Consider the following 45,960-nt stretch of genomic DNA (forward strand, 5'->3'; position numbering starts at 1 on the left):
CCGTTTGTCAGTATTGGAAGGAGGGTCATAGCCGATACAGCAGGCTGTCCTTGACCTTGGACTTTTAAACGTATTTCGTTATAGCCTTTATAGAGCTGTCCTCCAAGGGCTTCGATACGAACGGTGTATGGCCCATTTGTAAAACTTGTGACCTCTTCGAATTGGCCCAGTTCTGGGACTATGGCATCTATCTCTGCCTCGTAGTCTGTTTTTCCTTTGGTGCATGAGTTAAGGGCACAGCAAAGCACTGTTAGAAAAAGTATAATTTTTTCCATTAGAATAAGTTTTAATCATTTTTCTTTCCTAGCAGCGCTTTAGAACAGTCTGCGACCGTATCGTACGACAACTATGGAAGGTGTAATAAATAATGCTGGAATGGGTAGATGTATCGTTATATGGGGCGTCTAGGTACTGCGCAAACAGAACAAGGCAATACAAGGACAGATCAAAAATAGATAGCCCGTGTAAGATACTATTACCCTAAAGGGAGTCGGTGATTAAGCGATGGGAGGACGGAATATAGAAGAACCGTAGGTAAATGCGTAGTTGGTCAAGTAAGGTGAAAAAGAGTTGTTCACATGATCCTCTGTTTGGGGTTGTGGTTGGAAAACGGTGTGCTCTTTGTGTACATAGAGCGCACTGTATTCGTACACAACAAGATTCTTTTTGGTCTCTTGTTTTTCTTTTTCTCTTATTTTCTTCATCAACACACATTGCCCGTTACAATGAAGTTGGGGACGGTCCTTGTTAATACATTTGGCCAGGTACTCCGGAAGGTGTATCTGGTAGTCCATGGTCATGATACTGCGGTAGAAAGATTGCAGTGTCAGCGCGGCTAATAAAATGTATGTACAAAAGAGTCTCAAAATATTGCTTAGCGTTTTTGTGGTTGCTAATATGCCTCAAATCTACGGAAAGATTTTTGTAAAAAGGAACAATGGAAGAGAAGTTTAATGCAATATTGTATTATTTATAACCGATTTATGTAAGTTTGCGCCCAATCTAGCTACTTGTGCTTGATGTATGTCCAACTGCGAGATATGGACATGTTGCAGCATGATTTGTAGTACGATCAATTAATCCTATAAATTTAGTATCTTCAAATATATTTTATTGTAAATCTATTATGAGAGGATTCATCTTATCCCTTTTGTTTTCTTTGTTGAGCAGTGTTTTATTGGGTCAGGAGATGGCTATCGCTGTCGTGCATTATAGTTTTAAACATGTGAACGATACTAACTTTAGGGATCGCCCGTTGAAGGATGAGGTCGTTACTTATTTGTCGCCACAATCTAGTTATTATACGACATATTCGGATGAACGGATAAAAAATGATATAAGAGCACAAAAGCAAGCCAAAGATTACAAAGGGCACCTCTCTGTTGGTTTTTCCGGGACGCCAATAAAGAATTTTTATCTTATAAGATCCGGACAGAAGGATATGGTGGAATTGTGTGCAATAGCTTCTTCTTTTGATATTTATAAGAAGGAGTCTGTTTACGATGTGCCAGATTGGAAGATAGAAGATGAAGTAAAGGAAATAGGGGGATATAACTGTCAAAAAGCGGTAACGCGATTTAAAGGACGTAATTACGTGGCTTGGTTTACTCCAGAAATACCTTTGCCTTTTGGCCCTTGGAAATTACATGGCCTGCCGGGATTGATTCTTTCGGCGGAGGATGATCTCCAGGAAGTGTCCTTTTCGTATTTGGGTTTCGATAAATTAGATGAGGCCAGAAGAAAGAAGGTAGAAATACCTTATTATACGATTGAAGCGACAGAAAAGGAAATCGACAGGTTGAAGACCGTTTTTGTTGAAAATCCAAATCAATATTACGGTTTACTGAATAGTTCGGGGCGGATGGCCATATCAAATGCTTTTTACGGAATAGATTATACAAAGAACACTATTGATATAGATGTAGCAGATGAGTATAAGCCTTCATTTAAGACGAATAATCCGTTAGAAAAGTAGGTGTAGTTGTTTTTATTTACCGACTGGGCTTAGCTATAGTTAGTAAAAATATTGTGGACACGATACAAAGACTGCCTATCCAGTCTATCGAGGTGAATGGTACCTGTAACCATAGTACGGCAATGATGGTTGCAGATAATGGTTCTGCTGAGGCGAGTAAACTGGTTTTTTGAGCACCTATAAGCTTGACAGCGGTCAAATAGGCATAAAATGGTACTAAGGTTCCGAAAAAGATAATGAACCCAACATAAACATAGGTGTGGGTATCCCATACTCCTTCGATTTCCCAAGGAGCTTTTATGAAGGCGAGTCCTGTCCCACCGACCAACATTGCCCATCCAATAACTAGCGCTGCACTATGGCTGTTGAGCAAACGGATGGGGTAAAGGGAATAAAATGCTAATGCCAACGCTGAGGCAATACCTAAAAATAGTGCTGTATTGGATATCAGTAGGGTAGTTGGGTTGCCATGGGTCACTAATAGAAAGGTGCCAGATACTGCTAGAAATATGGATAGATATTCCATAGGTACGGGCAATCTTTGATTTTTGAGGGTGAGGTATAAGGCAATCAGGATCGGCGCTAAATATTGTAAGACGGTAGCTGTTGCAGCATTGGAATGTTTGATTGCAGCAAAGTATGTGTATTGTACTGCGAGCATACCAAGGATGCTAAAGATCAATAGCTGTTTTGAATCCCTTTTATTCTTCCATATATGGTTTATATTATCGCCTTTCAATAGGGCAAAGAGTAATAATAGAGTGCCTGTCGAGAGCATTCTTACGGTGATGAGCCACTCGACGTTAATACCTCGTTGTTGAAATAGAAACTGTCCAAAGGTGCCTGATATTCCCCATAAAGAGGCTGCAAGTATTGCTAATATAAATCCTTTGAAAGTTTTGGATATAACCATGGAATGAAAAAAGTTCGTTATGTTGATGGTTCAAAGATTGCATAAAATCTTTGATTTACCCTATGTAAGTCAAAAAAAGTACCACCCTGTCCTGGTTATTTAATAAACTGGTAATAGTGGAGATTGGCAAGTGGGAACGATATGTCTATTGCAGAAGTTTTTGTTTAATCAGTATATTTACGCTAGGTAATTTAACTATTGACATATGCAAGATCATAAACTCGCCGTTTTGATAGACGCGGACAACGTCCCTTATGCGAATGTGAAGGAAATGCTCGAAGAGATATCGAAGAGTGGTACGCCCACGGTGAAGCGAATTTACGGAGATTGGACCAAGCCGCATCTTTCGGGCTGGAAGAATGTTCTGTTGGATAATGCTATTATTCCTATACAACAATACAGTTATACAACCGGCAAGAATTCGTCGGATAGCGCATTGATTATAGATGCTATGGATATTTTATATTCGGAAAAGGTAGATGGATTTTGTATCGTCTCTAGTGATAGTGACTTCACTCGATTAGCTACTCGGCTGCGGGAGGCGGGCATGTTGGTAATTGGCCTGGGGGAGAGAAAGACTCCCAAGCCGTTTATAGCAGCTTGTAATAAATTTATCTACATAGAGATTCTAAAACCTGTGGAAAAAGAGGAAGATGTGCCGGCGCCTGTGAAGTCGATAAGCAAGGAGACTTCTAAGCCGACGCAAAAGGCTATTGATAAGGTGGATAAAAAGATCGTGACCTTGATCGTTAATAGTGTGGATGATCTGGCTGATGAAACAGGTTGGACTTTCCTAGGCTCTCTAGGAAGCTTTATCTCCAAAAAGAAACCTGATTTTGATCCACGTAACTATGGGTTTAATAAGCTTTATGATTTGATTAAATATATTAATAGATTCGAGATTGATGAAAGGGATTCAGGGGGACACAAGCATGTTAAGCATATTTACCTTCGATTAAAGTAAGAAAAACTACTGCTCCTGACCTGTAGTAGGTGATATTGGAGAGGAGATTGTTATCTTTGCTAAATGCAAGAACAGACGAATAATCCATTGCACGGAAAGAGACTCGATACGATCATTAATGATCTTGTCGAATATTATGGATGGGAAGAATTGGGACGACGAATTTCTATTCGGTGTTTTAATGAAAATCCAAGTGTCAAATCTTCTTTGACTTTTCTTCGAAAAACACCCTGGGCTAGGGAGAAAGTGGAAGAACTGTATGTGAGAATGCTTAAGAAAAAATAATCTTTAATCATGGTTTCTCAAGTCAAAGGCCTATCTTTATTATCGTGATATTACTATATGTTGTCGCATGAGAAAAAGTGTAAGGTGTTTAGTTAGAAGGTTCTTATGTAAATAATAGTTAAAAATAATTTAAAATAAGTCAAAACAATTTTAGGTACATTCGTGTTGTCTCTATTAGAAGCTACCAGTTTGGAATAAGAAATTATGAAAACAATCAGACTGCGTTATATTTAGATTTTATGTTGTTCTAAAACTTACCTTGGGGAGGTATGGAAGCTACTGTCGTTACGATAGTGGCTTCTTTCGTAAAATAGGGTGGGGAGGTCTTCTTTGGATCGAACCCCGTGGGGGTCTCATCCCCATGTTCTAGAAGAGAGAAAGTGTAGCGCTGTATGATGTTGTGTGTGGAAATAAAAAAAGAGCTCAACTGTAGTTGAACTCTTTTAGAAGTCTTAGCGGAGAGAGTGGGATTCGAACCCACGGTACCGTTTCCAGTACGACAGTTTAGCAAACTGTTCCTTTCGGCCACTCAGGCATCTCTCCCTGTTTCGACAGTGCAAACATAAGGCAAAAAAATCATTTAACAAATTTTAAATGCTGTTTTTTTGATAATTTTTCGACTCCTAATATTAACCTATTGAGATTCATTTATTTATTGTAAAACATCTTTTTTCTTGCTCAGATCGTAGTCTATACGGACGTGATAAATACTCATTAACATGTTTTTGAAAATGTGTGCAACGTCGTTAATATCTTTCATCGTGATGTTGGCATTTTCAAATTGTTTTTGCATTAATTTGTGTTCGATGATTTTATCGACCAGATTACTGATAGAGTCTTTTGTAGGCTCTTTTAGAGCTCTAGCAGCTGCTTCAACAGAATCTGCCATCATAAGGACGGCCGTCTCTTTGGAGAAAGGGATAGGTCCAGGGTAATGGAAGATCGTCTCGTCAACGAGTTTTTCGGGATTGTCGCGAATAAATTCGTTGTAAAAATAATCTACCCGTGTCGTGCCGTGGTGACTCTTTATGAAATCGATAACAACTTCCGGTAATAGGTTGCGTTTTGCGATCTCAACCCCCTTGATCACGTGAGAGATGATAATCTGTGCACTTTGTTCGGAAGTGAGTTCTTTGTGGGGATTGACACCGTTTTTTTGATTCTCTATAAAGTATAGTGGGTTGATCATTTTGCCGATGTCGTGATATAACGCTCCGGCTCTTATCAGTAGAGGGTTGCCTCCAATTTTATAAACTGCTGCTTCTGCTAAATTTGCTACTTGTAATGAATGCTGGAAGGTTCCCGGAGCTTTTAATGACAACTCGCGCAAGAGCTTTGAATTGCTATTGGTCAGTTCCATCAGTGTTAAGTCTGAAACTATACCAAAAAGCTTCTCGAAAGCATAAATAAGAGGATAAGCTAAGAGCGTAAGGCCTACACTTACGATGAAGGGGCTTATATCGTTCCAGTAAACATTCGTCACAGAGCCGTTTCGTGTAAGAACTAAACCAATATAGCCTATAATATACGTAGCCAGAATCAGTACGCTGGAAATTAGAAATTGCTCTCGCTTGACCATAGTTCGGATACTATAGATAGCAACTAGCCCCGACATAAATTGTAAAAAAACGAAATCATAGCTGTTGGGGACGAATAGGGCTGCAATCAGAACCATCAACAAGTGTATGTTCAGTGCGACACGGGTGTCGAATAAAATTCTGAAGATAATAGGAACCCCACAGTAAGGAATAAAGTATAAGCTCGATATCTTAATCTCTATAGACCAAGATAGGACACCAAGCATGGCGAGGATAACGATAAAGATAATGACGAGAAGTCTATTGCTGTCATAAATCTGACGTCTAAAGAAATAAAGAAAGACCATCAAGAGTGTCATTGCTAGCCCAACCAATAAAAACTGACCCAAAGCGACATAATTTCTATTACCCGTTATTTTGGCTTCATCCTCAAATACTTTACGCAATGACTCTAGTTTTTGGTAGGTGTCATTGTTTACGATTTTGTCTCTTTCGGCGATAAGTTCTCCTTTTTGAACCATCCCTCTGGTGCTTGAAATGTTACTTAAGGCCGTTTGTTCGATTTTGTCGGTAAGAGATTCATTGTAAATCAAGTTTACGGTGATATAATTTTTGAGTACATCGATAAACCATTTTTTTCTGGTGATCTCTTTGTCTCGGTCCAAACTTAATTTAAGGAACTCATAAGCTGTCTCTATGGTAAAACAATCGACCGTGTTTTTCTGTGTAGCGACGTTGTTGTTGAGTAGCGTGAAATTGTAATTAGCATCTGTCTCATTAAGCTTCTCGGTGTCTGTGCCTTTGGTTTGGTAACGGTTGTTAAGAGAAAGGACACCTCTGTTGTAAATTGCCGTTAGCAATTCTACACCTTTCTTTTTGTAGTACTCTATTTTTAAGGATGGTACGGTATCCATTTGACTACTTTGCCATTTCTCGGCGAGATCTGTCGTAAATTGATCGATTTGTTCTTTGTTTATTGAAGTGTTTAGGTTGTATACAGGTTGTACAGTCTTTAAGATCTGTTGTTTATCTTTGTCCAGTTCTTCTTTTGTCTTTAATACAGCAAAGTTGTAAGGAGAGACGAGATTATCGTGGTTCCAAGCTTTTCCTTTCTGGAATTCGTATTCGAATCGTGGCTGTTTTGGTAAGAAAAGACAGATTAATAAAACGGTAACAATGACCATTCCGTATTTAAAGAATAAGGAATTGCCATGTATTTTAGAATCGATGTAGTTTATCTTGAGTTTTGCCACTGTATTGCCTGTTTATGTTTATAACACTTGTACAAAAGTAACTATTATTCGGGATTTTTTTTTTGAGGTTTCTTTAGGACTATCTAAACTCTATTCTGAAAGTTGTAAGGTATCTATTCGCTAATGCAAAGCATTTTCTTTAGGTTTGTATTGGGTTTTAATGATTAAAGAACATGTCAAACAATAAACACTTGATAGCACCGTCGATCCTGGCGGCTGATTTTGCAAATCTAAGTTCTGATATTAAAATGGTGAACGATAGCGAAGCGGATTGGTTTCATATCGATATTATGGATGGTGTTTTCGTGCCTAATATTTCTTTTGGGTTTCCAGTAATGCAGGCCATCGCCAAACATGCGGTCAAACCGCTGGATGTACATTTGATGATTGTTGATCCGGACCGGTACCTGAAAGTCTGTAAAGATAGTGGAGCAGCAAATATTACGGTTCACTACGAAGCCTGCCCTCACTTGCATCGTACATTGAGTGCAATCAAGGAGTTGGGCTGTAGGGCGGGAGTAGCATTGAATCCGCATACACCTGTACAGTTGTTAAAGGATGTTATACAGGATATTGACTTGGTGTGTATCATGTCTGTAAACCCAGGGTTTGGTGGACAGAAGTTTATTCAGAATACCTACACCAAAATCAAAGAGCTTAGACAATTGGCAGCGGGAGTCAATGATAACCTTATTATTGAGGTTGATGGGGGAGTGACGTTGGATAATGCGGCTCAACTTGTGAAAGCTGGGGCAGATGCGTTGGTTGCCGGATCTTTTGTATTCAGTGCTTTAAGCCCTATTAATACAATCAAAGAATTAAAAATGGTTGATTATCCACCGCAAATGGCGTAGAGAGCATTGTATGTGCAAAATAGTTTAATAAGGCAATTCCTCAACAGAATTGCTTTTTTGTTAACTGGAGGATTTATTTTATACAGCCAAATTTTATATCAAACGCAAATAGTTATTTGGAATAATTCCAAATTATTCAAACGGTTGCCTAAATTGTATTTAAACCCTGATTTTTGTTATTTTTGCATCGAAAAAAATAAAGATTATTGCTAAATAATTAATAAAAAGCGGTAGGATTTAAAATTGTATTTAACCGCCTAAAAAATATAGAAAAACTAAAAATGAGTATTTACAACGATTACATACTAGAGACTGAGGAAAGAAAAAATATAGGATTACATCCAAAACCGATAGACGGTGCAGAATTGACTAGTGAGATTATTGGACAAATCAAAGACCTAAATCATGCGGATAGAGAGGAATCTTTAAGGTCGTTCATCTATAATACGCTGCCTGGTACAACTCCTGCAGCTGGCGTGAAAGCCAAGTTTTTAAAGGAAATTGTTTTAGGCGAAGCGATCGTTGCTGAAATTACAGTAGACTACGCTTTTGAATTGTTGTCTCATATGAAGGGAGGACCATCTATCAAGGTTCTTTTGGATTTAGCTTTAGGAAACGATGAGACAATAGCGAATCAGGCGGCAGAGGTTCTTAAAACACAAGTTTTCCTATATGATGCAGATACAGCTCGTTTAAAATCTGCTTACGATAATGGTAATGCTATCGCGAAAGGAATTTTAGAAAGTTATGCAAAAGCAGAGTTCTTTACAGGATTGCCTGCTGTAGCAGAAGAGATAAAAGTGGTAACTTATATAGCTGCTGAAGGTGATATTTCTACGGATCTATTATCTCCGGGCAATCAAGCGCACTCTCGTTCGGATCGTGAATTGCACGGTAAATGTATGATTACGCCAGAAGCCCAAGCCAAGATTCGCGCCCTACAAGAGCTACATCCCGATGCCAGCGTTATGTTGATCGCGGAGAAAGGTACTATGGGTGTCGGTTCTTCACGTATGTCTGGTGTTAATAATGTGGCTCTATGGACAGGTAAGCAGGCTTCGCCTTATATTCCTTTCGTAAATATTGCTCCCATAGTAGGTGGAACAAATGGTATTTCTCCAATTTTCTTGACTACAGTTGATGTAACAGGGGGGATTGGGATCGATCTAAAAAACTGGAAGAAACAAGTTGACGCAAACGGAGATGTGGTCCGCAACGAGAATGGAGATCCTATCTTGGAAGAAGTTTACTCCGTAGCAACTGGAACAGTTTTAACCATCAACACCAAAACTCAGAAATTATATAATGGAGCAGAAGAACTAATTGATATATCAAGATCTTTGACTCCTCAAAAAATGGAATTCATCAAAGCGGGCGGTTCTTACGCTATCGTTTTTGGTAAGAAAATACAGACCTTTGCTGCTCAGACTTTAGGCATCACAGCGCCGATAGTTTTTGCGCCTTCAAAGGAGATTTCAAATGATGGTTATGGTCTAACAGCCGTTGAAAAAATATTCAATAATAATGCCGTTGGGTCTACGCCAGGAAAGATTTTGCATGCAGGCTCTGATGTTCGTGTTAAAGTAAATATTGTAGGGTCTCAGGATACTACAGGTTTGATGACTTCCCAAGAGTTAGAGGCAATGGCTGCTACTGTTATTGCTCCTACAGTTGATGGTGCATATCAGTCCGGATGTCATACAGCTTCAGTTTGGGATAAAAAAGCACAGGCTAATATTCCTAAGTTAATGAAGTTTATGAATGATTTTGGTGTCATTACGGCACGTGATCCTAAAGGAGAGTATCATTCAATGACAGACGTTATTCATAAGGTGTTAAATGATATTACGATCGACGAATGGGCTATCATCATCGGAGGTGATTCGCATACACGTATGTCAAAAGGGGTTGCTTTTGGTGCTGACTCTGGTACTGTGGCATTGGCCTTAGCGACAGGTGAAGCATCTATGCCGATTCCTGAGTCTGTGAAGGTTACATTCAAAGGTACGATGAAGCAGCACATGGACTTCCGTGATGTGGTTCATGCTACTCAGTCTCAAATGTTGAAACAGTTTGACGGCGAAAATGTATTCCAAGGTCGCATTATTGAGGTTCATATCGGAACTCTATTGGCGGATCAGGCGTTTACATTTACAGATTGGACTGCTGAGATGAAAGCAAAAGCATCGATATGTATTTCTCAAGATGATACTTTGATTCAATCCCTGGAAATAGCTAAGTCGCGTATCCAGATCATGATTGATAAAGGTATGGACAATAAAAACCAAGTTTTACAAGGTTTAATTGATAAAGCAAACAAGCGTATCGAAGAAATTAGATCGGGTGCTAAACCTGCTCTTACGCCTGATGATAATGCCAAATATTATGCTGAAGTTGTCATTGACTTAGATATTATAGAAGAGCCAATGATTGCGGATCCGGACGTAAATAATGCCGATGTTTCTAAACGCTATACGCACGATACCATACGGGACTTAACCTTTTATGGAGGGGACAAAAAGGTAGATTTGGGCTTTGTGGGATCTTGTATGGTTCATAAAGATGACTTAAAAATCGTTTCTCAAATGTTACGTAATGTAGAGAAACAACAAGGTGAGGTTAAATTCAACGCTCCTTTAGTGGTGGCTGCGCCTACTTACAATATCATTGATGAGTTGAAGGAAGAAGGAGATTGGGAGTACTTGCAAAAGTATTCGGGTTTTGAATTCAGTGATTTACTGCCAAAATCTGCCGCACGTACCGAATATGAGAATATTATGTATTTAGAGCGTCCAGGCTGTAACTTGTGTATGGGTAATCAAGAAAAAGCTGCAAAAGGAGATACGGTGATGGCGACATCTACTCGTTTATTTCAAGGCCGTGTGGTAGAAGATAGAGATGGAAAAAAAGGAGAGTCTTTATTGGCGTCTACTCCAGTCGTTGTATTGTCGGCAATTTTAGGACGTATTCCAAACATTGAAGAGTATAAAACGGCAGTTGAAGGGATTAACTTAACAAAGTTTACTCCGATGTCGATTAAATAATCCGGTTGTAATTTTAAATATACGTACCGAGTTTACTATAAATTTAAGACGAGGCTATCCTGAAGGATGGCCTCGTTTTTTTATGTACTGTTTTGGAACTATTTAGTTAGAATCATTTTAAATAGATTAAGTGACAGTATTTTGAAAATCAATTCTAAAAATAATTAGTAAATTGTAATAAAATAGCATTAAGTAAGAACGAAATAATATATTATGGCTTTTGATATTGAAATGATTAAAAAAGTTTATTCACAGTATGATGAGCGTATTAAAGCAGCTCGTCAGATCGTTAATAAACCGTTGACACTTTCTGAAAAAATCTTATACACGCACCTTTGGGACGGGAACGCAACAGAGGCTTATGAGCGTGGTAAATCGTATGTAGACTTTGCGCCAGATCGCGTAGCTATGCAGGATGCTACAGCCCAGATGGCTTTATTGCAGTTTATGCAAGCTGGAAGAGCTAAAGCCGCTGTTCCATCTACGGTGCACTGTGACCACTTGATTCAAGCTAAAGAGGGCGCTGACAAAGATCTAGCTCGTGCTAAGAATGAAAGTTCAGAAGTATTCAACTTCTTGAGTTCTGTTTCGAACAAATATGGAATCGGTTTTTGGAAACCGGGAGCTGGAATTATTCACCAAGTAGTGTTGGAGAATTATGCTTTTCCTGGCGGAATGATGATCGGTACCGACTCCCATACGGTAAATGCCGGTGGTTTGGGGATGGTAGCTATTGGCGTAGGGGGAGCAGATGCTTGTGATGTAATGGCAGGCTTACCGTGGGAATTAAAATTCCCTAAATTGATCGGTGTAAAATTAACGGGTAAATTATCGGGCTGGGCTGCATCTAAAGATGTGATTTTGAAAGTCGCTGGTATTTTAACTGTAAAAGGTGGTACTGGTGCAATAGTAGAATATTTTGGTGAAGGTGCTGAATCTTTATCTTGTTCTGGAAAAGGAACAATCTGTAATATGGGGGCTGAAATTGGAGCAACCACTTCTACATTTGGTTATGATGCTGCTATGGAGCGTTATTTACGTGCTACAGATCGTGCTGATGTGGCTGATGCAGCTAATGCGATTAAAGAACATTTGACCGCAGATCCGGAGGTCTATGCCAATCCAGAGCTTTATTTTGATCAGTTGATTGAAATAAACCTTTCGGAACTGGAACCATCTTTAAATGGTCCATTTACTCCTGATTTATATACCCCAGCTTCACGTATGCGCGAAGAGGCTCAAAAGAATGGCTGGCCTACAAAGGTAGAATGGGGATTGATTGGCTCATGTACAAACTCTTCCTACGAAGATTTGGCTCGTGCCGCTTCTATTGCTCGTCAGGCAATTGATAAAGGTTTGGTGACTAAGGCGGAATTTGGTATCAACCCTGGATCTGAACAAGTACGCTATACTGCAGATCGAGACGGGCTATTGAAAACTTTCGAAGACCTAAATGCAACAATCTTTACCAATGCATGTGGTCCATGTATCGGTATGTGGGATCGTGCTGGTGCAGACAAGCAAGAGAAAAATACAATTGTTCACTCTTTCAACCGTAATTTTGCAAAACGTGCAGATGGCAACCCTAATACTTACGCATTTGTAACTTCTCCTGAAATGGTAGCGGCTATCGCTATCTCCGGTGATTTAGGTTTTAATCCTGTCACAGATACATTGACGAATAAGAATGGAGAGCAGGTCAAACTTGACCCACCTACAGGAGATGAATTGCCAACGAAAGGATTTGATGTAGAAGATCCCGGATATCAGGCTCCCGCTGCAGATGGTTCATCAGTGGTCGTAGAGGTATCTCCAACTTCTGATCGCCTTCAGTTATTAGAACCTTTCGCAGCATGGGAAGGTACAGATTTAAAAGGCTTAAAATTATTGATCAAAGCCAAAGGAAAATGTACAACGGATCATATATCTATGGCTGGCCCATGGTTGAAATATCGCGGTCACCTGGATAATATTTCGAATAATCTTTTGATTGGTGCTGTCAACTATTTTAACGAGAAGACAGACAATGTACAGAATCAGTTGACAGGTGAATACGGTGCTGTGCCTTCTACTCAAAGAGCATATAAAGCTGCGGGGATTGGTTCTATTGTCGTTGGTGACGAGAACTACGGTGAAGGTTCTTCCCGTGAACATGCCGCAATGGAGCCTCGTCATTTGGGAGTTCGTGCGGTATTGGTCAAGTCCTTTGCCCGTATCCATGAGACTAATCTAAAGAAACAAGGGATGCTAGGTTTGACTTTTGCTAATAAAGATGATTACGATAAGATACAAGAGAATGATACAATCGATATCATTGGATTGACTGAGTTCGCACCAAATAAACCGCTGACACTTGTGTTGCATCATGCGGATGGCTCAGAAGATAGTATTTCTGTAAATCATACCTATAATGATCAACAAATCGAGTGGTTTAAAGCAGGTGGTGCTTTAAATATTATTCGTAAAAATCAGGCAAAATAATAATAATTGCCAATAACATGAAAGGTCGTACTATACAGTATGACCTTTTTTTTGAAGGTGTTTGTTCTATAAGGACATCAAGAATTTTTTCATAACAATGTTCTTTATTGACGGCATTCAAGAGCTCACCCGCTATAATCAGGTTCGGTTCATGCCTGTTGGTGATCTAGAAGAATCATGAAAGTTTTGTGGGGCAATAAGTTTAGCTTTTTGCTGTTGACATACCTTTGTCAACGATGCCAGTATCTTTGGGTATAATCAAAAGAAAAACATATATGAACACGCAAGGTATTATTTCAAAAGAAGAGCTTTTAAAAAATTGGCAGGGTCACCGTACATTGACTAGACGAGTTATTGAAAAATTTCCGGAAAAGGATTTATTTGAATTTTCGATAGGAGGAATGCGTTCCTTTGGAGATTTGGTAAAAGAGATGTTGTCTATTGCTGTTCCTGGACTGGAAAGCATTGTGTCAAATAAAATTGAGAAGTATGATCATAATTTGCCACTGAAGACGAAAGAAGAGTTGTTGGCCCGTTGGGATGCCGATACGCCAAAAATAGAGATGCTTTTTAATCAAATACCAGTAGATCGCTTTAAAGAGAATTTTAAGCTTTTTGGCGAATATGAGTTTCCAATCGTCGAAAACATCCAATATTTTATCGATAATGAGATACATCACCGAGCACAAGGCTATGTTTATCTTCGGGGATTGGGGATTGAACCTCCTTTTTTCTGGGATAGATACTAAGGAGTATATAAAATAATGGAAAAGTGACCTCTGTAAAAAGAAGGTCGCTTTTTTATTTTATGTTGATAATTTATAGTGTTGTTATAGATGATTTTGTATGTTCGCGTACGAAAAACATGAATATGACGCAGACGGTAAAGTTAAAGAAGACAACACTTTGGTTGATGACCATCGCATCAGGCTTGGTCGTAGCTAATATATATTATAATCAACCCCTGTTATCGTTGATGGCTACAGATTTTGGAGTCAGCGAAACAGAGGTCAGTAAGATTTCAGTTTTGACTCAGATAGGTTATGCCTGCGGATTGCTATTCATCGTACCTCTAGGCGATAAGGTTTTTCGCAGAAGGTTGGTATTGGCGGATTTGGTGATTGTGTTTGCTTGTTTGATTTGGATATTTTTTGCGAAATCTTTTTGGATGCTATATGCAGCTCACTTTATATTAGGTGTGACCTCTGTTATCCCACAGTTGTTTGTCCCTATGACAGCGGAGCTATCGGATCCAGATCAACGATCTGCTAATATTGGTATGGTGATGTCAGGCTTATTAATGGGCATATTATTGTCTCGAATGTTAAGCGGGCTTGTGGGCGATCTTTGGGGATGGAGATCGATGTATGCTATAGCTTCCGCACTTATATTAGTTACCTGGTTGGGTATTTTCAAATTTCTACCCGATCTAAAACCTAATTTCACGGGAAGTTATGCGTCTTTATTACGTTCGGTAGTTCAGATGGCCAAGAGGTATCCTTTATTACGTTTGGCCTCTTTTCGCGGGGCTATGGCTTTTGCAGGGATGTCTGCTGTCTTCACCACACTGGTTTTTCATCTAGAAGGACCGCCTTTTAATGTAGGTGCCACGGTGGTGGGGAGCTTTGGTTTGGTAGGGGCTGTTGGAGCATTAGCAGCAGCTTTCGTGGGACGGTTTACTCGAAAATGGTCGAACTTTAAAATAATAACGGTTGCATTGAGTATTTTGTTAAGCAGCTGGCTATTTACTTTCGGGGCTGGTGATACCTATTGGGGGCTAGTGGTTGGTATCATTTTGTTGGATTTAGGGCTACAGGCCTCGCATATTATGAATCAAACGGACTTTTTTTCGTTAAATGCAAAGGCTACAAACCGATTGAATACCGTTTATATGGTTTCGTATTTTATTGGCGGATCGTTAGGCACACTGACAGCAGCTTGGGCTTGGGAGCATGGACAGTGGGCTGCTGTTTGCACTGTAGGTTTTGCCTTTAACATCATGGCACTAATAGCTCATGTATTATTTGCAAAAAAAGTAAGTGTCTAGTTCTGCTACTTGATTCTACCGGCTTTAAAAATAATAGGAAAGTTGACTCTCCTAATTTCTACAGGTCCCCAAGCATTACGAAGATCTTTTTCAATTTGAGTTACTGGATTACTCCCGTGTGCCTTCTGATAATGTTGAACGGCGGACCAGGTGTTAAGATAACCGATTAGATTTTCTATCTTCCAGAGTTTGATATTTGTAACTTCGGGTGTTTCAAGCTCACGATAAGGAAAAGGAATACTTTGGTAGCGTTCTTGGATATGTCTCCTCTCTGGATCCCAATATTGACCAATAATATCGGCGTAGAAGGACTGGACTATAGCATCAATTTCTGGGGTAATATGATTTAATTCGTACCCTATTAATGCGATAATACTATTTGGTCTGCCTACTCGCTTCACTTCATTATTGAACTTTTCTAAATCGAACCAATGTACAGCCTGCGCAACGGTAATCAAATCAAAACTATCATCGGCGAACTGTGTGTGCTCTGCTTTTTGAATAGAGTAGTGGATGTTGTCTGCTTGGTAGGCATGTTTTAGCTGCTGTGCACTCATGTCAGTAGCTTCGACCCAGGTGAAGTCTTTAGCAAGTTCACGGGCGACTTGCCCATTGCCGGTTGCGCAATCCCAGGCTCTTTCTTTTTCTTTTAACAGGGGATACAGAAAATCATAGATTGTTTGCGGATAGTCAGGTCTGAACTTCGCGTATTTGTCCGATATAGTAGAAAAGTTATCTTTCATGATGCCATATCTTTTCTATAAATTTAGGAAAAATAATTTGGAAATTTAACGAATTAAATTTAGTCGTATTTGAGTATGTCTGCAATGTGGACGTAATCGCCACGTTTTATCCCAATACTCTCCCTATAGTTAGTTTTTTTGTTGTGACCATTCACTCCTTAGTATCGAAAATATGTTGAGATCAAAGTATTGTTGATCATGACGTTCTACCTGTCTTAAAATCCCTTCATGAGCAAATCCTAATCGTAATGGGATAGCAGCGCTTTTTGCATTGTTTATTGCTGTGAGAATTTCTATACGTTGAAAATTCAAATCTTGGAATCCGATTTTTAACAAGGCCGTGCAGGCTGTTGTGATTATTCCTTGCCCTTGACAATCTTCGGTAAGCCAATAACCTATTGAAGCATTGTTGTTGACTTTATCTATCTGGTGCAGACCTATGCGTCCAACTAATGTATTGGTTTTAAATATATTGTAGCTTAATTCATCGCCTTGTGTACAGTTTTCTTGAGATTTTTGAAGGTATGTTATACTGTCATTTACGGAGTTTACATGCGCTACCCAAGGTAGAAATTGACCCAGATAAGATTTGTTACTTTGGATCGCATTATAAAGTGCTTCTGCTTGGTCTGGAGAACTGCTTTTTAAGATTATGCCTGAGGAAATCTGAATTTCTGGAATGGTGGAGGTATTGTATGTCATTTCTAAATAACTCTATTTTTATTGTTTTGTTTTTCTCGTTATCCGATTTTGGCGATTCAACGTGTTTTTCCTGATGCCTATGTTTCAATACAGTTTAGACTTTTTTTGAGAATGGTTTTTACCGCTTCTTTGAGTACTGTAGGTTCGATAATCCAAGCATCATCTGCAAACATCATAAACCATCGGGCAAAGTAGTCAAGTGGGCCTTTGTATTCAAAAAAAAGATCCGTATGTCGGGTTGATCTATCCTCGTGCGTAAATCCAAAGTACGCCTTTTGCCAATCCAGATGGGGGGCTGTGTCTAAACCCACACGTATATGTACAGAGATTGGTGTAATATTGTTCTTTCGATTGGCCATTAATTCGGCTAGACTAATATGCTCTCGTGTAAAAGTGGCCGTAAGAAGTTCGATCGAAAAGATACGATCTGCTCTAAATTGCCTATAGTCATTGCGCTTTAAGCAGTAAGCTCCTACATACCAAAAATTGTTCTCATGAAATAAACCAATAGGTTCAATAGTTCTAGCTTCCGGTTGCTTATCAATAGTTCCTTGATAGGAGAGGGCTACCTGTCTTTTGTGGGCTATACTCTCAAAAAAGGTCTGTAAAGCGTGAGGCACGGACTGGTTGAATGTTTCGTAACTAGACTTGCTCATAATGATCTGATTCTCGATCGTAGAGATAGAGTCCCTTTCATTGTGCTTTAAAACGGACCTTATTTTATACATGGCTGATTTATAATCAGACATGAGCTTTTTGTCCATAAATTTTTCCATCAGCTTTTCTGCCCCAATAAAGCTAATAGCCTCTTCTTTGGAAAATACAATTGGGGGCAATCGGTAGCCCTCCACTATGGAATATCCGCTTCCGGCTTCTCCTATGATGGGCACTCCTGCTTGTTCTAGACTTTTAATGTCTCGGTAGATAGTTCGAAGGCTTACTTCGAAACGGTCAGCAAGTTCTTGGGCTTTTACCACTCTTTTGGATTGTAATTGAATAAGAATTTCTACTATTCGATCAAATCTCTTTTTTAAATCAACAGACACGTTTTTCTTTTTTTGGTTAAACTTAGAAAAAAGCTTTGTATTATTGAAGTTCCGTTTAAAAAAGATAAATTAATCTCCTATTTGATCGGGGCGTTAATTACAAAATACAATTCGTTAAATTTATAGTATGGCTTGGGTTGAAATTCCAGAAAGATACATGATAGCAGACGGGAGTATTCGACAGGTTTCCGTTCCTGGGTTAACATTTTGCTTGGTTTTTCATGAAGGGAGCTGGGTGGCCTTTTCAAAAAAATGTCCACATGCTGGAGCACCCCTGGAGCAGGGCTGGTGTGTGGCCGGATTTGTAGTTTGTGCCTATCACAGACAACAGTTTGATCTGAAAACAGGTAAAGGAATAGTTGGACAAGGAAATTATATTACAATTTATCCTTTGCAAGTGATCGAAAATAAGTGGTATATTGATGTAAAGGAAAGCTTTTTGAAAAGGCTTTTTTCAAGGAGCTAAAATCAGTTTTGGATAATAGCTCCTGAAAAAGAATTGACTCAAGTAGCGCTAACCTATCTTTAGAGAGGTCATCGTTAGTGATCCTGCAATGGCTTGATCATTAAAAATATGTACATCTTCATTCTTTTCCTGAAGACCTAGACTGTAGAGCAAAGGCATATAGTGCTCGGGCGTTGGAATTGCTAGTTGAAATTCTACCCCTTGTTTTTTGTAGTCGATCAAAGCTTGGTGATTGCGATCAATAATGAATTTTTTCATCGTCTCATCAGCATGTTTTGCCCAATCAAATGCATACCCTACCGTATTAATATGTGACCAAGACACCTTAGATAGGTTGTGTACATTATTTCCGCTGCCTACTATAAGTACTCCTTTGTGCCTTAGTACGGATAGTTCTTTGGCTAAGGCATAATGGAAGGAAGGGGGCTGGGTATAGTCAATACTCATCTGAATAACGGGAATATCTGCTTTGGGATAAAGGTGTTTTATAACAGACCAGGAACCATGGTCTAATCCCCATTTATCATCTAAATGTACATCTGTGGATTGAACGATGTCTTTGGTTAGTTTAGCCAGCTCTGGCGATCCAGGAGCTGGGTACTGAACGTCAAATAACTCTTGAGGAAAACCTCCAAAGTCATGAATCGTCACAGGGTTCTCCATAGCGGTAACATAAGTACCACGTGTCTCCCAGTGTGCAGAAATGACCAGGATGGCTCGAGGGGGCTCGATCTCCTTGCTTATTTGTTTGAATCCCTGAACAAATTCATTGTCCTCAATGGCATTCATCGGACTGCCATGACCGAGAAAGAGAACAGGCATTTTACTACTGTTGTCGAGACTATCAATAAAACGGTTGAGTGAGCTGAGTTTCAAGGCTGCTCCTGTTAGAGGTAAGACTGAGGCTGCAGTCAAAAATTGCTTTCTATTCATATCTTCCATTTCTCTATTATTTAATAATGAAAACTACGTAACAAAGGTGCGGTATTTATACTAGGCGTTGGTATAAGAATTTGGTCAAAAAGTATTGATATTAGGTTATACGCTGTCGCATATCCTGTCGAAACTCGCTCGGTGTGAACCCTGATTTCTTTTTAAATACACTGGTAAAGTATGCTTTGTCGGTATACCCTAGTTCGAATCCAATCTCTGCGATGTTCTTTTCCGTGGTAAATAGTAGATTTTTTGCCTCGGTTAGTTTGCGCGTTTCGATGATTTCTAAAACTGTTTGTTGTAAGATCCGCTGTGTTATATTATTTAGCGCACGCGGAGTCATGAATAGTTTTTCAGCATAAAAATTTACGCCTTCGGGACGTCTAAAGTTGTCTTCAAGAATAGCGAGAAAACTTTGGAAGGTAAGGTTTTGACTGTTCAATGTAGGCTGCAGATCCCCGGTGCTCTTCTTCCGTTCGACATCTATCATAATAAAAAGGGAGGAAAGAAGGTTACGGACAACGCAAAGTTCTGGACTCAATTCCTTCATTTCGTCATTTATCAAATGACATATTTTATCTAGACGATCTAAATACAAGTCCTGTCTCAATTGAAAATTAGCTTGATCATGATAAGAGTTGTACAGCTGAAACGTGATTTCCGGAATAAATTCGCTTTTAAAACGGATAACCCAGAAATCACAGTGGCCATTTCGAAGATCGGGCTGAATACGGTGCAGCTTACCTTTTGTAACAAAGGAGATAAAAGGGGCGTCCCATTCTTGTACCTCATAGTCTATAAAATGAGTTAGTTTTCCTTTCAATCCGATGATTAGTTCCTCAAAATCATGCTTATGAGGGACATTTATACTGCTCTTAATGCTTTCCGCCTCCTTAGCATCGACCTTGTAAATTTTGAATAACTCGTCCATAGGTTAAAGATAAATTAAAGTCATTGTGTCACCTAAAAGTTTTTTACTTAAAAAAAATGCAAGGGCGCTTTAGTAAGAAATCTAATTTTTGTACCTTTGCATCATCAATTCAAGCTATGAGTGACGCTATAAAACACGAGTGTGGTATTGCACTTGTCAGACTATTAAAACCCCTCTCATATTATCAGGAAAAATATGGAACTCCTTACTACGGGATTAACAAAATGTATCTTCTCATGGAGAAGCAACATAACCGTGGACAGGATGGGGCTGGTATTGCAACAATTAAATTTGATGTAAAGCCAGGTAATCGATACATCAGCCGGTATAGGGCTATGGGATCCACTGCCGTTGCAGATATTTTTGAATACGTTCAGAAAAAATTTGCAGCAGTAAATAAAGCTTATCCAAAGGAATCTAAAGATACGCAGTGGCTTAAAGACAATGTTAGTTTTACTGGTGAGGTACTATTAGGGCATTTACGCTATGGTACACACGGCAAAAACAGTATTGAAAGTTGTCACCCGTTTTTACGTCAAAACAATTGGATGACTCGAAACCTTGTGGTGGCTGGAAATTTCAATATGACTAACGTAGATGAGCTTTTGCAGCAGCTTTATGATTTAGGACAGCACCCTAAAGAGCAGGCAGATACGGTTACTGTATTGGAGAAAATTGGTCACTTTTTGGATGATGAGAATCAAGAACTCTTCGACCAATTTAAAAAAGAAGGATATTCTAATATTGAAATTTCTTCGCAAATAGCAAAAAATCTGGATGTAGCTAAGATCTTAACCCGATCAGCCAAAACTTGGGACGGCGGTTATACTATAGCTGGAATTATAGGTCATGGCGATGCATTTGTGATGCGTGACCCCGCAGGCATCCGCCCTGCATTCTTTTATCAAGATGAAGAGGTTTTAGTAGTCGCTTCCGAACGACCTGTTATTCAAACAGCTTTTAATGTTCCTTTGGAAGCTGTGCAGGAAATTAAACCTGGACATGCTTTAATTGTTAAAAAAGACGGAACAATTTCTCAAGAGATGTTTAGACAGCCAGTAGAACAAAAATCTTGTTCTTTTGAGCGTATCTATTTCTCTAGGGGCTCTGATGCTGATATTTATCAGGAACGGAAATCTTTAGGTAAGTTGTTGTGCAATCAGGTCTTGACGTCGATCGATAATGATATTAAGAATACTGTTTTCTCATTTATTCCTAATACTGCCGAAGTATCATACTATGGTATGATGGAAGGCATGAGTAAATATGTAAGAGATTATCAAAAGGACGTTTTACTGAATAGAGATGAAAAGATCTCCGATCAAGAATTGGATGAAATCTTAAGTATACACCCGCGCTTTGAAAAGTTGAATGTAAAGGACGCCAAGCTCCGTACATTTATAACCCAGGATGCAGATCGTCAGGATATGGTACAGCACGTATATGATACCACCTACGGTATCGTTAGAGACCATGAAGACACCATAGTCGCTATTGATGATTCTATTGTTAGGGGCACCACATTAAAACAGTCTATATTAACTATATTGGATCGTTTACATCCTAAGAAAATCGTGATTGTTTCTTCAGCTCCTCAAATACGTTATCCAGATTGTTATGGTATCGATATGTCAAGGATGGGTGAGTTTGTGGCTTTTGAAGCGGCGATTAATCTCTTGAAGCGCAACGGAATGTCGCATATCATAGACGAAGTATATCAAAGATGTTTGGCATCTGTTGCTAAACCTAAAGATGAGATCGAGAACTATGTGAAAGCAATATATGAACCTTTTACAGATGATGAGATTTCGGAAGAAATTGCCAGGATCGTAAGACCACACGATCTGAATGCGGAACTGGTTGTTATTTTCCAAACTCTTGATAACTTACACACGGCATGTCCAAACCATAAAGGTGATTGGTATTTCTCTGGAGATTATCCAACGCCAGGTGGAAATAAAGTCGTTAATAAGGCGTTTATGAACTGGGTTGAAGGTAAGAATGTAAGAGCTTATTTCAGCAGTTAAATCAATTGCTATAATGAAAAAGATAAAGGCTAATCCAATGGATTAGCCTTTTTTGCTATATAAATGAATTACTGAATGAGGCTTAAATGTATACTTAAACATAGTTTAAGTATCTAGGGGGCTATTAGTCTTCTAGAATAGCCAAGTCATCTCCATCGTACAACCATTCTGCGGTATCGTAGATTGACTCTAAATTTGTGATTTCTAAATCTTTAATCATAACATTTAATTTTATTTAATACAAATGTAATGGAGATTTGTTAGTTGTATATTAGTGTTGTATTAATTTTATGTTAATCGTTGTTAAATTAACCTACCGTCTACGTAATACCATGTTCCTTGAAGTTCTTTGAAGTTAGATTTTTCATGATGGACATATTGAGCCCCGCTTATTAAGTCTTGGTATCGGGCTTTGAACTCAACCGTGAGAGTTGTGGATTTGACGATTTCTAATCCGAGCCAAATATTTTCTAAAGCCCATTTCTTAATGTCTTGTTTGTTCTGGAAGCGACGTGTAGAGGGATGAAAACTATTGTACAAGAAGTCTATGTTTCCAATAGCAAAGGCACTATATCGTGCGCGCATCAACATCTCTGCCGAGCTGGGAGATAGTATTCCATTATGTATTCGAGCGCAGCAATGTTCAAATTGGAAAGAGCTTCCACAGGGACATTCCATAGTTTGTTGTGTTATTTTTGTTTATTAAGATATTCTGTTAAAGCTGTTTGACTTTTTTCGTAGGCTCGTCGTTGCTTACGTTCGACCCATTTTTCTTTTAGGAGTTTGCGCATAAACTTGTCGGTATAGCGGATAATAAATACTTCATTTAACATCTTGAGCAGTCGCTTAGCACTACTTGGAAATGATCGTAAAGTAATGGAGAATCCAGCCTCCAAATAGCGGTTAAAATGCCAGTAGCCACTCGGCATAAACAAGGCATCTCCATGTTCCATAAAAATCTCATACCCCTGAGCATATCTTAATGCTGGAAATTGTTCGAAATCGGGGTTTTCGTAGTCGATATTATAAACGGTGTGAACCGATAATGGTACTTTATATAAGAACGCAGATTGATCTGGCGCGAATAAGAGTACCCTTTTTTTTCCTTCAAATTGAAAATGTAACAAATCTCCTAAATCTACGTCATAGTGCATGAGAACTCGCGCTTCGCTACCACCAAAAAATAGGGTAGGGATGCGTTTGAAATATTTGAATCCTAGATCGGGATAAGTGAAATTTTTTAGAAGTTCGGGGAGATGGTCTGTAATGATATAGAAAAAAATTCTATAATCCGATGGTTGATTTTTAATGAGTGTAATATAATCTTTAAAACGCATACGGGTCACAGGCTCATCCGTTGCTTTATTTGGATCGGCAGGTTTATTGTCATAGAGGCCCACTTGTTGCTCTTCCACTTTGTCATATATGTAATCTAAATTCCATTTATCAAAATCTTTCCATTTCCGTGCAAATCCCTTTATGAGAACAGGCTTCTGAGGTTGGAAATACTTTTTTAAAAACTCCTCTTTTGATATATCTTGAACAGTATCGACTTCCGATAGAATCATATGTTTTATTGCTTAAACATAAAAGTAATAAATATTTAATTTTTTATGACACAAATACAACCTAATGGATAAACTATTCCATGCCTTTCTTCGTTGTTCTATTAAACAACCTCAGTAAAATGACATCAATTAAAAATGAAATAATCGGAACTTGGGAGTTGCTCTCTTATATTGAAGTTCCAGTAGACGGTGTGGACTCTTTCTTTCCTTTTGGAAAATCCCCCAAGGGTTTATTGTTATATAGTCCCGATGGTTACATGGCCGTACAGATTTCGGGCTCTGATGAGATAAAGTATATTTCGAACGATAGGATGCAGGCTTCAGCAGAAGAGTTGGATAGGCGCGTGCGGGGATATATCGCTTTTAGCGGTAAATACACGATTGACAATAGAAATGCGCATGTTGTCTATGATATATCAAATTCCCTTTTCCCGAATTGGGAGGAAAGTCAACAGGTTCGAAAATTAGATTTTGAAGGTGATGTTTTATATCAGAAATCTCTAGAGCCGATACGTTCCGGTGGGCAAACGGTGCATGCTTATATGACTTGGAAACGAATAGGGAGAGCCGTTGACCTTAGCGAATTTCACGAAGAGGCCATAACTGATTTTTTAATTGAAGCTAGCCCTAAGTAAAAACAAGATGAGCTGAAGAAATTTCTTCAGCTCATCTTGTTTCTTAAAGCGTTTGTGCTTTAAATACATTAAGGACTTTCATGATCCAGGGGATCATGAAAGTTTTATTTTATTTATAGATGGATTCTTTCTTGAATTTTTTGACTAATAGTGCGTATACGATAGCTCTATACTTATTTTTGTTGGATTTTCCTACGGCTTCGATAACTTCTTCTATAGCAGCATCTAATTTTGCGTCATCTTTTAAACCTAACTTTTTGATCAAGAAATTATTTTTCAAACGATCTAACTCAGCCTTATCAGATGCAGCTATAGTTTCGGCATCTGCTTTATAGATAGACGGTCCTAATCCTTTCGCAACAGCTGCGATAAGGTCTGCATCAATATCAAGTTTTAATTTTTTTGCTTCAGCAACGTATGCTGCTACTTTTTCGTCTAATTTACTCATTGTTGTTTCTGTTTATTTAATACGAATGATTAATAGTACTTTAAATTTAATCAATATTATTTTATAAAAACAAGACCGGTATGAATATAATTTTGAAAGTAGATAAATTACTATAGTCGTTCGCTTTTTCTATTTAACATTGCGAGATAGCTGTAACCTAGTATACCAGCAGCACAAGAGGTCAATAGTACGGCTAATTTAGCTTCTTCGATATGTAGTGCATCATCAAAAGACAGCATAGCAACAAATATCGACATTGTAAATCCGATACCTCCGAGGATTCCAACTCCAAACATGTGTTTCCACCCCGCACGCTCAGGTAAAGTCGAAATCCCTAGTTTGACGCAAATCCAGCATGTAAATAGTATGCCGACCGATTTTCCAACTAACAGACCTAGAATGATACCCAGCCCCATAGGGGATGATAATCCATGTATCATTTCAGCATGAAGAACGATAGCGGTGTTGGCAAATGCGAATAGCGGTATAATAATGAAATTTACGGGCTTTGATAATAAGTGCTCAAGACGCTCCAGAGGTGACTCTTTGTCATCGGGTGTGGTTGGGATAGTCATCGCCGTCAAAACCCCTGCAATGGTTGCATGGATACCTGAATGATGAATAAAATACCACATTGCTATACCGGGGATAATATAGAATAGCAAATTACGAATTCCGATTTTATTGAAAACTAATTGCAGTAAGACTAGGCCGATAGCGATTAATAGATAGGTGTAATGAAGTGTTCCTGAGTAGAATATAGCAATAACCAATATGGCTAATAAATCGTCAACGATTGCCAGTGCTGCCAAAAATATTTTCAGGCTGGCTGGTACTTTATCTCCCAGTAATGAAATAACGGCAAGGGCAAATGCAATGTCTGTCGCCATCGGTATACCCCAACCATGTGCAGTCGGCTGATCATGATTAAAGAATGCATACAAAGCGGCCGGCAAAAGAGCTCCACCAATGGCGGCAAAGATCGGTAATGCAGCTTTTTTGGGAGAGGCAAGTTCACCTTCCACCAGCTCTCTCTTTATTTCTAAACCGACCAGTAAAAAGAAGATGGCCATTAGGCCATCATCAATCCACTGTTTGATAGAATATTTTAAATGAATTGTGTCGTTTTCATAACCTATAGTTGTCGATAGCAGGTTGCTGAGAGAATCTCCGTAAAAGGAATTGGCAATAATTAACGCGAGTATTACACATATAAATAAGAGGATACCTCCGCCTGAACTGGATTCGAAAAAGTTTTTAAATGATCGGAGATTAATGAGTTTAGACATTTTATGCTAAAGTTTGATTTTTCGACAAAGGTAATTAACTTTTGTATCTAAACCATTTTACGATTTCTTTATAACTAGCTTTCTTTCCATACATTAATATTCCGACACGATAGATGCGCGCCGCAATCCAGGTCGTTAATATAAATCCTCCAACCAGAAGTAATGCCGATACCACAATCTGCCAAGTAGGTACACCAAATGGAATACGAACTAACATAGCTATGGGAGATGTGAAAGGAATAAAGCTTAACCACGTAGCTACGGTGCCATGCGGATCATTCATTAAGACTCCGAAAGATAGTGCATAGGTGAGGAGAAGAGGCATTGTTATAGGCATCGTGAATTGAGAAGCCTCGGTCTCGCTATCCACCGCGGAGCCTACAGCAGCAAACAATGCGCTGTAGATCAGGTATCCACCTAGGAAAAATATAAAGAAACAAATAATAATTTCTGGGAAATTGATGGATTGTACTACTGCCCAGGTTTCTGGAGATAACATAACCCCGTCGGATTCTACAGCCTTATTTCCAACGATCTGATTACTTAAATCAGCTTTCGAGACAAAGAAAGTCGAGGCTACCCCTGCTAACATAAATGATAATAATACCCATAATACAAACTGTGTTAACCCTACGAGACCTATACCAATGATCTTACCCATCATTAATTGAAATGGCTTGACAGATGAAATAATGACTTCAATAATTCTGCTGCTTTTTTCTTCAATAATACCTCTCATAACCTGTGATCCATAAAGAAAAAGGGATATGTATACCAATATAGAAAGTGCGAGGGCGATACCCATAGCTACTTCTGTATTACTGTTTTTTGCCTGCCCATCGTCGGTGATTTCTTTAGCAGTGATACTGACATTTGTATTAATACTATTCAGGGTGTCTATATTGATACCTAGTTTTTGATACTTATAGTCTCTTACAATATCGCTCAAATTGTCTCGGATATCATTCTGAATACCTACGTTGGGTTTGTTGGGTGCCATGAAATCAACCTTTAGATTATTGATAAAATCTTTTGGTATCACGAGGATACTGGTGTTTTTATCAGCATCCTTAATGAAAGACAATTGCGTTTGTAAATCTTTATTGCTATGGATATAGGTAATGTTGTCGGATGATTTGAGTTTGTCTGCAATACTTCCTTCTTGGTCTACGATATATACAGTAGCATGATTTTCCTCAAAACTCTTTTTAGTGAGAAAGATAATTCCTACATACATTCCGATGAAAAACAGAGGGACCAAGAATGTAGTAAGTAGAAAAGAACGTTTTCTAACTCGTGTCAGATACTCTCTTTGTATAATTAGAACAATCTTATGCATGGCTTAGGGGGCTTAGGGAGACTTTTTCGATAAATATGTCGTGAATAGAAGGGATTATTTCTTTAATCTGTATGACCTGGATCTTGTCTAATAGGTAGCGTATAACATCATTTAATGTAGCACGATCATTTAGTTTTACTTTTAATTGTACCTCATCGTGCTGAACAGTCTGCGAAATGATATCGAATAATTCTGTTTGTTGCAGTATTTGTTCAGGAATTATAGGCGATTTATAGTCAATTAAATAGGTGCTGTTGTTGTATTGTTTTTTAATTTCTTTGACAGAACCATCTAGTATCTTTTTCGATTTGTTGATTAGGGCTATGTTATCGCAAAGCTCTTCAACAGTTTCCATACGATGCGTAGAGTAAATGATTGTAGCCCCAGCTTTGTTCAGTTCGAGAATTTCATCTTGAATAATCTGAGCATTGACAGGATCAAAGCCTGAAAAAGGTTCATCAAGGATAATGAGTTTTGGCTGGTGCAGTACGGTGGCGACAAATTGAACTTTTTGTTGCATACCTTTACTGAGATCTTCGATTCGCTTGTCCCACCAGCTTCCAATATCTAGTTTTTCAAACCAATAGTTTAATCGTTGTTTGGCTTCTAAGCGACTCAGTCCTTTGAGTTGTGCCAGATAAACCATTTGTTCACCTACCTTCATTTTTTTATACAGGCCGCGCTCTTCAGGTAGGTACCCGATTTCAGCGATATGCTCACTGGATAGTGGGCTGCCATCGAATAATATTTCACCCGAGTCTGGAGCGGTAATTTGGTTTATAATACGTATTAACGAGGTTTTTCCAGCTCCATTAGGGCCTAATAGACCAAATATTTTACCCTCAGGTATAGAGAGGGATACGTCATCCAAAGCCCGGTGATTTGCATATTGTTTTACAATATTCTTGATTTCTAACATATAGGTTTTTATGAGTGACTAAAATAGCAAAATTATCAGAGGTTTTTGAACGAACTTAAAAGCCTTTTAATTTTTGTTAAATTAATTCTACCTTTGTCTATGCTTATCAAATCCGCTGAATTTGTATGTAGTAATACACAAGTCGACAAATTACCCGATCCTACATTGCCAGAATATGCGTTCATTGGGCGGTCTAATGTTGGTAAATCTTCTTTGATCAATGCGTTGACCAATAAGAAAGGTCTGGCAAAGACCTCCCAGAGACCGGGAAAGACTCAACTGATAAATCATTTTGTAATTAATGACAATTGGTATCTTGTGGACTTACCTGGCTATGGGTATGCACAGACGTCAAAAAAGAATAGAGCCGATTGGGAGAAATTTATCAGGAAGTATCTATTGAGTAGAGAGAGTCTACAGTGTATTTTTGTTCTTATTGATAGCCGTCTAGAACCTCAAAAAATAGATTTGGATTTCTGCTGTTGGCTTGGAGAAAGGGGACTACCTTTTATGCTGATCTTCACGAAAGCGGATAAACAGTCAATCGTCAAATCTGATCAAAATATGGCCAAGTTTAAACGGGCACTTCTTAAATGGTTTGAAGAGGTTCCTACACGGTTTTTGACATCTGCGGAGGATAGGATGGGGTTGGAACCTATATTAGAAAAGATTGATGAAATAAATCAAGAGTTTACGGTGCCTCCCGTTTCTGAATTATGAAATACTCGTGTTTCGCGAAACACAAACAACCATGAGTATTCCAATGACAGATAAAAGTCAAGTTAAATACATATGAAAAAATACATGTCGTTGGTGCTATTTGCGCATAGCATATTTGCACTTCCTTTTGCGGTTATAGGTTTTTTTTTGGCGGTATCTACTACAGCGTTTCATTTTGAGTGGAAGCTGTTCTTTTTGATGCTATTATGTATGGTTACTGCACGTAATGCTGCAATGGCGTTCAATAGATATTTAGACCGGGATGTTGATGCGCTCAATCCGAGGACAGCTATACGGGATATCCCGGCCGGAAAAATAAGTCCATCAGCAGCTTTAATCTTCACAGTTGTTAATTGCGTAGTCTTTGTGTTAGCGACTTACTTCATTAACCCGATGTGCCTGTTGTTATCGCCGATTGCTTTGTTCGTTGTTTTGTTCTATTCGTATATGAAGCGGATATCACCGCTGTGCCATTTTGTATTAGGATTAGGTTTGGGACTCGCTCCAGTCGGTGCATATCTTGCTGTAACAGGTCAATTTGACTTAGTTCCCATATGGTATGGATTAGCCGTGCTTACCTGGGTGAGTGGGTTTGATATTATTTATGCTTTGCAGGATGAGGAGTTTGACCGGGCCCACAAGTTGCAATCTATCCCAGCCAACTTTGGTGCTAAGCGGGCATTGAGAATCTCCGAAGTATTGCACCTACTATCTTTTATTTTCGTGTTGCTTCCTTCCATATTTATCGAAGTAGGTTTTTTTTATTATATAGGTGTAGCATTTTATGGGGCTTTATTGATTTATCAACATCGTATTGTGAGTGCTACGGATTTATCCCGAGTGGATCGGGCATTTATGACGACAAATGGAATAGCTTCTGTTGTTTTTGCTTGCTTTTACCTCCTTGATGTTTTGTCTGGACATTGGATGGTATAGGTAAGTTTTACAATATTATTAGTAAAAATAATTGTCATTCCATTTTGAAATAGTAATATTTGCAGAAATCTTATAAAGTTAATGGCTAAAAATTTATTGATAGTAGAGTCGCCAGCAAAGGCTAAAACGATAGAAGGATATTTAGGAAGTGATTTTCTAGTCAAGTCTAGTTACGGGCATATTCGTGATTTGGTGAAGACGGATGACGCCATTGATACCGATAATAAGTTTGAACAAAAATATGAAGTTCCTGTCGATAAAAAGGCTATTGTCAGTGAATTAAAGAAGTTGGCTAAGAGTGCTGAAACAGTCTGGTTAGCATCCGATGAGGACCGCGAGGGAGAAGCAATTTCTTGGCACTTATTCGAAACATTAGGGCTTAAAGAAAATGCTACCAAACGTATCGTATTCCATGAAATTACAAAGCCAGCAATATTAAATGCTATTGAAAATCCACGGAAAATCGACTATAACTTAGTTTACGCTCAACAGGCACGTAGGGTGTTAGATAGACTTGTGGGGTTTGAATTGTCTCCTGTACTGTGGAGAAAGGTAAAGCCATCCCTGTCGGCTGGTCGTGTACAATCCGTAGCTGTACGTGTTATTGTAGAGCGTGAGCGTGAAATAAATAGATTTAATGCAGAAGCCGCTTTCAAGATTGTAGCTATTTTTTATACTGGCAAAGGGAAGGAGTTTTTTAAAGCAGAGCTGCCTCAGCGTTTTGATAAGAAGGAAGATGCTAAGACGTTCTTAAATGATAGCATGAGAGCCGATTTTTCGATCGCGTCATTGGAGAAAAAGCCAGCACGAAGAAATCCAGCAGCACCCTTTACAACATCTACATTGCAGCAGGAAGCCAGCCGTAAGTTGGGTTTTTCTGTGGCTAGAACCATGCAGGTTGCACAGCGCCTGTATGAAGCTGGGCGGATTACCTATATGCGTACGGACTCTGTCAATTTATCTGATACAGCTATCCAAGCTGCCGAAAATGAAATTGTAAAAGCGTATGGGGAGAAGTACCATAAGCTAAGAAAATATAAAACGAAGGCCGCGGGAGCGCAAGAAGCGCACGAAGCCATACGACCGACTTATTTTTCAGAACACTCTATTGAAGGGGATGCATCAGAACGACGTCTATATGAGTTGATTTGGAAGCGGGCTATTGCATCGCAAATGAGCGAGGCAGAGTTTGAAAAAACCGTAGCTAAGATTAGTATTTCTACACGCAAGGAGGAATTGACCGCTACGGGAGAAATCATGCGATTTGACGGATTCTTGAAAGTATATATGGAGTCCACAGACGAGGAGAATGAGGTCGCTGCCGACGGGGATGCTGACAATGCATTATTACCACCTTTAGAGCAAGGACAGGCATTGACTCTCAATGAGATGACTGCTACAGAGCGATTCTCGCGGCCCCCTGCCCGTTATACAGAAGCTTCATTAGTAAAGAAGTTGGAGGAGTTAGGCATTGGAAGACCGTCTACATATGCACCGACTATTTCTACTATTCAAAATCGAGGTTATGTGGTCAAAGAAGATCGAGATGGCAAACCACGTGATTATAATGTACTTCGATTGGCTGGAACAGAGGTAAGCGAAGTCGTAAAAACGGAAATGACAGGAGTAGAGCGTAACAAGCTTTTTCCTACAGATATAGGCGTATTGGTTAATGACTTCTTAGTTGAACATTTCAAAGGGATTGTAGACTTCAATTTTACAGCTCGTGTCGAGAAAGAATTTGACGAGATTGCTCAAGGAAGTAAGGAATGGACCGACATGTTAGAAGCTTTTTATCGTCCTTTTCACCATGAGGTAGAGGATACTTTGGAAAATGCTGAAAGAGCGACCAACGAACGAGAACTCGGTGTAGACCCAGAAACAGGAAAACCAGTTAGTGTACGTGTAGGACGTTTTGGACCATTGGTTCAGATCGGAACAGCCGATGACGAGGAGAAGCCACGTTTTGCTTCATTGCGTAAGGGGCAGATGATCGAAACGATAACTTTCGAAGAAGCGATGGAGTTATTTAAGCTTCCTAAAAGAGTAGGTCAGTTTGAAGAAAAAGAAATGACTGTAGCTATAGGTCGCTTTGGACCTTACATCAAACACGAATCTTCATTTTATTCATTACCAAAAGGTGTAGATCCATTGGATGTTACCGAAGAGCAGGCGATAGAAATTATAAAAGAGAAGAGACAGAAAGATATTGAAAAGGTAATACGCGTCTTTGATGAAAATCCAAAAGCCCAGATCGAAAATGGAAGATGGGGACCATTCATCAGATTAGAAAAGCAGAATATCAAAATACCTAAGGGTACAGACGTATCGGCTATTACTTATGAAGATGTCTTAAAGTGGGCTGCTGAAGACTCAAAAGGAGGTAAAACGGCCAAAAAGACGACAAAGAAAACTGCAACAAAAAAAGCCGCAACAAAAAAGAAGTAGCAGATGAAGAAAGATTTGCCGGTTAATATAGTAGAAGATATTTCTATAGCCGTTGTACTAGAAAGCGATTCTCCTATCCAAAAGTCGTGGAACGTGTACTTGGTGAATGAGAAGGAACTACCGTTAAGAAATGTCTTTGTGACCTCTAAGGGCTATGGTATGAAAGATGAACGTGAGGTAAAGACAACTACTTTACGTCATTTTATCGGAGATGTAGCTGCCAGTAGTTCAATTCGTATAGAGGCGATAGATCAGCAGGTTTTTGGCTTGACTAATGAATATTGGTTGAGCTATTATATTGATGATACTATCTATGATAAAAAATATATTTTTTTACCTGAAAGCATAGTCGACGAGAATCTATCCAAGGTTCCTTTGGTTAATAAACCAGGCGTTTTAATTGGAGGAAATTCGTAATCTTATCATGGCAAGGAAGAATTTTATTATAGCGATAGACGGCTTTTCCTCATGTGGCAAGAGCACTATTGCAAAAGCTTTAGCAAAAAAACTGAATTTTGTTTTCGTGGATAGCGGAGCCATGTACAGAGCCGTGACCTTATATTTCTTACGTCATAAGATCGATTATACGGATCACGACGCCGTTGTGAGTGCTTTAGAAGATATTCATATTGACTTTGTGCCTAATACAGATCAGGTACAGATTTTTCTGAATAATGAAGACGTTTCTGAAGATATCCGCAAAATGGAGATTTCGGACAAGGTAAGCGAAGTCAGTGCGATCAGAGAGGTACGTCAGGCAATGGTTGCCCAACAGCAGAAACTGGGAATGAAGCGTAATATTGTGATGGATGGACGTGATATAGGGACTACCGTATTTCCAGACGCAGATCTAAAGATCTTTATGACGGCCGATCCCAATGTACGGGCAGAAAGACGCTATGCCGAATTGACTGCCAAGGGAGAGCAAGTAACTATGGAAGAGGTAAAAGCTAATTTATCCCATAGAGACCATATAGACAGCACACGCGCAGAAAGTCCATTAAGACAAGCTAAAGATGCTGTGATATTAGACAATTCTGAATTAAATCAAAGCGAACAATTAGACTTCGTTGTTGATTTATATACGCGTCTACGCACTAAATAGCACGATTTCCTTATTTTTAACATTTACTTAATAGTATCTTAAATTGTAATTCGTTTCTTAAAAGTATTTTTGAGAAACGAATTATTATATGAACATTAAGTATTTATTAGCAGGAGTATTGCTTTGTACCGGATTCGTGCAGGCGCAGGAAGTGGTAAAAGGATCCGTGTTTCTTGATGCCAATAAAAATGGCAAACGCGAAAAGAATGAACTTGGAGTAGGAGGTGTTAGCGTCAGTAACGGCAGAGATGTTGTTCAAACAGATGACAAAGGAAATTATAGCCTTCCAGTAGAAAATGACAATATAATCTTTGTCATAAAACCAAAAGATTATGCATTCCCTCAAGATAAACAGAATCGCCCCCTTTTTTACTATATCCATAAACCACTTGGAGGTCCAAAGTTAAAATATACCACAGCCCAAGCCACAGGGCCGCTGCCTAAGTCATTAAATTTTCCCGTGTATGCACAGCAGGAGTCCACAGATTTTAAGGCTTTGGTTTTTGGTGACCCCCAGGCCTATACCCAAGAAGAGCTTGACTTTTTCAAAAGAGGTATTGTCGACGATATTTCAAACAAAGATCGCTTCTTATTCGGCATTAGCTTAGGTGATCTAGTTGGAGATGATTTAACACTACACGAACCTTATAAAGAAACTATTGCGGGGATGGGATTACCATGGTACCATGTAATGGGTAATCATGATATGAATTATGACGTAGTCGCAGATTCCTTGTCAGACGAAAGCTTTGAGCTAAAATTCGGCCCAAATAATTACTCATTTAATTACGGTAATGCACATTTTATTATTTTAGATAATATCATATATCCTAATCCACGCAGCGGAAAAGGTTATCTGGGTGGATTTCGTAAAGATCAATTAGACTTTGTAGAGAATGATTTAAGATATGTGCCAAAAGATAAGCTTATTGTTTTATCTTTTCATATTCCTTTAGTTCACAAGAACTCGGATGTGTTTCGTGACGAAGACAGGCAACGTCTTTTCGATCTCTTAAAAGACTTCCCTAATACCGTATCTCTTTCCGCTCACACCCATTATCAGCAACAAAACTTTTATGGAAAAGCAGAAGGCTGGCACCAAGCGAAGCCACATCATGAATATAACGTAGGTACTACCTCAGGCGATTGGTATTCTGGACAGGTGAACCAACAAGGGGTGCCCGCATCTACTATGCGAGATGGAACACCTAAAGGCTATGCAATCATGAATATCCAAGGAAACTCGTATACATTTGATTATAAAGTGGCTGGTCAAGATAGCGAATACCAGATTAATCTCATAGCTCCGAGCGCTGTCAAAAGTAAGCATGCCAGAAGATACAAAGTCTACGCAAACTTTTTTATGGGACGTACAGAAGATGTGATGGAGTATAGTTTGGATGGTAAGGACTGGAAAGTTATGAATCGTGTGGATGTTACAGACCCAAGCTATCAATACGATGTGTTGAAGTTTGATAATGCGACGGAGCTCATCCAGGGGCGTAGACCTTCCGATGCCGTAAATTCAACACATCTTTGGGAAATGAAATTGCCCAATTTGAAAGTTGGCACACACAGCGTTACAGTTCGGGTTACAGATATGTATGGGGTAGAGCACCGAGCAGTCAAAAAGATTGAAGTTGTAAATTAATAATAAGCGAACCAGCTAGAGGTTATAAGTCATGTATCTCATGCTTATCTATAAGCCGTATTTCATTAAGAAATACGGCTTTAATGTATTTCAACCAGACCGTTTGTCAAAGTCAATGACTTAGAGTAGCGGCATTAGTATAGACCATACTGTCTCGGCCATTATCTTTTGACCTTCAGCGGTAGGGTGTATACGATCTTGTTGATTTAAAGTAGCTTCACCCGCTATACCATCTAGAAGAAATGGGATGAGTGCCATCTTATGATCCGTTGCTAGCTTTGGAAAAATAGCTTCGAATCCATTGGAATATTCCTGTCCCATGCTTGGAGGGATTTTCATTCCGGCAAGCACCAATTTACACTTGGGATAAGCCTTTACTACCTTTTGTACGATAGCGCTCAGATTGTTGTAGGTCGACTCTGTAGATATACCCCGTAGACCATCATTGGCTCCCAATTCGAGTACGAATATATCTACAGGCTGCTCCAATAACCAGTCTATACGATCTTTGCCTCCAGCACTAGTCTCTCCGCTCAGGCCAGCATTGATACACTGGTAGTTGAGTCCCAAAGAATCGATTTTACGCTGGATAATAGCAGGAAAAGCTTCATCCTGACTTTCAAGGCCATAGCCGGCTGTCAGACTATTGCCAAAAAACAAGATCGAGCGTCTTTTGTCCTCATCTTTACCAATTTCTTTGTTACTTTTACTTTCGTTGTTCTGTACGGTATTTGTACTCCGTTGACTACAGCCATAAAGCAGCAATGCAATGGAGAGCAAAGGAAAAAAACGTAATAGTGTTATCATAAGTCCGAATTTAATTAAAAAAAACAGTATGTCCACAACGATTCTTCAACTAGACCATGTATTCAAAAACTTTCGTTTACGAAATTCAGATATTCAGATACTCAAAGACATAAGTTTTCAAATTGAGAAGGGATCTACTGTTGCGTTGGTAGGGCCATCTGGTAGCGGCAAGACTACACTTTTAGGATTGTGTGCAGGCTTAGATAAAGCCAGTCAGGGACAGGTGGTTCTTAACGGTATTACACTCGGTTCACTTAGCGAAGATCAGTTGGCCGAGCTACGTAATCAATATGTAGGATTTGTGTTTCAGAATTTTCAACTGTTGCCTACTCTTACAGCATTAGAGAATGTTATGGTTCCTATGGAGTTACGTGGTATGAAACACAATAGAACGCGAGCAGTGGAGCTGTTGGACAAGGTAGGATTATCCGATAGAACTGATCATTATCCCTCTCAATTATCTGGAGGTGAGCAGCAACGAGTGTCTATAGCACGAGCTTTCGCTAATGATCCTCTTATTCTTTTTGCAGATGAGCCGACAGGCAATCTTGATATGGAAACTGGACAGGTCGTTGAGGAGATGCTTTTTAGATTGAATAAAGAAACAGGAACCACTTTGGTGTTAGTTACACACGACATGGATCTCGCTCATAAGACACAGCGGATAATACAGATCAAGGGAGGAAAAATACAATGAAGTGGAGATGGATAGCACAGATGGCATGGCGTGATAGTCGACGTAACCGTTCACGCTTATTTTTATTCATATCCTCCATCATTCTAGGGATCGCCTCTTTGGTCGCGCTTAATACGTTTCACATCAATTTACAACAAGATATCAACAATCAGGCAGCTCAGTTATTGGGAGCCGATCTTGAATTGGAAAGCAATAGAAAACCCACCGAAGAAGCATTAGCGTTTCTCGATACTATAGCTGCAGGAAGTGTGGATATGGCCACTGAGGAACGTTTTTTATCCATGTTACGTTTTAGTAAGAGCGAAGATCTTCAACTGGTACAGGTGCACGGGATATCTGGTGCTTTTCCTTTCTATGGGGAGATCACAACAGATCCTCAACAGAGTACACATAATTATTCAAAAGAAGGAACCATCCTGATTGATCACAACTTAGCCAAAAAACACGAAGTTTCAGTCCATGACTCCGTCAGTCTAGGCCTGCATGAGCTAAGGATAGGAGGTACGATTTTGGCAAGGCCCGGACAGACTTCGTTCTCTAGCGCTATGACCCCATCCGTCTATATTGCTAAAGAGTATCTTGCCAATAGTGGGCTGCAACAAGCGGGGAGCAGGATAGAGTACCATTATTACTTTAAGTTTCCAAAGGGTACAGCTATAGACCAAAGGCTAGAGCAGTGGAAAGACAGGCTTGCCGAGTTACAATGGCGAAGCAGCACGATCGAAACTACCAAGGAAAGAACAGGACGTGCATTTGCTGATGTCGGCCGATTTATGGAATTGGTAGGCTTTGTAGCATTGCTTTTAGGTTGTATTGGTGTTTCTAGTGCTGTTCATATCTATGTTAAGGAAAAGCTTTTGTCCGTAGCGATATTACGGTGTTTAGGCGCCTCCTCAAAGCAAACTTTTTTTATTTTTCTTCTACAGTTTGCCGTTATAGGACTTATAGGTGGAGTGATAGGAGCAGGCTTAGGCAGTCTTATACAATTTCTTATACCGCTCTTTCTACAGGATATATTTCCAGTTACTATTAGCAATGATTTTTCATGGTCATCTATTGTACTTGGGATTGTACTTGGTCTCGTTATCGCGATTCTATTTACCTTATTACCACTAATAGGTGTGAGGCTGATCTCCCCGTTACAGTCCTTGCGGATATCCGATGAGGGAGGGGATCCATTAGACCCTCTACGATGGTGGATCTATTTTTTAATAGGTCTCTTTGTTGTAGGTTTTACAAAGCTACAGCTCGATGAGTGGCCTATTACCTTTGCATTCACGGGTAGCGTATTTCTGATTTTTGCATTGTTATACGGTACAGCCAAGCTATTTATGTACAGTGTAAAACGCTTTTTTCCTAATGGATGGTCCTACCTATGGAAACAAGGCTTATCCAACCTCTATAGACCCAATAATCAGACTGTAGTACTTCTAGTTGCTATCGGTTTTGGTACAGCTTTGATTGCTACATTGTATTATGTTCAAGAGATGTTGATATACCGTGTTGAGGCCGCTTCATCAAACAATCAAGCCAATACCTTGTTATACGATATACAGCCCTCGCAGCGAGAGGGGGTCAGACAATTGGCCCGCAACAGAGAGCTTCCTATTCTCGAAGACATCCCGATCGTCACCATGCAAATCGAAAAAATCAACGGTAAAGGTATTCGAGAACGAATCCAAGACAGTACAGATCGTGCATCTACTAGAGCATTCCGTGGCGAGATACGCGCTACCTACCGCGACAGCCTCACTGATACAGAGAAAGTCGTTGCCGGACAATGGGTGTCTAAGGTCGCAGTAGGAGAGATCGGTCAGGTATCCTTGGACAAGAGGTATGCCGAGGATATCGGTGTAGAGCTGCAGGATACCCTATTGATGAATGTACAAGGGGCTCGGATTCCCGTTGTGGTTAGCAGTCTCAGAGAAGTAGATTGGAGTCGCTTTCAGTCCAACTTTAGAATGGTATTTTCTCAGGGGGTAATAGATAGAGCACCACAGTTTTACCTTATTGGTACACGTACCGATAATGATAAGCAAGCTATGGCTTTTCAGAATGACGTAGTGAGCCACTATCCCAATGTATCTGTCATAGATATGAATAGTATTATCAGTGTATTAGAAGATATCCTTCAAAAGATGAGTTTCGTCATACAATTTATAGGAGCATTCAGTATTCTCACTGGTATCGTCGTGCTCATAGCATCCGTCCGCATTAGTAAATATCAGCGTATCAAGGAAAATGTTCTTTTGAGGACGCTCGGTGCAAGTCGTAAGCAAGTCTTTACCATTGTTATGGCAGAGTATCTATTACTCGGTCTGTTAGCTGCATGTACAGGAATTATTATTGCCCTATTGGCAACCAACTTGCTGGCTATATTCGTTTTCGAAAGTAGTTTTGTGCCATCTCTAGTTGTATCTTTGGTCTTGATTTTAAGTGTTGCCATCGTGACTGTTGCGATAGGACTTATCAATAGCCGTTCTACGCTCGTTGTGCCACCGATGGAGGCTATTCGTAGAAATTAGATTAGTATCCTTAAATCACATCATCATTTGTAGATGAGTGATTTGAGGATACACGAGAGGCTTTACTATTTAATACGAAATGTACGATTGTCAGCAATTGATATTTAAGAATCTACAAACATCCTTTTTTAAAGTTGTTTTTTTGCATTTTTCAGTATTTTCTCGGCTTTCAATCTTATTTCTTTAGGCAATGCTATAAAATTTATATCCTTTATCTCGCGGTACTCATCTTCTTCCTGAAATGGGATCCAACCCGTGATTTTTGATTTAGAGAATGCTTTTTTATCCTTATTGGTATAGATGATGACTTTCAAGGGTTTGGCATCCAATCCATCGGATTCTTCAAAATAAGTGAGGTAGAATTCAGGAAAGCCATCCTTGTCTGCGTCAGCGAGCTCGCAGAAGTTAATCAGATATCTAGGTTGCGCCAAGCCTACAGCAAAGTCGTTAAAAGTCACCAGCGGAATTATTCCTCCATGGTCTTCTAGAAAAATTCCAGCGTGTAGGTCCTTAGGGGTATCATCTAGATAAGCCGCTCCTTTTGCTTTACTTTCATTTAAGTACCAAATATAGCTTCCATAATTGGGGACAAATGATTTAACAATCATTACTGGAGTCCCCGATAGCGGATTTCCAAGATCATCAATGATCTCATGGTATTCTTTGTCTGACGAAAAATATACTCCTGTTTTTATTTGGGCGAAGCAAGGGAGACTTAATAAGCATATAGTTGCAGATATTAGTATTTTGACATTCATAGTTCTTGTGTTTCAAATTTATTGTATATATACTTAATACCTATTCCAGAATAAAAGTCAATATTAGTAAGAATAGTAGAATAAGACAATCCCAATTATCAGCGATTTTTGTAGAAGTAGAAGGTCTAGTGTCGTTTGAGATTTATCAAGCATTTTTTTCATACTTTCTAGTTTCTGTTTATATTTAAGCTAGGAGGTGGTAGTGAAGGGGTGAACTCTTGCCATACGGGTGTCGCAGGCATACCATACTTTTGTGGAACATTTGAAAAGAAATAGATAAACGGAGACATACACCAAGAACATTGACCATACAGGAGCTAAAACAGATTACATTATCGAGTCAGGGGTTACTTTCTGAGTCAGCATTTGGAGCTGGTAAAAAAGCTGTGCTAAGTGCATTAGAACAGCTCGGCTATCTACAGATTGATACATTGTCGATTGTAGAAAGAGCGCATCACCATATATTGTGGACAAGAATTCCGGATTATAAGCTGAGCTATCTGGACGAATTGGTAAAAGAGCGTAGTGTATTTGAGTATTGGTTTCATGCTGCATCCTATCTTCCAATACAGGATTTTCGTTTCGTTTTACCACAGATGTTGGAGGTCCGACACAACGAGTCTCATTATTATAGAGCCGAGCCTAGGGTGATGCAGTATGTGATGGATACTATTCGCACCGAAGGAGCGAAAAAAGCAAGGGATTTTGAAAGTGAAGCCAAAAAGGGAAGGAGCTGGTGGGATTGGAAACCAACGAAAATTGCTTTAGAACGTCTTTTCTTGCAAGGAGATTTGATGATTTCAGAACGGAATGGCATGCAAAAGACCTATGATATCCCGGAAAGAGTATTACCCGACAATCTTGATTTGACTATACCTACTCCGAGAGAGTTTGCTGTGTATTTAGTAAACACCTATTTGAAAGCCTATGGTTGGACGACTGTGAGGCAAATAACTCACCTTAAAACAGGTGAGTTAATAAGAAAAAATGTAAATGAAATCTTGAAATCCATGCTCGAGGATGGTTTAATAGAAAAAATAAATATCGAAGGTTGCCCAACCGTGTATGTGCTAAGTGACTTAATGGGAAGACCAATGTATGAGAATGTTTCGAGGATTAGACTGTTATCACCGTTTGATAATGCTATTATACATCGAGACCGTGTTAAACAGTTTTTCGAGTTTGATTACCGTATTGAATGTTACACGCCAAAGGAGAAAAGACAATACGGATATTTTTGCTTGCCGATCCTCTTTGGCAACATATTTATAGGTCGAGTCGATTGCAAAGCGCACCGAAAGGAAAAGCAGCTCGAGATAATACATCTACATATTGAAAATCAAGACATAGATTTTGAACTATGGGGAAGATCTTTTGCCGAACATATAAAACAATTTGCCCTTTTCAACGGATGTGTATTGGTGAAGTTGTCAAAGGTAAGTCCCGAAAATATGAGCAGCGTTTTAAAACATTTAATACAGATTGAGATTGGTAATCTGTGATCATATGCCTTAGTGTAATCGTATAGATTTCATCGTGTTTATCAAATATAGAAGTTTCTTACTATTTCGATTGTCTTTAGTGCTGTGGCATAATTTTAGCGATAATTTGTCTAGAATGCATATAACTTAATAGTCTTCAGATTATACTTAACAAAATGAATAACATGATACTTCTGCTAATGACAATTCTGACCACATTTTCAGCCTGTAATAACGACGAGGAATCTCATGAGAGTGAAATGGAAATACATTATGTTATGCCAGAAGAAAGTGAACCACATGAAGGAACTTGGCTACAATGGCCACATCAATATCAATATGGTATTGCTTATCGTAACAGTTTAGATGCGACTTGGGTTGCCATGACCAAAGCACTGGTTAGCAGTGAAAAAGTACATATTATAGCCTACAACGAGAGCGAAAAGAACAGAATCATTAAACTGCTTGGTGATGCAAGTATCCCACTTAAGAATGTAGATTTTAAGATTTATAAAACAGACGATGTTTGGGTAAGAGATAACGGGCCTATATTCGTTAGAGATAAAAATGAAAATTTAGTTATTCAGGATTGGGGATTTAATGCCTGGGGAGAAAAAACAGATGACCAATCGGGACTTCCAATTGGTTTTGCTAATTGTAATGCGATTCCTTCAAAGATAGGCACAGACCAAGGTCGAACAGTCATCGATGTAAACGCTGTAATGATAAACGAAGGTGGGAGTGTAGAAATTGATGGACATGGAACTCTAATGGCTTGTAAAAGTTCAATTCTTAACAACAATAGAAACCCTGGCATGACACAAGATCAAGCGGAAATAATTTTTAAAAAATATTTAGGAGCTACCCATTTCATATGGTTGGATGGAAAGGCAGGCCTTGAGCTTACAGATCAGCATATTGATGGTTTCGCACGATTTGGAAATTCAACAACTATTGTGACCATGGCGGAAAATGATCTATTGGAATTTGATGTAATGCAGAGTGATATAGACAGGCTTTATGGAGCCAAAAATAAAAGTGGAATTGCCTACACTTTTGTGAAAGTTCCACTAACACAAAATAGCGTTGTCACAACTATAGGAGCTAATTTGGGCTACAAAGGATCCTATGTCAATTATTATATTGCGAATAATAAAGTTTTGGTTCCGAATTACAATGATCCCAATGACGTTGTCGCAAATAGTATTATCCAAACACTATATCCGACAAGAACAGTCGTAGGAATAGATGTAAGAAATCTTTACGAGAATGGCGGGATGGTGCATTGTGTAACACAGCAACAACCTCAATAACTAAAACGCTAATCTAATTCTTTTTGACAACAATTTAGAATTGTATGGTGCTCGTCGCGGATGGAAAGAGTGTAGAGGGCGCGTTAGCTTAGCAATCAGGTGATTATGTCAAAAAAAAGTTGGAATATAGTTTTTTAATTATTTACTTTGTAAATCAAAGTACTTTTAAATATTTAGATATGACCATAATAAACAATAGAGTAAAAATGGGCGCAGCAGTTATTGTAGCCATTTTGTCGATACCTTTGATTGCAATGCAATTTTCTTCCGATGTGAAGTGGACATTCACAGATTTCATGGTAGCTGCTTTTTTATTGACAGCGACAGGTTTGTTTTGCGAATTGATGATTCGCGTTGTTAACAAGAGATATTTGCGATATGTATTAATTTTCCTTGCACTGGTGGTACTTGCGCTTGTTTGGGCGGAGTTAGCAGTTGGTGTCTTTGGGAGTCCTTTTGCAGGAAGCTAGTGAATGATGACAGGAGCTTCCTGCATTTATTGATATAGGAGAGAACTCAATATTCTTCAAGAACTGGTTTTCATTTGAACACGCGGTATCACCATAAGCGGGTAATAACGAAAATGATATGTGTTTTCGAGACCAAATTGAAAGCATTTTTCACATCGACTACCTCGAACAGGTAAATCGTGAAATGTATGATAGTCTTGCGCTTTACAAAATGAAACAATCTTAAATAACTAGTATTTTGTCTTTCTTTAATTGCTCGATAAGTGCTTTCTTGTAGCCCTTTAAAAAACTATCCAAAGAGCTGGGATTGTATGTCTCGGATTGTGTAGACCAGATTAGTTTGTGTGTTTTTACATCGTATAGATTAGCTTCAAGGTAGTAGGTCTTGTCTGTAGTATAATATCCGTCATTATAGTTACCATACCAAAAGTCATAATAACCTCCAAATGTACCATAGTAGCCAAATCGAGATACAGGATACATGGTCGTATTGGGGACATATCGACTTTCCGAGGTTTTGTCTAATAGCGCAATGGTTAAGATTGCATCACTATTTGTTTCAGCAATTCTTTTCAGGGCTAGATCTGATCTTTTTGATCCCAATTTATTAAAATCCGGAGGAAATACTTCAATACTCTTTACCGTGTTTGTTCCGAGCATCTGTATCGAATTCGCAATTTCATCTTCTACCTTTTGGCGTGCGGGTACGTTCTCAGTCAGCGCAGCGACAAAAACTTTTTTGTACTTTAGATTGCTTACAGAAGGGGCTGTCCAAGATCCTGTGATAATACTTGACGAGGCACATTGGCAAAATAGAAGCAATGTGACAAAAGCCTGATAACATAATGTTTTCATAATACAATTTTTATGTCAAAGATTTGTTTTTTCTAGTCCCTAATATCGCTTAAAGACCAGTCCAATAGTATTAACAGATATTGTGACGAGTTGTTTTGAAAAGTGATCATCTACTGCAGTGTATATTTCACAAAGAGCTTTAATCATTAGAAAAATAATTATATTCGAATCTATTTTAGTCATAATCTAATTAATATGAAAGCGCATTTTTATTCTGCAATACTATTTTTTTCGTTTACCGTTTCCAATGCCCAAGAGATTAAAACAAAATTTGACAATCCGATTCAGGTTCTAAATATGGGGACTTTTCATATGGGGGCCACCTCAGATGCGAAAAGTACGGAGTTTGATGAACATAATAGGGAAAACGTACGTCAAGTTCACAAAATTGCAAAAGCAATAGCTGAATTCAAACCAACTGTTATCCTTGTAGAATATACTCCGCAATATCAATCAAAAGTAGAAAGTAACTATGAGGCTTATCTGAAAAACCCGGAAACAAAATTCGAAAAACCTACTGAAGTAGAGCTTTTAGCTTATGAAGTTGGAAGATTGTCCAATACAAAGAGAATTTATGGAATCGACTACAAAGAAGGATACAATTATTTGATTGGGAGTCAATTGAAAGACTTGAAAGACACCGAGACCTCTGTAAGATATATGGCAACGATTGGTGAGTTAGAAAAGAAATTTCCTGAAGACAAAATGACGGTTCTGGAAAAGCTGAAATTAAATAATAACCCCTCATTTCTTGACATATTGATGAATCTAAATGCAGATATGCTTACCCATATTTCGACAGAAGGAAAACATCAAGGTGCTGATGAAGCCGCAAAATTTTACCATCGAAATCTGGTTATGTATTCAAATATGAATCAGATTCAACTAACAGAAAATGACAGAGTTTTTATTCTTATGGGAGCTACACACACCGCTTTTTTTAATATGTGGTTAAAAAGAAGCCCTAAATATGAGTTGGTCAATGTATTTGATTATCTGAAATAGAATTTATATTCACCTCTGTAGTTCATACCATATTTCGAGCTATTGTGTAGCTACAGCATTGTCAAATTTATAATATTCTATATGTTCTATCATCTCATTATATAGCATAGACTATCCTAAGATTTTAACCGAATTGACCAACCTTGTAAGTACCTATTCCATGGGGAAATGATACGTTGATACGATTCCAGGTATTTATCGTATATATAACAACAGTTAGGTCCACCAATTCTTGTTCTGAAAATGTGGCGCTGACCAAGTCATAAATTTGATCTGAAATTTTGCAAGCTGTCACTGCTTCTGCCCAAGCTAAGGCAGCTCTTTCTCTGTCGCTGTAGTACGGTGATTCTTCCCACGCACTTAATCCATATAAGCGTTGTTCACTTTCGCCAAGAGCACGAGCATCCTTCCAATGCATATCCAAGCAATAGGCACAATGGTTGATCTGGGAAACACGAATCTTAATTGTAATCTTACCCTAGCTAGCTACATCCAAAACTAAAGAATTCCAATCGGAATTGCTATTGCTATCTTGTTGGAACGTAGGAAACTCGGAGAGTTTTCCATATTTCAACAGGAATTCAGTCGGCGTTAACTGCCCCAAAGCAGAATGAGGTCTTTCATTGTTGTACATCCATGCCCATGCGGCTGCATATTTCCTAATATCAGGCAAGCTATTGAACATATAGCTATCAAGCACATCCTGCCTGAAAGTTCTGTTAAACCGTTCTATCAAACTATTTTGTGTAGGTTTTCCTGGTTGGATAAACTGCCATTGTATGTTGTTCT

Annotated in this window: 43 protein-coding genes and 1 tRNA gene (1 of these 44 cut by a window edge); 23 read left to right on the forward strand and 21 right to left on the reverse strand. The window is 38.9% G+C overall.

From position 1 onward, the window contains the following. Positions 1-275, reverse strand: the 5' end (the start) of a protein-coding gene (locus B5X76_RS18020; RefSeq protein WP_079645308.1) for a hypothetical protein. The gene continues 643 nt to the left of window position 1, outside the view; the window shows 275 of its 918 coding nt (coding positions 1-275); its start codon is at positions 273-275; its stop codon lies off the left edge, out of view. A 222-nt stretch (positions 276-497) separates the two neighbouring features. Next, a complete protein-coding gene (locus tag B5X76_RS18025; protein ID WP_079645309.1) occupies positions 498-704 on the reverse strand; it encodes a hypothetical protein in 207 nt (68 codons plus the stop codon). Between the two features lie 422 nt (positions 705-1,126). On the opposite strand from B5X76_RS18025, the gene B5X76_RS18030 reads away from it, so the two are divergent. Beyond that, on the forward strand, positions 1,127-1,975 hold the full coding sequence (locus tag B5X76_RS18030) for a GLPGLI family protein (protein WP_079645311.1): 849 nt from the start codon (positions 1,127-1,129) through the stop codon (positions 1,973-1,975). A 16-nt stretch (positions 1,976-1,991) separates the two neighbouring features. Here B5X76_RS18030 and B5X76_RS18035 read toward each other — a convergent pair whose 3' ends face one another. Further along, positions 1,992-2,888: a DMT family transporter gene (locus tag B5X76_RS18035; RefSeq protein WP_079645313.1), complete on the reverse strand. Its 897-nt coding sequence runs from the start codon at positions 2,886-2,888 to the stop codon at positions 1,992-1,994. A 205-nt stretch (positions 2,889-3,093) separates the two neighbouring features. On the opposite strand from B5X76_RS18035, the gene B5X76_RS18040 reads away from it, so the two are divergent. Both B5X76_RS18040 and B5X76_RS18045 read left to right on the forward strand, forming a co-directional pair. After that, a complete protein-coding gene (locus tag B5X76_RS18040) occupies positions 3,094-3,852 on the forward strand; it encodes an NYN domain-containing protein (protein WP_079645314.1) in 759 nt (252 codons plus the stop codon). Positions 3,853-3,915: 63 nt separating this feature from the next. Continuing rightward, complete coding sequence (locus tag B5X76_RS18045; RefSeq protein WP_079645315.1) at positions 3,916-4,137, forward strand: VF530 family protein; 222 nt, start codon at positions 3,916-3,918, stop codon at positions 4,135-4,137. 456 nt (positions 4,138-4,593) lie between these two features. Here the strand turns inward: B5X76_RS18045 and B5X76_RS18050 are convergent. Together B5X76_RS18050 and B5X76_RS18055 are read right to left on the reverse strand one after the other, a co-directional pair. After that, positions 4,594-4,680: transfer RNA gene (locus B5X76_RS18050), tRNA-Ser, on the reverse strand. 109 nt (positions 4,681-4,789) lie between these two features. Beyond that, positions 4,790-6,928 carry an HD family phosphohydrolase gene (locus tag B5X76_RS18055; protein WP_079645316.1) on the reverse strand — a complete coding sequence of 713 codons (2,139 nt, stop codon included), beginning with the start codon at positions 6,926-6,928 and terminating at the stop codon, positions 4,790-4,792. A 173-nt stretch (positions 6,929-7,101) separates the two neighbouring features. Here B5X76_RS18055 and rpe point away from each other — a divergent pair, with 173 nt between their 5' ends. The 5 genes from rpe (at position 7,102) to B5X76_RS18080 (ending at position 15,354) form a co-directional block, all read left to right on the forward strand. Further along, on the forward strand, positions 7,102-7,782 hold the full coding sequence (gene rpe / locus B5X76_RS18060; RefSeq protein WP_079645318.1) for a ribulose-phosphate 3-epimerase: 681 nt from the start codon (positions 7,102-7,104) through the stop codon (positions 7,780-7,782). 281 nt (positions 7,783-8,063) lie between these two features. After that, positions 8,064-10,826: a bifunctional aconitate hydratase 2/2-methylisocitrate dehydratase gene (locus B5X76_RS18065; RefSeq protein ID WP_079645320.1), complete on the forward strand. Its 2,763-nt coding sequence runs from the start codon at positions 8,064-8,066 to the stop codon at positions 10,824-10,826. A 213-nt stretch (positions 10,827-11,039) separates the two neighbouring features. After that, entirely contained in the window at positions 11,040-13,307 is a 2,268-nt protein-coding gene (locus tag B5X76_RS18070; RefSeq protein ID WP_079645321.1) for an aconitate hydratase, read from the forward strand. A 275-nt stretch (positions 13,308-13,582) separates the two neighbouring features. Beyond that, complete coding sequence (locus tag B5X76_RS18075) at positions 13,583-14,056, forward strand: DinB family protein (RefSeq protein WP_079645359.1); 474 nt, start codon at positions 13,583-13,585, stop codon at positions 14,054-14,056. A gap of 116 nt (positions 14,057-14,172) precedes the next feature. Continuing rightward, positions 14,173-15,354, forward strand: coding sequence for an MFS transporter (locus tag B5X76_RS18080; protein ID WP_079645360.1), 1,182 nt, complete (start codon positions 14,173-14,175; stop codon positions 15,352-15,354). Positions 15,355-15,359: 5 nt separating this feature from the next. Here the strand turns inward: B5X76_RS18080 and B5X76_RS18085 are convergent, their stop codons facing one another. From B5X76_RS18085 to B5X76_RS18095, 3 genes are all read right to left on the reverse strand, one after another. Further along, a complete protein-coding gene (locus tag B5X76_RS18085) occupies positions 15,360-16,097 on the reverse strand; it encodes a class I SAM-dependent methyltransferase (RefSeq protein WP_079645322.1) in 738 nt (245 codons plus the stop codon). Positions 16,098-16,226: 129 nt separating this feature from the next. Beyond that, positions 16,227-16,799 (reverse strand): GNAT family N-acetyltransferase, encoded by a 573-nt coding sequence (locus tag B5X76_RS18090; protein WP_079645324.1) that lies wholly within the window; start codon positions 16,797-16,799, stop codon positions 16,227-16,229. A 77-nt stretch (positions 16,800-16,876) separates the two neighbouring features. Beyond that, positions 16,877-17,845, reverse strand: a complete 969-nt coding sequence (locus B5X76_RS18095; protein ID WP_079645326.1) for a helix-turn-helix transcriptional regulator — start codon at positions 17,843-17,845, stop codon at positions 16,877-16,879. A 127-nt stretch (positions 17,846-17,972) separates the two neighbouring features. Here B5X76_RS18095 and B5X76_RS18100 point away from each other — a divergent pair, with 127 nt between their 5' ends. Next, on the forward strand, positions 17,973-18,311 hold the full coding sequence (locus B5X76_RS18100; protein ID WP_079645327.1) for a Rieske (2Fe-2S) protein: 339 nt from the start codon (positions 17,973-17,975) through the stop codon (positions 18,309-18,311). A 48-nt stretch (positions 18,312-18,359) separates the two neighbouring features. Here B5X76_RS18100 and ygiD read toward each other — a convergent pair whose 3' ends face one another. Both ygiD and B5X76_RS18110 read right to left on the reverse strand, forming a co-directional pair. Next, positions 18,360-19,253: a 4,5-DOPA-extradiol-dioxygenase gene (gene ygiD, locus B5X76_RS18105; protein WP_245801084.1), complete on the reverse strand. Its 894-nt coding sequence runs from the start codon at positions 19,251-19,253 to the stop codon at positions 18,360-18,362. 91 nt (positions 19,254-19,344) lie between these two features. Continuing rightward, complete coding sequence (locus tag B5X76_RS18110; RefSeq protein ID WP_079645328.1) at positions 19,345-20,175, reverse strand: AraC family transcriptional regulator; 831 nt, start codon at positions 20,173-20,175, stop codon at positions 19,345-19,347. Positions 20,176-20,291: 116 nt separating this feature from the next. Here B5X76_RS18110 and B5X76_RS18115 point away from each other — a divergent pair, with 116 nt between their 5' ends. Continuing rightward, positions 20,292-22,202, forward strand: coding sequence for an amidophosphoribosyltransferase (locus tag B5X76_RS18115; protein ID WP_079645329.1), 1,911 nt, complete (start codon positions 20,292-20,294; stop codon positions 22,200-22,202). Between the two features lie 303 nt (positions 22,203-22,505). On the opposite strand, the gene B5X76_RS18120 is transcribed toward B5X76_RS18115, so the two are convergent. Continuing rightward, positions 22,506-22,880 (reverse strand): YchJ family protein, encoded by a 375-nt coding sequence (locus B5X76_RS18120; RefSeq protein WP_079645330.1) that lies wholly within the window; start codon positions 22,878-22,880, stop codon positions 22,506-22,508. Positions 22,881-22,891: 11 nt separating this feature from the next. Further along, entirely contained in the window at positions 22,892-23,770 is an 879-nt protein-coding gene (locus B5X76_RS18125) for a cupin-like domain-containing protein (protein ID WP_079645332.1), read from the reverse strand. Between the two features lie 119 nt (positions 23,771-23,889). Between B5X76_RS18125 and B5X76_RS18130 the strand changes: the two genes are divergently transcribed. Then, positions 23,890-24,405 carry a lipocalin-like domain-containing protein gene (locus tag B5X76_RS18130; RefSeq protein ID WP_079645362.1) on the forward strand — a complete coding sequence of 172 codons (516 nt, stop codon included), beginning with the start codon at positions 23,890-23,892 and terminating at the stop codon, positions 24,403-24,405. Positions 24,406-24,514: 109 nt separating this feature from the next. Here B5X76_RS18130 and B5X76_RS18135 read toward each other — a convergent pair whose 3' ends face one another. The 4 genes from B5X76_RS18135 to B5X76_RS18150 form a co-directional block, all read right to left on the reverse strand. Then, entirely contained in the window at positions 24,515-24,853 is a 339-nt protein-coding gene (locus B5X76_RS18135) for a DUF2853 family protein (RefSeq protein ID WP_079645334.1), read from the reverse strand. A 110-nt stretch (positions 24,854-24,963) separates the two neighbouring features. After that, positions 24,964-26,142, reverse strand: a complete 1,179-nt coding sequence (gene nhaA, locus B5X76_RS18140) for a Na+/H+ antiporter NhaA (RefSeq protein ID WP_079645336.1) — start codon at positions 26,140-26,142, stop codon at positions 24,964-24,966. Positions 26,143-26,176: 34 nt separating this feature from the next. Continuing rightward, positions 26,177-27,481 carry an ABC transporter permease gene (locus tag B5X76_RS18145; RefSeq protein WP_079645337.1) on the reverse strand — a complete coding sequence of 435 codons (1,305 nt, stop codon included), beginning with the start codon at positions 27,479-27,481 and terminating at the stop codon, positions 26,177-26,179. Next, positions 27,474-28,400 carry an ABC transporter ATP-binding protein gene (locus B5X76_RS18150; protein WP_079645338.1) on the reverse strand — a complete coding sequence of 309 codons (927 nt, stop codon included), beginning with the start codon at positions 28,398-28,400 and terminating at the stop codon, positions 27,474-27,476. Before B5X76_RS18150 ends, B5X76_RS18145 begins: the two co-directional genes overlap by 8 nt. Positions 28,401-28,499: 99 nt before the next feature. On the opposite strand from B5X76_RS18150, the gene yihA reads away from it, so the two are divergent. The 6 genes from yihA (at position 28,500) to B5X76_RS18180 (ending at position 35,260) form a co-directional block, all read left to right on the forward strand. Continuing rightward, positions 28,500-29,120: a ribosome biogenesis GTP-binding protein YihA/YsxC gene (gene yihA, locus B5X76_RS18155; protein ID WP_079645339.1), complete on the forward strand. Its 621-nt coding sequence runs from the start codon at positions 28,500-28,502 to the stop codon at positions 29,118-29,120. Between the two features lie 72 nt (positions 29,121-29,192). Further along, entirely contained in the window at positions 29,193-30,056 is an 864-nt protein-coding gene (locus B5X76_RS18160) for a UbiA-like polyprenyltransferase (protein WP_079645340.1), read from the forward strand. Between the two features lie 81 nt (positions 30,057-30,137). Continuing rightward, entirely contained in the window at positions 30,138-32,504 is a 2,367-nt protein-coding gene (gene topA / locus B5X76_RS18165) for a type I DNA topoisomerase (protein ID WP_079645342.1), read from the forward strand. A 3-nt stretch (positions 32,505-32,507) separates the two neighbouring features. Next, a complete protein-coding gene (locus B5X76_RS18170; protein WP_079645344.1) occupies positions 32,508-32,921 on the forward strand; it encodes a hypothetical protein in 414 nt (137 codons plus the stop codon). A gap of 7 nt (positions 32,922-32,928) precedes the next feature. Further along, positions 32,929-33,609 (forward strand): (d)CMP kinase, encoded by a 681-nt coding sequence (gene cmk / locus B5X76_RS18175; protein ID WP_079645345.1) that lies wholly within the window; start codon positions 32,929-32,931, stop codon positions 33,607-33,609. A gap of 88 nt (positions 33,610-33,697) precedes the next feature. After that, the gene (locus B5X76_RS18180) at positions 33,698-35,260 is read left to right on the forward strand and encodes a calcineurin-like phosphoesterase C-terminal domain-containing protein (protein ID WP_079645346.1); all 1,563 of its coding nucleotides are present in this window, start codon (positions 33,698-33,700) and stop codon (positions 35,258-35,260) included. A gap of 120 nt (positions 35,261-35,380) precedes the next feature. Here the strand turns inward: B5X76_RS18180 and B5X76_RS18185 are convergent, their stop codons facing one another. Then, entirely contained in the window at positions 35,381-36,067 is a 687-nt protein-coding gene (locus tag B5X76_RS18185) for an arylesterase (protein ID WP_079645348.1), read from the reverse strand. Positions 36,068-36,095: 28 nt separating this feature from the next. Here B5X76_RS18185 and B5X76_RS18190 point away from each other — a divergent pair, with 28 nt between their 5' ends. After that, positions 36,096-36,764 (forward strand): ABC transporter ATP-binding protein, encoded by a 669-nt coding sequence (locus tag B5X76_RS18190; protein ID WP_079645363.1) that lies wholly within the window; start codon positions 36,096-36,098, stop codon positions 36,762-36,764. Continuing rightward, positions 36,761-39,289, forward strand: a complete 2,529-nt coding sequence (locus tag B5X76_RS18195) for an ABC transporter permease (RefSeq protein WP_079645349.1) — start codon at positions 36,761-36,763, stop codon at positions 39,287-39,289. Before B5X76_RS18190 ends, B5X76_RS18195 begins: the two co-directional genes overlap by 4 nt. Before the next feature lie 128 nt (positions 39,290-39,417). Here B5X76_RS18195 and B5X76_RS18200 read toward each other — a convergent pair whose 3' ends face one another. Further along, a complete protein-coding gene (locus B5X76_RS18200) occupies positions 39,418-40,047 on the reverse strand; it encodes a hypothetical protein (protein WP_079645350.1) in 630 nt (209 codons plus the stop codon). 302 nt (positions 40,048-40,349) lie between these two features. Here B5X76_RS18200 and B5X76_RS18205 point away from each other — a divergent pair, with 302 nt between their 5' ends. The 3 genes from B5X76_RS18205 to B5X76_RS18215 all read left to right on the forward strand — a co-directional run bounded on the left by B5X76_RS18205 (position 40,350) and on the right by B5X76_RS18215 (position 43,311). Continuing rightward, complete coding sequence (locus B5X76_RS18205; RefSeq protein ID WP_217699687.1) at positions 40,350-41,549, forward strand: winged helix-turn-helix domain-containing protein; 1,200 nt, start codon at positions 40,350-40,352, stop codon at positions 41,547-41,549. Positions 41,550-41,713: 164 nt separating this feature from the next. Continuing rightward, a complete protein-coding gene (locus B5X76_RS18210) occupies positions 41,714-42,841 on the forward strand; it encodes an agmatine deiminase family protein (protein ID WP_245801085.1) in 1,128 nt (375 codons plus the stop codon). Between the two features lie 119 nt (positions 42,842-42,960). Then, positions 42,961-43,311, forward strand: coding sequence for a hypothetical protein (locus B5X76_RS18215; protein ID WP_245801086.1), 351 nt, complete (start codon positions 42,961-42,963; stop codon positions 43,309-43,311). Positions 43,312-43,533: 222 nt separating this feature from the next. On the opposite strand, the gene B5X76_RS18220 is transcribed toward B5X76_RS18215, so the two are convergent. Then, the gene (locus tag B5X76_RS18220) at positions 43,534-44,166 is read right to left on the reverse strand and encodes a hypothetical protein (RefSeq protein WP_079645354.1); all 633 of its coding nucleotides are present in this window, start codon (positions 44,164-44,166) and stop codon (positions 43,534-43,536) included. 195 nt (positions 44,167-44,361) lie between these two features. Between B5X76_RS18220 and B5X76_RS18225 the strand changes: the two genes are divergently transcribed. Next, positions 44,362-45,171 (forward strand): DUF5694 domain-containing protein, encoded by an 810-nt coding sequence (locus tag B5X76_RS18225; RefSeq protein WP_079645355.1) that lies wholly within the window; start codon positions 44,362-44,364, stop codon positions 45,169-45,171. Positions 45,172-45,295: 124 nt separating this feature from the next. Here the strand turns inward: B5X76_RS18225 and B5X76_RS18230 are convergent, their stop codons facing one another. Both B5X76_RS18230 and B5X76_RS18235 read right to left on the reverse strand, forming a co-directional pair. Then, positions 45,296-45,643, reverse strand: a complete 348-nt coding sequence (locus B5X76_RS18230; protein WP_079645356.1) for a carboxymuconolactone decarboxylase family protein — start codon at positions 45,641-45,643, stop codon at positions 45,296-45,298. Between the two features lie 6 nt (positions 45,644-45,649). Beyond that, a partial coding sequence (locus tag B5X76_RS18235; protein WP_139375380.1) for an integrase core domain-containing protein occupies positions 45,650-45,960 on the reverse strand: 311 nt, incomplete at its 5' end.

This window comes from Sphingobacterium nematocida (assembly GCF_900168125.1).
Taxonomy (GTDB): Bacteria; Bacteroidota; Bacteroidia; order Sphingobacteriales; family Sphingobacteriaceae; genus Sphingobacterium; species Sphingobacterium nematocida.

Coding starts and splice junctions, on each gene's coding strand:
- B5X76_RS18185 (WP_079645348.1), bottom strand. CDS start 36,067: ATGATAACACTATTACGTTTTTTTCCTTTGCTCTCCATTGCATTGCTG.
- B5X76_RS18030 (WP_079645311.1), top strand. CDS start 1,127: ATGAGAGGATTCATCTTATCCCTTTTGTTTTCTTTGTTGAGCAGTGTT.
- B5X76_RS18040 (WP_079645314.1), top strand. CDS start 3,094: ATGCAAGATCATAAACTCGCCGTTTTGATAGACGCGGACAACGTCCCT.
- rpe (WP_079645318.1), top strand. CDS start 7,102: ATGTCAAACAATAAACACTTGATAGCACCGTCGATCCTGGCGGCTGAT.
- B5X76_RS18145 (WP_079645337.1), bottom strand. CDS start 27,481: ATGCATAAGATTGTTCTAATTATACAAAGAGAGTATCTGACACGAGTT.
- B5X76_RS18160 (WP_079645340.1), top strand. CDS start 29,193: ATGAAAAAATACATGTCGTTGGTGCTATTTGCGCATAGCATATTTGCA.
- B5X76_RS18190 (WP_079645363.1), top strand. CDS start 36,096: ATGTCCACAACGATTCTTCAACTAGACCATGTATTCAAAAACTTTCGT.
- yihA (WP_079645339.1), top strand. CDS start 28,500: ATGCTTATCAAATCCGCTGAATTTGTATGTAGTAATACACAAGTCGAC.
- B5X76_RS18080 (WP_079645360.1), top strand. CDS start 14,173: ATGAATATGACGCAGACGGTAAAGTTAAAGAAGACAACACTTTGGTTG.
- B5X76_RS18065 (WP_079645320.1), top strand. CDS start 8,064: ATGAGTATTTACAACGATTACATACTAGAGACTGAGGAAAGAAAAAAT.
- B5X76_RS18150 (WP_079645338.1), bottom strand. CDS start 28,400: ATGTTAGAAATCAAGAATATTGTAAAACAATATGCAAATCACCGGGCT.
- B5X76_RS18195 (WP_079645349.1), top strand. CDS start 36,761: ATGAAGTGGAGATGGATAGCACAGATGGCATGGCGTGATAGTCGACGT.
- B5X76_RS18200 (WP_079645350.1), bottom strand. CDS start 40,047: ATGAATGTCAAAATACTAATATCTGCAACTATATGCTTATTAAGTCTC.
- B5X76_RS18210 (WP_245801085.1), top strand. CDS start 41,714: ATGATACTTCTGCTAATGACAATTCTGACCACATTTTCAGCCTGTAAT.
- nhaA (WP_079645336.1), bottom strand. CDS start 26,142: ATGTCTAAACTCATTAATCTCCGATCATTTAAAAACTTTTTCGAATCC.
- B5X76_RS18085 (WP_079645322.1), bottom strand. CDS start 16,097: ATGAAAGATAACTTTTCTACTATATCGGACAAATACGCGAAGTTCAGA.
- B5X76_RS18170 (WP_079645344.1), top strand. CDS start 32,508: ATGAAGAAAGATTTGCCGGTTAATATAGTAGAAGATATTTCTATAGCC.
- B5X76_RS18130 (WP_079645362.1), top strand. CDS start 23,890: ATGACATCAATTAAAAATGAAATAATCGGAACTTGGGAGTTGCTCTCT.
- cmk (WP_079645345.1), top strand. CDS start 32,929: ATGGCAAGGAAGAATTTTATTATAGCGATAGACGGCTTTTCCTCATGT.
- topA (WP_079645342.1), top strand. CDS start 30,138: ATGGCTAAAAATTTATTGATAGTAGAGTCGCCAGCAAAGGCTAAAACG.
- B5X76_RS18225 (WP_079645355.1), top strand. CDS start 44,362: ATGAAAGCGCATTTTTATTCTGCAATACTATTTTTTTCGTTTACCGTT.
- B5X76_RS18025 (WP_079645309.1), bottom strand. CDS start 704: ATGAAGAAAATAAGAGAAAAAGAAAAACAAGAGACCAAAAAGAATCTT.
- B5X76_RS18075 (WP_079645359.1), top strand. CDS start 13,583: ATGAACACGCAAGGTATTATTTCAAAAGAAGAGCTTTTAAAAAATTGG.
- B5X76_RS18070 (WP_079645321.1), top strand. CDS start 11,040: ATGGCTTTTGATATTGAAATGATTAAAAAAGTTTATTCACAGTATGAT.
- ygiD (WP_245801084.1), bottom strand. CDS start 19,253: ATGGAAGATATGAATAGAAAGCAATTTTTGACTGCAGCCTCAGTCTTA.
- B5X76_RS18045 (WP_079645315.1), top strand. CDS start 3,916: ATGCAAGAACAGACGAATAATCCATTGCACGGAAAGAGACTCGATACG.
- B5X76_RS18220 (WP_079645354.1), bottom strand. CDS start 44,166: ATGAAAACATTATGTTATCAGGCTTTTGTCACATTGCTTCTATTTTGC.
- B5X76_RS18110 (WP_079645328.1), bottom strand. CDS start 20,175: ATGGACGAGTTATTCAAAATTTACAAGGTCGATGCTAAGGAGGCGGAA.
- B5X76_RS18120 (WP_079645330.1), bottom strand. CDS start 22,880: ATGGAATGTCCCTGTGGAAGCTCTTTCCAATTTGAACATTGCTGCGCT.
- B5X76_RS18115 (WP_079645329.1), top strand. CDS start 20,292: ATGAGTGACGCTATAAAACACGAGTGTGGTATTGCACTTGTCAGACTA.
- B5X76_RS18180 (WP_079645346.1), top strand. CDS start 33,698: ATGAACATTAAGTATTTATTAGCAGGAGTATTGCTTTGTACCGGATTC.
- B5X76_RS18035 (WP_079645313.1), bottom strand. CDS start 2,888: ATGGTTATATCCAAAACTTTCAAAGGATTTATATTAGCAATACTTGCA.
- B5X76_RS18090 (WP_079645324.1), bottom strand. CDS start 16,799: ATGACATACAATACCTCCACCATTCCAGAAATTCAGATTTCCTCAGGC.
- B5X76_RS18125 (WP_079645332.1), bottom strand. CDS start 23,770: ATGATTCTATCGGAAGTCGATACTGTTCAAGATATATCAAAAGAGGAG.
- B5X76_RS18135 (WP_079645334.1), bottom strand. CDS start 24,853: ATGAGTAAATTAGACGAAAAAGTAGCAGCATACGTTGCTGAAGCAAAA.
- B5X76_RS18100 (WP_079645327.1), top strand. CDS start 17,973: ATGGCTTGGGTTGAAATTCCAGAAAGATACATGATAGCAGACGGGAGT.